The following is a 57,671-nucleotide window of genomic DNA, read 5'->3' on the forward strand; positions in this document are numbered from 1 at the left end:
GCCAGGGGCTGCTGTTCCGCTGCCCGCTGTGCGGCGCGCGCAACTATCTCGAACGCTTCGAAGACGACGAAGGCACGGTCGTCTACGAGCAGTTGGAAGGCCGCCCTTACCTCGGAGACCTGGAATGACCCAGCCGACCGCCACGCCCTTCAGCGCGCTGCAGCTGACGCCCGCCGCGCTCGCGAACCTCGCGCAGCTCGGTTACGTCGACATGACGCCGATCCAGGCCGCGAGCCTGCCGATCGCACTGGCCGGCCACGACCTGATCGCGCAGGCGAAGACGGGCAGCGGCAAGACCGCCGCGTTCTCGCTCGCGCTGCTCTCGCGCCTCGATACGCGCCGCTTCGACGTGCAGGCAATGGTCCTGTGCCCGACCCGCGAGCTCGCCGACCAGGTCGCGCAGGAAGTGCGCCGCCTCGCGCGCGCCGAGGAAAACGTGAAGGTGCTGACGCTCTGCGGCGGCACGCCGATGCGCCCGCAGGCGCAGAGCCTCGAGCACGGCGCGCATATCGTCGTCGGCACGCCGGGCCGCATCATGGATCACCTCGACCGCGGCAACCTGAAGCTCGACGCGCTGAACACGCTCGTGCTCGACGAAGCCGACCGGATGCTCGACATGGGCTTCTTCGACGACATCGCGAAGGTCGCGCGGATGTGCCCGACGACGCGCCAGACGCTGCTGTTCTCGGCAACCTATCCGGACGGCATCGCGAAGCTGAGCCAGCAGTTCCTGCGCAACCCGAAGGAAGTGAAGCTCGAGGAGCGCCACGATAACAGCAAGATCCGCCAGCGCTTCTACGAAGTGACGGAAAACGAGCGGCTGCATGCGGTGGGCCAGTTGCTGAACCACTACCGGCCGGTAAGCACGATCGCGTTCTGCAACACGAAGCAGCAGTGCCGCGACCTGCTCGACGTGCTGCACGCGCAGGGCTTCCACGCGCTCGCGCTGCACGGCGAGCTCGACCAGCGCGAGCGCGACCAGGTGCTGATCCAGTTCGCGAACCGCAGCTGCTCCGTGCTGGTGGCAACCGACGTCGCCGCGCGCGGGCTCGACATCGCGCAGCTCGAAGCGGTGATCAACGTCGACGTGACGCCGGACCCCGAGGTGCACGTGCACCGCATCGGCCGCACGGGCCGCGCGGATCAGGACGGCTGGGCGCTGAGCCTCGCCAGCATGGACGAGATGGGCCGCGTCGGCGGGATCGAGCAGGCGCAGAAGCGCGAGGTCGAATGGCATCCGCTCGCAGAATTGAAGCCGGCCGACGACGGCGTGCTGACGCCGCCGATGGAAACGCTGCAGATCCTCGGCGGGCGCAAGGACAAGATCCGCCCGGGCGACGTGCTCGGCGCGCTGACCGGCGATGCGGGATTCGACGGCAAGCAGATCGGCAAGATCAACGTGACCGAGTTCTCGACCTATGTCGCGATCGAACGCGGTGTTGCGCGAGACGCGCTGCGCAAGCTCAATGCGGGGAAGATCAAGGGCAAGCGGGTCAAGGTCCGGTTGATGGACGAGGAGTGATCTCAAGCGGCGCGGCTGCCACGGCAGCCGCGCCGTCGCATTACCCCAGCTCGGGATACCCGTGCGCGGCCGCGTCCTCCGCAAACCGGGCAATCGTGTCGTACGCGCCCGGCGGCAGGCGCTCGAATCCCTTCAGCCGCAGCACACCCGCCCGTTCCGGATCGAGCGCGACCGCGTGATCGAGCGCATCCTGCAACGCCTCCACCCGCGCGCCTTCCAGCGCCTTCGACGCAATCAGCGGCAACCCCGGCGCCGACGCCGTCATGCCGATGATCCGGATCTCGTTCAACAGCTCGGGCAGCGCATCGCGCACGTATGCGAACGTCACGCAGTCGAGCGCCGCGCAATCGGCGTCGCCGCACGCCAGTGCGCGCAGCACGTTCAGGTGCGAGCCGAACGACACGGCCGATCCGAAGAAACGTCCGTCAGGCGCATACGGCGCGACCGCATGCCGGAACGCGTTCATCCCGCTGTGCGAATCCGCACCATTGAACGCGGCGCGCAGCCCGCGACAGGCAGCCAGCGTCGTCGCGCCGCCCGCATGCACGCGCGCCGATACGGCGAGCACGCTGCTGTAGCGCGCGCCGTCGCAGCCCGGCGCATCGAAGGCCGGCGTCGCGATCAGGTGCACGGCATCGCGCAATCCGAGCATCCGGTACGGATAACCGCACGTTTGCGACAACAGCAGGTCGTCGCGCCGCCACAGCGTGTGCAGATCGCCGAATGGCTCGTCGAGCAGCACGACGCCGGCAGGCCCGCCGGTGCGCGCGAACGCATCGAGCGCATCACGCAGCAACGCACGCCACCGTGCGGCGTGGCGCGGCGTCACGTTGTACATCGGCAGTCCGGCGATCCATTGGCTCATGCGCGCATTCTACGCATCGGAAGTGCCTTCGAGAAAGCCCGTTCGCTTGCGCTTCGGTGGGAGCCGATGCGCGGCGGGGGACGTCAATGCTTATCGGCCGCGCAGCGATAAGCAAATGCGAATTGCTTGGTTGGCCTGACTACGCGGCCCGGGTAGCGTTCCCGTGTCGCGATTTCGTCGGATGCTGCTTTCGCGACTGACCGCAAGCCGCGACGCATGTCGGCCAATCGCATCGCGCCCCGTACCGGCGCGATCGTCCGCTACCCGCATCACCCGTTTCATCCCGCCCCAGCACCATGGCCGAATACTTCGACGTCGACCACGCACACGCGATCGCCGCGCTCGACACCCGCTTCACTGCCCGCACCGAATGGCCGACCTGGCTGCTGGTCGTCGCGATCTACGGCGGCTGGCTCGCCGTGCTGCTGCTCGTACGCGCCGGGCGCCTGCCGCTCGCGGCCGCGACGCCGCCGCTGATCCTGCTCGGCGCGTGGCACATGTCGCTGCAGCATGAACTGCTGCACGGCCATCCGACGCGTTCCGCGTTCGTGAACCGCCTGCTCGGCTATCCGCCGTTGACGATCTGGTATCCGTACACGCTCTATCGCGACACGCACCTCGACCATCACCGCGACGAGGACCTGACCGTGCCCGGCGTCGACCCGGAAACGAACTACGTGTCGCGCGAACGGTGGGCACCGTTGCCGAGCTGGCGTCGTGCGCTGACGGTTGCGCGCACCACCTTCGTCGGACGTCTCGTGGTCGGGCCGCCGACGAGCGTCGCCGCGATGTTCGCCAACGCGTTCGGCGCATTCCGGCGCGGCGACTTCCGCTATCTGCGGATGTGGATCACGCACGCGGCCTGCGTGGTCGCTGTGCTCGCGTGGCTGCAGTGGGCGATCGGCGTGCCGTGGTGGTACTACCTGCTGGCGGTCACGTGGCCGGCGCTGTCGCTCGCGATGGTCCGGTCGCTCTTCGAGCATCGTGCCGCACGGCATCCGAAGGCGCGCATCGCGATCAACGAAGCCGGTTTCGCGATGCGGCTGCTGTACCTGAACAACAACTACCACCTCGTGCATCACGACCTGCCGAAGCTGCCGTGGTACGACCTGCCGCGCGCGTACCGGATGCGGCGCGACGCGTATGCGGAAAAATGCGGCGGCTTCGTGATTCGCGGCGGATATCGCGAACTGCTCACGCGCCATGCCTGGACGCCGACCGATGCGCCCGTGCATCCGTTCGATCAGGGTACAGCGTCGCTGTCGACCGGCAGCGGCGCGAAAGTGGCTGCGGTCGACGGGTATCTGCAGATCAGTACGTAGCGCCCGATCGCACCTCGCTTCCTCGTGAAGCCGCCCGATTCCCCACGACGCACGCGCATAGCCGACGCAGCACGCATTCCTTACGAAAAGCCGACAACACCGATCTGCGTCGACGAATTGCCAATTCCGTCGGCAATGCCCAGAATGACGGCTCGTCCGGGGCTTCCAACAATCATTCGCCCCGGCCCTGCCTCCCGGCCGCGCGCCGCACTCCGCTACGACGATGCAACCGAACACCTCGCCCGGCGCGATCCGCTCGATCGGCAACGACTGGTCCGTCTCCGCGATCACCGCGGGCTTTCTCGCGGTGCTGATTTCCTACGCCGGCCCGCTCGCGATCTTCTTCCAGGCATCGCAGGCCGCGCATGCGTCCAACGCGATGGTGACGTCGTGGGTCTGGGCGATCTCGATCGGCGCGGGCATCTCGGGGCTATTCGCGAGCTGGAAGCTGAAGGTGCCGATCGTGACCGCGTGGTCGGCGCCCGGCACCGCGCTGCTCGTCGGCCTCTTTCCGCAGCTGACGCTGAACCAGGCCGTCGGCGCGTACATCACGGCCGCGCTGATCATCCTCGTGATCGGCATCACCGGCTACTTCGACCGGCTCGTGCGCCACATTCCGCGCGGCATCGCCTGCGGGATGATGGCCGGCATCCTGCTGCCGTTCGGCATGCACGCGTTCTCCGCCGCGACCGCGCAGCCGGTGCTCGGGTTCGGGATGATCGCGGCGTACGTGATCTTCAAGCGCCTGCTGCCGCGCTACAGCATCGTGCTCGTGCTGCTGACGGGTGCCGCGCTCGCGACGCTGCTCGGCATGACGCATCTCGGCAACGTGTCGCCAAGCGTCGCGCGGCCGATCTTCATCGCGCCGGAATGGACGCTCGGCACCACGCTCAGCCTCGCGCTGCCGCTCGTCGTCGTCAGCCTCACCGGCCAGTTCCTGCCGGGGATGACGATCCTGCGCGTGTCGGGCTATCACACGCCCGCCCGGCCGATCATCACCGCGACCAGCGTGATGTCGCTCGTCGTCGCGTGCTTCGGCGGGATCACGATCGTCGTCGCGGCAATCACCGCGGCGCTTTGCACCGGCAAGGACTCGCACGAGGATTCCGACCGACGCTACATCGCGGGCATCGCGAACGGCGTGATCTACCTGATCGGCGGGCTCTTTGCGGGAACCATCGTCACGCTGTTCTTCTCGCTGCCGAAAGCCTTCGTCGCGATCCTCGCGGGGCTCGCGCTGATCGGTGCGATCGGCGCGAACGTGCACGGGATCTTCGAGGACGAGGACCATCGCGAAGCATCGGTGATCACGTTCCTCGCGACCGCATCGGGGATGACCTGGCTCGGGCTCGGCTCCGCGTTCTGGGGGATCGTGATCGGATCGGTCGCGTATGCGGTGTTGAGCAGGGTGCGGGGGCGTCGGGGGGATTGAGCAGGCGCACAGTTCCGCCGCACTCAAACACTCGATGCAATGCCGGCTCGGGCACGGGATCGTCGGATCTCTCGATTCGGTTCACCCAGTGCGCGGATCAGGTCAGATGATGTCCTTTGCATTTCGAGGATCGTCACGACGACCGGCCAGTCAGCCACTACCTCGATGTGTCGCGACGAGCGCCGCTGACCAGCAAAAGCTGATCGACAAGCTCGAGTTTCAACGGCTTGTCCGCGTCGAGCTTCTTCTTTTCGATCACATACTTCCACCCGTCACCGTTGCCCGGATTGCGGTAGAACGCCACGATCGCGACGTATTTCGTATCGGCCTGCATCGGCTGTGAAAGGCTCGCCGACGCTCCCGGGTTCAACACGGCGGCAAGGTTCGTCTGCAGGTCTTGCGCAAGCACCGTCCGGTCATTCTTCAGCAGGTCCTCGTAGGACGCGCCGTCGAACATTTTTCGATCTTTCAACTGATACACGCGCACCGCAACCGATGTCGCGCGACCGGCGTCGTCGGGGTTCAACGCCTCCCGGGCAGACAGATCGACGTTGAGCACCTTGACCTGCTTGAAGAACACCGAGCGATACGCGCTCGTCGAGGCGTCCGAGACGGACTGCCAGGCGCCGCATGCAGACAGCAGCAAGACCGACAAGACGGTTGAAATGGCGAAACGAATGGACATTGATACTCCTCGGCAATACATGGTGTCGGTCACGAGCGTATTGGCGTCAAGCGTCGTCGGCCCGACGCAGAGCGCAAGCCGATAGCATCAAAACGAATGCAACGGCTGAACCGACAAATCTGAAGGTCATGGGTCATTCCTGGTCAAGCATGCGATGCGGTAAGGTGGGGATTCGGCGCGGGCGCGGGAAAAGCCTCGTACACGCCCAGCGCAATATTGACGATACGTTCCTCGTCAGCGGGCAGCACGGTGGTCCAGCCGAGCCGTGGCGCGGGCCCGGCGTTTCCATGACCAATCGCCGGCTCCAGCGTGTATCGCGACGACACTTCCATACGCAGGTGTACGTCCGCCTTGACACCGACATATAGCTGCACGAAGGCCATCAAATCGCGATGCAGCCCTGCACCGGGCAAGAGGTCCTGCGCCTGCCGAGCATCCGCGGGACGCAACGTCACCCGTACCGCCCGGCTTCGATACGCCATCCGCTTTCCCAATACGTAACCGCCGCCCAACCCGCCACGTTGACTGGTTCCCGCTTTCCCGACAGCAGTCCCGGCCGCGGTGAGCGGCCGCGGCCGCCCCGTCGACGTCACGACCGGCCAGAACTCGTCGACCCGGACCTCAACTCCCGGGATGGCCAGCGCAACGACACCTGCGAGCCCTTCCGGCGTGCGCGTGCGCTGAATCAGCAGTCCCAGCAGCGCCAGCATCCGCGAATCGGGCAGGCCGGCGCGCTTCGGCTTGTCGCCCCAGCCGAACCCGGCCAGACACAGCAGGTTGCGCGAATGCGCGTCGATGCCGCCAGGCCGGAAGTGCTCGGGATAGCGATACTTCCGCCAGGCGCGATACAGCAACGTGACATACCGGTGATTGAACTGGTCGAGGAACGCCTCGACGGCTTCGTGCCCTTCCTCGCGCAGCACGATTTCGTCGATCATGTGCGCAGGCATCGCCGCATCGACGCCGTACAGCCCCATGAAAGTCGTGCGCACGGTCGGAGGCGATCCAGGCCCGAATGCGTCCGACCCATCGTCAAACTCGACCGACGCGATTTCACTCGCCGGAAAGCCCATTCGCGGCCGCGGCCGGAAGCGCACCGGTTCATGATCGAGCGCATCCCGTGTGCCGAAGCCGGGCTGGTCGGGAAAACGCACCTCGAGCAACCGGCAAAGCTGCATGAAGTTCATCCGCGGTGCGCGCGCCAGAAGCGAGGCGACCAGCGGATCGAGATTCGGGAAGTCGTGCGCCTTCATAGCGGCGCCCGCTCGGCCTTGCTGCGTGGCCATTCGATCCGGGCCTGCGACGGCATGCTGACGATCGCGAGCTTCGTGAACAGGTTGATGTCCGCGTAGAGCGCGAAGAACCGATGCAGAAGCTCGCCGAACAGCATCACGTCACCGTCCCCGGCGAACGCATGGCTGTCGAGCGTGACCTCGATCAGCACGCCCCGCTCGACCGAACCGCCCGACACCTCCTCGATCAGCGCCTGTGACACCCACAGGATGCCCGCGAGCCGTCGACGGTTCAGCTCGTCGTTCGTCCAGTCGTAGAGCGCGAGCGCCCCGCGCAGCACTTCCGCGTCCATCATCGACAGGAAATTCGGCGCCAGATGCGACAGTACGCGCCACTGGAACCGGTCTTCCGTCGGTGGATACAGCGGCAGCGTCGGCGAGACGAGATTGCGCACCCCGGCAATGTTCTGCGAACTGGTCGCGATTTCGTCGAGACTGGCTTCCCGTAGCCCCTTGCGTGGCAGCATTCCGTTCGTGCCGGTCACGCGCAACGACAGGCTTTCCTCGGGCAGTGCATCCATGGTTTCCCATGCATGGCCACCAAGCACCACCCACGTTTCGTGCAACCCGGCCGCACCCGAGCGCACGCGCGAATGGAAATACCGCTCCGGCGCCTCGTGGCGCAGCATGCCGCCGCGGTGACGGAACGTCGCAAACGGCACGTATTCATATCGCTCGGCCGTTTCGTGGTCGAAAGCCTCGATCGCGTCGACGGAATACGTTTCGACATGCTCGCCTTGATGGCCAGCCGGCACCACACGATATTCGGTTTCGTGGTGATCGATCTCGATCGGCTCGGCGTCCAGTTCGAACAGGTTGATCACGGGCGTGCAGAATAGCCGCACGTTTTCCGCGCTGAAGCGCTGGTCCGACGGATAGGTCTGCGTCAGCACAATCTCCAGCTCGAACCGGGTGGTACGTTCGGGCAGCTTCGTGACGTCCAGTCCGCAAAGATCGACAAACAGGAATTTCTCGCGGAACGTGAAGTACTCGAGCAGCAACTGATAGCCGGAGAAGGCCGCATCGGCCTTCGGCCACAGTCGTTCCTCGGTCGAGAAGCCGGCCGGCTCGATCGTGACACCGGCGAGCGGCATCGCCTCGCCGTCGCGGATCTCGGGAATGCGCAAGTGGATCGTGTCGACCTGGCGCGTGAGGGCAAGGTGCATCGCAAACGCCGTCGGCAAATCCGCGTTCAGGTGCAGGCGCAACCGGGACAGATCCGTTTCCATCCGGCGCGCCGACCCGCCAAGCGAGAAACCGAGCCGGATCACCGAGCGGCCATCGTGACGCACGGCCGGCCCGGCATGCGTCACCGTGACCGGTTGCAGCGCGACCGCTTGCGTGGTCCGGTAAACGCACTGCACGGTTTTCGGCGACAAACCTTCCGCGCCCGCGGGCGGCGGTACGACGATCGGCGCGGAGCGTATCGATACGCCCGCCGGCACGATTTCGGTCTTCTGAAGTTTTTCCGACAGCGAGATGAGTTCCACGACCGACAACGAGGGAATCATTCGCAAGTAGTGTGGCCATAGCAGGCTGACCAGCCCTTCCGTCAGCTCCGGCAACTCGTCGTCGAGCTTCTGCCGAAGGCGCCCGGTCAGGAATGCGAAACCCTCGAACAGTCGCTCGACGTACGGATCGCGATCGCCGACACGGTCGAGATTGAGCAGCCGTGCGCGATCGGGATGCGCCTTCGCGAATTCCTTGCCGGACTCGCGCAAATAGCGCATTTCCGCTTCGTAGTAGCGCAGGATGGGATCGTCGTTTGCCATGGATTCTCGTTACGAAAGAGTCAGCGCTCGAGCCGGGTCGAGCACGGTAAGTTCCGCCTGCAGTTCGCCGATGCGGCGCGCGAGCATCGGTTTGTCGGCATCCTTGCGGTTGCTCGTCGCCTTCAACGCTCGCACGAGTTGCTGCTTGACCTCGAACGCCAGCGCGGGCTCCCAGCGCATCACCGGCAGCGAGCGCGACGATGTGTCGAGTTCGACCAGCAACGCGAGGGCGGTATCGGGTCGACCGGCATGATCGGCCAGGCGCGCCATCACGAGCCGCTGCAGGAAGCGGTGACGCTCGGTCTTCATGCCGGGCAGTGCATCGAGCCATGCGAACGCGGCCTCGACGCCATCGCGCGCGACCAGCTCGCGAGCCTGCGCCTCGATTTCCGGCCAGTCGCCGGCATCGCTTTCGCTATCCGCGGACACGGGCAGCGGCGCAACGGTCTCGCCCGCTTCGAGGTCGCGCACGACGGCGTGCCGGGCGATCCACTCGAGCGTCGTGTCGTCGGAGAATGGCGTGCCGTCGCTGAACGAAAGCCGCTCGACGCCCGGCAATCGCTCGAGAAACAACGCAAAGTCCGCGCGCAGCAATTCGCTCCACGTGTGGTAGGGCGCGCCGACGTGATCGAGCGCGACGTGCTGGAAGTACTGCAGGTCGAACCAGAGATGATTCACGCCTTCCATGAACGCACCTTCGACGCGCTCGAGCAGTTCGTGCCACTGCTTCTGCAGCACGAGCCGCTTCATCTGCTGGCGCAACTCGGCGCGCGGCGGTGTCAGGCGCGTGTGCAACGCGGCATCCGACGGCGGCACATCGTGCAAGGTGTCCCACCGAACGCTGCGTGCGATACGCACTGACGGCAAATAGCCATTTTCCTGATCGCGCAGCCATGCCGACATCGCGCGGGCCTGATCGAGCAGATCGCGCGCCGATGCGATCGATCCGCTCGATACGCTAGTCGAAGCGGACATCTGCGGCATCGCCATGTCCGGGCTCACGTTGCGCACCGGTTCATCCTTGTTCCCGAAGCGGGACGCAAGCGGATGCAGGCTCGGACGGGCGGCATCGGGCCACGCAGCCGTGCGGGTGACGAGCACGTCGAGCGCCGCCATCGCGCGCTCGAGATCCACGGGGGCGAAGTCTCCGCGACTGTCCAGCGTCTCGATCATTCGCGCGGTCGACAGCATTTCCAGCGCCGCCCGCTTTGCCTCAGCCCGGGCAGGCAGCAAGGTCTCGCCGAACCGGTCGACCAGTGAAGCGGCCAGCTCAAGTCCGTCGGCGAACCCGGCGGGACCATCCTGACGCAGCCGCGCAAATGCGTAGTAACCGACCAGACGCAGATCCTTTCCGGTTTCCTTGAGAAGCTGTTCGCATGCGCGGATGATCAATCCGTCGTCGATTCCGGACAGCTTTGTCGCTTCGTCCTTCAGTTCGAAGAATGCATCCTCGTAGCCGGGATCGCGGCCATACGCGTGCTCCCCCGGTATCGGGGCAAGCCATGCCGCCCAGGTATTGCGGCGCGCTTCCTGCAGCGAATCGATGCGTGGACCGCCGACGAGTGTCTTGACGAAATTGGCAAGTGTCATGGCAGGTCTCAAAACGCAAATGCGTCGCCCAGCAACCGAAGGGCGTGTCCGAACGGTTTGGCGGATGCGTCGGCGGATATCGCAGTCGTCGCCAGCGACGACACTGTCATCCCCGGATTGGCCCTGGGCGACTTCATGCCGGACGTAGCGGGCTGCACGTCTGCCCGAGGCGAGTCCGCCGCGGCAGTTCGACGAGGCGCCGGGTTCGGCGTCGCCGGCAGTGGCTCATCCTGCAACGACGTCGCACCCGGAAGCCCCGGCGGCAGCGGCACCGCCGCGTGCTTTGCCGCTGCGATTGCCGCGGCAGGCAACGGCGGCGGACTGGCCGTCGACACCTTCGCCCCGGTACTCGCCGCCCCGGTCACGAAAATCCGCGCCGGCAGCGCAAAGTTGCGCAACTGGAGTACGTCGAGCGGCCCGGCGCCCGCCTCGCTGCGCAATTGCACCTTCAGCGGAATGCCCTGGCTCGTGTCCGGCATCCAGGTCAGCAAGTAACGTGCGTTGTCCTGCTGCGCGACCTTCGCACGCTCCAGCAACCGGATCAGGCCGAAGCGCCCCTGCGCGTCGAGCGCCGTGCGCAACCCGCCCTTCTCCGTCTGCCATTCGATATGCGACAGGTTCTCGAGCGACTGGCCCGGCCACTCGAACGGCACCCATTCCTGCTTTTGGTTGAAATAGCGCAGTTCGCGCCCGGAGAGCACGAATTTCATGTCAGTGACGCCCGGCGTCGGCACTGCCTGCATTTCGTATCGCACACGCGCATCTCCGGACGGAAACAGCACGGTCGAGAGCCGCGTGAGCTTGTTCAGGCCGCTCAGGAAAACCGGATCGATCGTAAGCGCGCCTTGGTCGGCCCCTTGCGCGACGACCCACCGGTCGCCCTGCCGCTCAATCACGCCGGCGAGCTGCGTTGCAACGAACTGGGCGATCACGCCATTGTCGGGCCGCATGAAGCGCGCCATCTCGGGCAGCGACGCGTCGTTGTCGGCGTCCGAGAACGGATATCGGCCGCCGAACGACTTGTTCCAGTCGGCCAGGATCGCCATCCGCCAGATTTCGTTCAGGCTCGACGCGGCAGGCTGCACGACGACCTGCCACGCCTGATCGAACGGTGCCCGAAACAGCGCACCGAAGCCTGCCCACCGTTCGCCCAGGCTCGCGGCCACACGGCTCGCGTAGTCGCGGCTATCCGAGATATCGGACGTCTTGCCCTGCAGAACCGACTGAGCGGCCAGCCGCGCGATCGCGTCCGGATCGGCACCGGAGACGATCTGCGATGCCTTCAGACGCATCGCCGTGACCCGCTCGAGATAGCGTGCGAGACTGAGGTCGCCGGTCGCGGCCAGTTGAGCGGCGGCCTTGCCGTTGGCCGGCGCGCCGGACACCAGATCGCTACCGGTCAGGCGCAGGATCGGGCCAAAGGCTGACGCAAGCGGCGCAAGCTGCGGCTGAGCCTGCTTCGACGGATCCTTCTCGTCGGCGCCGACCAGTTGTTGCGCCTTGTTGATCAGACTCGCGGAGAGCGACTGCGCATTCGCGCCCGCGCCTGCCTGGTAGACGATCGCGTTCATCAGTGCAACGAGCGGCGAACGTTGCGAGTCGCCCAACAGCGTCAGCTGGTCGGCCGTAGCTGACAGCGTTGGCGCGGATTGCCAGCGCACGCTGTTCAGGAACAGGGCCCACGTGCGCGCGTAGTCATCGAAGTAGCGCTGACGCAATTCGGCTTTCAATGTCGACGGGGGCGGGTTGCTGGCGTTGGTGTCAGATTCTCCACGGGGACTGCCTTCCGGGCGCAGCACCCAGTCGCCCGACACGTCACGCTGTGCGCTGACGTCGTCGATCGCCTTCGAGATCCGCTCCTCCCAGGCCGCACGCGTGAAAACGCCGGGAACGGTCGCGGTCGTATTGAACAGGCCTCGACTCGTCGTGTCGCCGAGCAGCGTCGCGAGAGAGACCGGCGGATACTTCGGGGTCGCCTCATCGATGATCTGCTGGTAGAGCGCATCCCTGGAGTTCTGGATGCCCCGCACACCAATCACCGTTTGGCGGGCTGACGCAATCAGGTTGCCGTCCGGTGTGATCGCGAACGCGGCAGCATTCGAAGCGGGGGCCTGGCCGAGATGGTTTGCGAAGAACGCGATGGCGTGCAGACGCAGGTCTTCCCAGGCGCCCGGCGACAAGGACGAATTGGACGGACGTGCGGGTACGGCCGTCGCGGCAAGCTGCGGCGTCAGAAAGGCAGCCACGGCACGCTCCGGCTTCGCGAGCATCAGGTAAGCCTTGAGCGTGTCGTAGGCGGCCTGGATCTGTGCGTTGCCGCCGTCGGCAATCTGAGCGTCGGACAGGGCTGCAAGCTGCTGCAGACGCGCTTCGAGCTTCTCGCGAATCGGGGCGACGAGGATGCGGTTCGCCGCGAGGGCATAGCTCGGCCACAACGCGTCGAGCAGTGCGCCGTCGCGATTCAGGCCGAATCGCGATGCCCAGGGCGCGCCTTCGCGCTGATGGACTTCGAGCGTGTCGATCTGGCGATCCAGAGTGTTCAGGGCCTGCAAGACCTGCGTGTGGTCCTGCACGGTGGAGAGAGTCGCGATCGTGTCTGCGGTGCTCCGGATCGTTGCACGGTTGACGAAACCGGAAAGCATCGTGCCGGCGATCCAGCAACCGAGCAGGCCGGTTGTGAACCATGCGGCCGCGGTCGACAACGAGAAACCTACGCGGCGGCCGTGGATCTTGCGACTGTGTTCGGCGACGGTTTGCCATATCGTGCGGTGTCGCGGGCCGACCGGCGGTTCGTCGTCGCTCGCGCCGGCGGGTGCCTGCGGCGGCGTCAGTTCCCGCTCCTTGAATAGCGGTGCGAACAGCAGGCCGTGGACTGCGTGCCGCCGGATACGTGACTGCGAGGTTTGCAGCACCAGGCCCGACAGTGCGCGCCCAAGGTTCGAAATATGCTGCGACAGTTCGGCGGGAAAACGATCGCCTGCGTCCTTCGTCAGGCGCACGACACCGGCATCCGCCAGGTTGTCGGTGAGGGCTTGCAGCGACGCGTCGATCGCCTCGGCGCTGACGCGTGCGTTGGACCACGTGAAGCCGATCGCCTCGTCGGGACTCGACGCCTCGCTGCCGAAATCCGTCACATTGAGCAGATAGGCCGGCGCGGCCCAGCGCAGCGCGCGCGCGTGGCGTGCGAGTCGCTGGGAAAGATTGTCGGTGTCGAACGGGGCATCGACAGAATTGCGGTTGCGTGTGACTGCGACGATTGCATCGACCGGGCGACGGCGGCGTAGGCGGCGGATCTGGTCGAGCCATTCGAGATCGAGCGTGTCGCGGGTTTGCTTGGCGTACAGCAGGACTGTATCGCCGATGATCAGGTATCCCGCGTCGACGAGACCCGGTGCCAGGCGTTTCACCAGCGGTACGTCGCCGGCAACGAGCACCCATCGTTCGCGATAGCGCCAGCGCCATCCGTGGCGGTCGCGAAGACGGCTACGTAAAGCCGCAACGCGTGTGCCGCCATCAGAGGTTCCCGTATCGCGCCGCTCGGATGACGAGCTTGTCTGTTTCTTGACCCAATGCAGAAGACGTCGTGCTGCTACCGCCGGGCGAGATGACGAATCGAAGCTATTCCATAGGAACAGCACGACGAATACGATGCAAAGCACGACGATCCATCCCGCACGCCTTTCGACCGATTGCAGGCCCACCCAGGTATCGCCTGCGAACCAGATCAGCAATCCAGGCAGGATAACCGCTATGACGATGCTTAGAGTGTCGATCCGGAACTTGCGCATATTGAATAGAAATTGAATCGAGATTGACCAGATGAATGCCGCTCCGCATTTCGTTGGCAGTGGTCCTGGCCAATGTTCGATCGGTTAGGACGCTTACGCTCAGACATCGACATAGGAGGCGTATTGCGAGGGAAGCAAGCGCGGCAGTGGATCGCACTTGCATACGCACAGATCATCGCTCAGGGCGCCTTCTCTGCCGTCAGGGCCCTTCATCGAGAAGCGAGGGCCGTCGCATACGATATGCCCCGTCGTATCACATGCGGGACACCAGACATCATCACGCTCGTAAGCCTGTTCGCGATTCCCGATTCTGTCGTTCGAATCGCCGCCCAGGACAATGCCATTCGATGTTGTCTTGTCGCCTTTCAGAATGTCGTACCGCCTGACCATGATCTGCCCTCCCCAATTCAGAGATAAGTTGTGCACTGCGCGGCTATGTGAGGATGTAGAGACAGAGACCCGCTCGGGCCTCGGTCATTGCGGATCGCCATTCCGCAAAACAGAGAAGCAAACCCCCGTCTTGCCGGTCGTTGCCAGAAGCTGGGGCGTGCCATCCCGAGCAACCGCCTTGGCTGCGCACGCTGCGCCAAGCCAGGACGCGACTTCACCTGCGTGCCCCACCATGTAATCGATGTTTGCCACCTTCGCGGCGATACCCGCCTTGACCGCTGCGGCTGTCACTGCGTTTGTCGCGGCTGGGTCAAGGGCGCACTGCCAAATACGACTCAAAGCAGAGGGTTCCATGCGCCCCCAGCGCAATGTGCGTGCAAGGGCAACATCCGACGGACAGTTGTCGGTGTCATTTGGCCGATGCAGCCTTGCAATCGAGTCGATCTTGAATCGACGCTGCATTGGTTCCGGCACCACGAGTAGCGCGACACCGGCTTCCGCGCTCCCGTCCGGCGGAAGCGCCTGAAGAACCGGATTCAACCGCACGAAGACGAGCAGGCGCGCTTCCTGATCACGCGTCTGGTTGATTCGATCCAGCCACGCGTCGAAGGCCATCAAATCGGGCGGATCGTGCGCAACCTCGGCTTTCAATGGCTGGAGATCGGATTTCGCCCATTGCTTGTCCCACGACGCTAACGCCTCCTTCGATACATCCAGCACCTCGATTCGAGCGTTCTTGCGGAAGTCCGTGCGCGACACGAGCATCTTCAGGCCTCGCCAGCGACCTTCGAGCGCCTGGAAATCCGGAGCATGCATGACCGCGTCGAGCTGGCGGCCGATCTGCCGGTCAAGCTGCCCGATGTAAAAATCGAGCAGCGACTTGTCGAGCCGGTCGACCGGCTTGCTTTCCTTCGCGATCAGGTTGAGCAGCGCGTCCATGCCGCGCGCGACCCGTTCGTCGGCCGATGCCTCCGACAATGCGTCGTTGTCGCGGAATGCTTCCAGCGGCCGCGCCTCGGCGACCGGCTTCAGGTTGATCTTGTTGCACAGCGTGGCGTAGACGCTGTCGTTTTCGAGCACCATCGTTTCCGTAGCGCCCTGGCGCGATTCATTCTGGTTCATGTGTCTCTCAGTCACGTTTGGTATGGCTGCCTGGTTGCGGGAGGTGGTGACGGCCGTCTTGGGCCGGCCGCGCTCACGCACGGCCTTCCTGTTGCAGGGTGGCCGTCGCGATTTGCCCCAGTTCGCCACGCAGCTTGTCGGAGAGGCGCTGGTCCTTCAGGATCTTCTCGAACTCACGGCGGAACATGACGTTGTCGAGCAGATTCGACTTGAGGTCGCGCAACAGATTGCGCATCGCCAGCATCGCTTGCAGCTCGGGAATCTGGCGAGCAACCTGCTCGGGCTCGAAATCCTTCATCGAGCGGAACGAGAGATTGACGGGCAGTTCCGAGCCGTCGCCGGTCAGGGTGTTCTCCGCAGCAATCTTGAGATCCGGCGCGTAGTCGGCCAGGACTGCATCGAAGTTGTTCTTGTCGATATTGACCTTCTTGCGTTCAGCCAGCGGCGCCTGTTCACGGCCCGCGCTGAAGTCGCCCGCGACGAGCAGCTTCAACGGCAACTCGACCTTCTTCTGGGCCCCGCCCGTATGCAAATCCAGCGTAATCGAGACACGGCTCTTTGGAATTTCCCTCTGGAAGCTATCCATTTGCAATCCTTATTTAGTGATGGTCAAGCGTTGGACAGGAGCACGGCGCATTCGACACGATCATCTCGTCGATACATCACGCATGGGATTCAATGCGCAGCATGTCTCGATCGATATTTCATCGCATGGCCTCCGCTCGTATGACTGAATCGCATGGGACTTATACACGGCAAACGCTTATACAGTCAAAGCGCGTCGCTCAAAAACCACAATCACCAAATGCAAAAAATCGCAAACATCTTGAAACAATTAACAAATTGAAAAGACACCGAATATTTTCGAGATAAATGACACCTCAACCCTTAAAGACACTATTTAAATTCATCCACTACCGCCAATATCCCTTATCAGACGGGCCACCCCTGACTTCCCCCTGCTCACACGCCACCCTTTCCAGTGACACGCAAATCCGTCAGAAAAACCATATATCCCAAAAATAATCTCCCAACCAATCGTCTCATTTGTTCACATTTCCAATGTTTGTCATTAGTAAACCAAACTACTTTGACTTTCAGAAATTGGTTGTGCATTGCGAAAGATGTCGTGTATAGGTTACGCCCTTGAACCGAATAACGAACAGACACACCACACGAGAGACCATGCGAATCGCGAAGCCGCTATGGCACGAGGGCCTCATCCTGACGCAGCAGCATTTTCAGCAACAGGATAGATGGGCTGAATTTGCGCTACGTCAGTACGCCTGCGCGGCTATGGCGCAGCCGTGGGGAACGCTTGGAGTAGAGATCGACGAAGAAGCGCTGTCGACAGGGCGCCTGAAACTCGCCCGCCTGAGGCTGTGTTTTCCGGACGGCACGCCGATCGATACGACCGTCGCCGATACACTCCCGTCTGCGCGCGATCTGACGCAAGGCGTGCCAGCGGACATGCAGAGCGTCGTTGTGTTCGCAGCGCTCGCGTTGCCGGATGCGAATGGCAGCAACTGCCGTTTCGACGAAACGTCGCTCGCTCGCCCACGGCGCGCTTACCGTGAATTCGTCAAGGTCGCGGACCTGAACGGAACCGGCGACGCCGAAATCGCCGTCGAACGGCGTGCAGTGCGGCTGGTTTTCGACTTCGAGTCGCACGCCGACGACACGGTCTGTGCGATCGCGCGACTGACGCGCGGATCTGGCGGCCAGTTCCAGGTCGATCGACAATTCGTGCCGCCGTGCCTCACGCTCGGCGGCCATGCACTGCACATCGAGCGGATCAATCGTCTGGCAGACATCCTGCACGCCAAGACGCTCGCGCTCGGTACGCGTCGTAGCGAACGCATCGCCGAGGTCGCGGAATACGGCGTGGCCGACGTGCAACTCTTCTGGCTGCTGCATTGCATCCACGCGGCCTGGCCGCAGTTGCGACTGTTCGCCGCGCATCCGGGTCGCCCTCCCGAGCATCTGTACACGATACTCGCGCAGTTGACGAGCGCACTGATGACGTTCTCGACCGAAGCGCAGCTCACCGACATTCCAGCGTACGACCATGCGCGAGCCGACGAGGTGTTCGCGAGACTGGAATCGCTGATCCGCAATCTGCTCGACGCCATCATTCCGTCGCGGGTCGTGTCGATCGGCCTCACCCGCAAGGGGCCGACCACCTGGACCGGCCAGTTCCTCGACGAACGGATCGTCGCGGATGCCGCCGACTGGTATCTGTCGGTCAACGCGCCGATGCCCGCGTTCGAGCTGGTCGAACAGTTTCCACGGCTTTGCAAGATCGGCGCTCCCGACGATGTCGAACACATCATCAATTCGGCTCTGCTGGGCGTCCCGCTCAAGGCCGTCCAGCGCGTGCCGGGCGCGATCCCCGTGCGTCTGGACAATCAGTATTTCGCACTGGACGCGTCCAGTGCCGTGCACGCGAAGATGCTCGCCGCGCGAGCCTGCCAGATCTACCTGCCCGCGTCGGTACCCGACGCCTCGCTCGAACTTTACGCCGTGTTGCATTCATGAATGCCCTGACTTCCAACCGAAACGACACGGCGCTGATGCCGAACGCGACGGGCGCCATCAGCCCGCCCGGCGACGGGATGCGCGATCTGCTGCGCGACACCGCACTGCTTGTGACGACGCTCGCCTCTGGCGGACGGGCTCAGGACGCGGTCGCATTGCGGATCCGGTGCAAGCAGCTTGTCGAACAGTTCTCGAGTGCCCTGCAGCACCGGGGCTTTCCGGACGACGTGCGCAACGAGGTACTGATTGCGCAGTGCGGGCTGCTCGACGAGGCAGCGCTGCGGCACCTGCCCGGCGAATCCCGGGCCGCATGGGAGCGCGAGCCGCTGCAGGTGGAGCAGTTCAACCTGCACGAAGCCGGTGAACGCGTATTCGAGCGGATCGACGCGCGCATGCGCGAACCAGCGCCGCCCGTCGCGTTGCTCGAGTGCTACTCGGCCATCCTCGGGATGGGATTCGTGGGCCGGTACGCCCGTGACGGTGAAGCCAAGCGGGCTGCGCTGATCGCGTCGTTGAACGCCAGACTGGAAGCGCTGCGCCCTGCCCCGGATCGGCCATTCATCGCGGATCGCGTCGAACGGCGCGTGTCCGACTGGTTCCACCGGCTGTCTCCATGGGCGATCGCCGGACTCGCGTGCATCGCCGCCACGATCGTATGGGGCGTCTGGTCGACCATACTCGACGGGCAGCTCGCACACCTTGTGGCGACAAAGGCCATTCGCCCGTGAAATCCGACCTGCCTGCTCTCTCTGCAGAATCGAAACGGCCGCCCGATCGTGGCCACGAAGGGCTCGGGTATCCATCCCGGTTCATGGTCGCATTCGCAACTGTGCTGGTGCTCGCCGTGATCTGGCTGGTGCTTCCACTCGGTTCCGGCGTCGCCTGGACACTTTCCGCCATCGCCGGGATTGTCGCGCTCGCGCTAATGGTGTGGTGTACGTGCAGGCTTGGCCGCGCGCGTAGCCAGAGCGCGCATCTGCTGACCGCGCTGGGCGCGGCGACGGCTGACATTCCGGTCAAGTTGCGCACGCGCATGCCGCTCGTGCTGGTGACCGGCGATGGTCTGCCCGCACTGTTCGACCGTGCGGGAGAGGCCCAACACGTGCACCTCGGCGACGGCGGCATCTGGCTGCGCGTCGATCGCCCACAGGAGCTGCCGCGCCTGGCCGTTGCGGTCAGGCAGTGGCGCGACGGGCGGGCGCCGGACGGCGTCGTGCTGTCCGTCGCGCCTGCGCTGCACGCGGAAACCGACACGCTGACGCAGAACTTGCGTGCCGTACGGCAGGCCGTCGCCGATGCCGCCCGCATGCTGGGTACGCGACTACCCGGCTACGTCGCGGTCTACCAGCGGCTTACCACCGGCCCTGTCGACCTCTCGACGCCGGCGTGGTACGGCGTGTCGTCGGCCACGCGCCTGGCGGGTGGCGAACGTTTCGAATCCGTGGTCCGCGCAGCGGAAAACGAGGTTCAACGCGCGGCCGGCGATCGCATCGCCGCAACACGCGCCGCCTCACTGGCCTCCATCGTCGGCTGGACGCAGCGCGTCGTTTTCGGCGCACTGACGGACCGACGACTGCCGGCGGCGCCATGGGCGCAGTTCGGCGCCGGCTGGATCGACTGCGGTCCGGCAAGTGCGTCCGGAAACCTGTGGGAACGCGATGTCGAAATGCAGACGTGCGTGGCACGTACGGTCTCCGCCGCCTCGCCGACGCCTTGGCCGCTCCCGCAGTCGCTGATCGAAGCGATGCCGCGGCGATACTGGATGTCTCCTCGTCAGGCCTCCGTGGGCCATGCATTCGCGCTGCTCGCCTGCGCCGCCGCCGTTGCCTTCTGGGGCGCAGCCAGGAACAACGAAGCGCTGCTGGATCGTATCGCCGCCGATCTCGGCCGCTATTCGACGATTCCGGCAAAGCATGACGCCGCGAAGCGAGACGCGCTACGCGCGCTCGTGGCCGATCGGGATCAACTCGACCGCTACGCACGCACCGGTGTTCCGCTGCGCTTGTCGTTCGGCATGTATCGGGGCGCGCAGCTGATGCCGGTGCTGAACAACGCGATCGCATCTTACGAGCCGCCTCCGCCCCCGCCTGCCGTCGTCTCGCTCGACAGCATGTCACTGTTCGACAGCGGCAAGGCACTGCTGAAGCCGGGGTCGAACCGTGCCATGGTCGGCGCACTCGACATGATCAACGCGCATCCCGATAAACGCATCCTCGTCGCGGGCTACACCGACAACGTGGGCAATCCGGACAGCAACCTGAAGCTGTCAACCGCGCGCGCGGAAGCCGTGCGCGACTGGCTGGTCGACGCATCCGGCATTTCTGCGACCCGGTTCGCGATTCAAGGCTACGGCATGACGCGCCCGCTTTCGAGCAACGACACACCCGACGGTCGCGCACGAAACCGTCGCGTGGAAATTACCCTGGTACCGGACACGGGAAAGTAGCGATCCAGGTTTAGCCCCCAAAGCAACTCGCTTCGGGATTCTCAAGCTCAGGGGCGCGCTCCTGGCTAGTTTAGTAGTGCGTACAGTGAAATAAAAAGGAGTAAGGCAATGGCAATTCCGGCTTATATGTGGCTCAAGGACGACGGCGGCGCCGACATCAAGGGTTCGGTGACGGTTCAGGACCGCGAAGGCAGCGTCGAACTCGTCGCGTTCGACCACGGCGTGCATATCCCGACCGACGGCAACACCGGCAAGCTGACGGGCACGCGCGTCCACAAGCCGATCACGTTGACGAAGGAAACCGACGCCTCGACGCCGTACCTGTACAAGGCCGTGACGAGCGGCCAGACGCTCAAGTCTGTCGAGATCAAGTGGTACAAGATCGACGACGCGGGCAAGGAGAAGGAGTACTTCAACACGAAGCTCGACAACGTGAAGATCGTCGCCGTAAATCCGGTCATGCATGACATCAAGAACCCGGACTACGAGAAGCACAACCACCTCGAAAACGTGGAGCTTCGCTACGAAACGATCACCTGGTCGTACAAGGACGGCAACATTATCCACAAGGACACCTGGAACGAGCGGTCCTGATCCCGATCGATGGTCGAACCGCCGGCTCCTCGCGCGGTTCCTTTGACAGCCTGGCCGATTCAGGCTGCCCTTCCTGTCCTCGAGACCGAGTTCGGTCCATGACTGTGCCTCGCCCCTTCCTTCTTCAGACCTCGACATGATTCCGCGCGACACGACCCACCTGCTCCGTCGACTCAATCCGCACTGCGCGAAGGCGCTCGAAGCGGCCGTGAGCTTATGCCAGACGCGTCTCGCGGACGAGATCACCGTCGAGCACTGGCTGCTGAAACTGATCGAAGCCGGTGACGGAGACATCCCTGCAATTCTGGGGCATTACGGTATCGACATCGACACCGTCTGGGATGCGCTGCTCGCCTCGATCGAGCATCTTCCGCGCAACCTTCGGGGCAAGCCGGCCCTCTCTCCGCAACTGGCAACCATGCTGCAAGACGCATGGCTCCGTGCAGCGTCCAACACCGACGACGCGGCCATCAGGTCCGGCGATCTGCTGCAGGCGATCGTCGATCGTCCCCATGTATTGCGTGCAGAGAACGCCTGGCCTCTGCTGTCCGTCAGCAGCACGCAGATCCAGCGCGTCCTGCCGCGCCTTGCCCATCGTTCGTGCGAAAGCTTGCGTCCGGAGGATATCGAAGCCGGAGCGGGTGACCATCCGATCGCTCCCGTAGCCGATCAGACGCCAGCATCGGCCCCGCCCGTCGTGGCAGCAACGCTCGCGCCCCGGCAAACCATCGACGGCGACGCCCTTTCCCGCTTCACGATCGACCTGACCGACAAGGCTCGACGCGGCACCATCGATCCGGTGTTCGGCCGCGATCGTGAAATCCAGCAGATGGTCGACGTGCTCGCGCGTCGGCGCAAGAACAATCCGATTCTCGTCGGCGAACCGGGCGTCGGCAAGACCGCGCTCGTCGAAGGCCTCGCGCTGCGCGTCGCCGAGGAAAGCGTCCCGAACGTGATTCGTGACGTGCGCATCCTGACACTCGATTTGGGCCTGCTGCAGGCCGGCGCCGGCGTGAAGGGGGAGTTCGAGCAACGCTTGAAGAACGTCATCGACGAGGTCCAGTCTTCGCCCGAGCCGATCCTGCTCTTCATCGACGAGGCGCACATATTGATCGGAGCGGGCAACGCCGCCGGCGGCGCCGATGCTGCCAACCTGCTCAAGCCGGCGCTCGCACGTGGCGAACTGCGTACGATCGCGGCAACTACCTGGTCGGAGTACAAGGAATTCTTCGAGCGCGACGCCGCGCTCGAGCGCCGCTTCCAGATCATCAAGGTCGGCGAACCCGACGACGATGCGGCGTGCCTGATGTTGCGAGGCCTGAAGAGTCGCTATGCGGAATATCACAACGTGCACATTCGGGATGACGCGCTCATCGCGGCGGTGAAACTCTCGCGACGCTATATCCCCGCGCGGCAACTGCCGGACAAGGCAGTCGACCTGATCGATACCGCTGCCGCGCGGGTGCGAATGGGACTCGAATCGCCGCCCGCGGAACTGCAGCGCGCGCGCGCCGCGGTCTCCGCTCTCGAACTCGAACAGGCGACGCTCGACGCGGACGCGCAGGCCGGTATCGACGACGCTGCGCCTCGGCGCGCGGCGCTGGAGAGCGCACTGTCCGAGGCGCGGAACATCCTGACGGGCTTGCAGGCGCGCCATGTCACCGAACTCGAGCTGGTCCGCCTCGTTCACCAGTATCGCGCCGAAATCGCCGAAGACCGCTCGGCGGCCAGCCACGGCCCGCTCGACGATATCAAACGCCGACTGGCCGACCGGCAAGGCAAGGCGCCGTTGATCTCTGTCGATGTCGATGCGGCAGCCATCGCACGTGTCGTTGCGGAATGGACGGGTGTGCCGGTCGGCAATCTCGTCGAAGACGAACTGCTGAGCCTGCTGAATCTCGAACAGCAGCTGGCCCGGCGCGTGGTCGCACAAGACGACGCGCTGGCTGCGCTCGCCGAGAGCCTGCGCACCGCGAAGGCAGGCCTCAAGAATGAACATGCGCCACTCGGTGTCTTTCTGCTCGCAGGACCATCGGGTGTCGGCAAGACCGAAACGGCGCTGGCCCTGGCCGACCTGCTGTTCGGCGGCGAGGCCGCGCTCACGACGATCAACATGTCGGAATATCAGGAAGCACACACGGTGTCGCAACTTAAAGGTTCGCCGCCCGGTTATGTCGGCTACGGCCGCGGAGGCATCCTGACCGAAGCCGTGCGGCAGCGGCCGTACGGTGTCGTGCTGCTCGATGAAGTCGAAAAGGCCCACCGCGACGTGCTCGACATGTTCTATCAGGTGTTCGACCGCGGCATGATGCGCGACGGCGAAGGGCGCGAGATCGACTTCCGCAATTGCGTGATCCTGATGACGTCCAATCTCGGCAGCGCACGGATTGACGAGATGACCGCCGACGATCCGGAGATTGCTCAGGCGGCGTTGCTCGAGTCGATCCACCCGCAGCTTGCGGCGCACTTCCAGCCGGCCCTGCTCGCGCGCTTCCAGTCGCTCGTCTATCGGCCGCTCGACGCCGCCGCACTCGCGTCGATCGTGCGGCTCAAGCTGTCGAAGGTCGCCGATCGCCTGCGCCGGCAACACGACGTCGAGCTGGCGTGCGACGAGTCGTTGATCGACGCGATGGCCGAGCTTTGTCTCGCGCGCGAGTCCGGTGCGCGCAACGTCGATGCGTTCCTCAATCAGCGAATCCTGCCGAGCGTGTCGCGCGAACTGCTTGCGCGCATGGCCACCGGTGCCCCACCCGAAAAGATCGTGCTGTCGAGTTCGGCCGAGGGGAACCTAACGATCGATTTCGTCGATCGGAGCAACGTCGCGGTGGGCACGACGGAACCGACACCCGCTACCGCGTAACGGGAGGCCAGGATCATGCAGGCGCGCCCCTCTCTCCATGACACGCTGCTCGGTCAGATCAGTGGTGAGCCGCTCGATACTTACGACGACCGGACACTCGAGTGCATGAGCATCCAGCAAAATGTGCAGCGCATCCTGAACTCGCGTGCCGGCGCGCTGAAACACCTGCCGGACTATGGTCTGCCGGATCTGACGAACATCTACAAGGCGCTGCCCGCGTCAGCCCACATGCTCAAGCAGCAGATGGAGGCGACGCTCCTGAAATATGAGCCGCGCATCCGCTCCATCGACGTCGACATCCTCGAAAACGACGATCCTGGCGTGCTGGTGAGTTTTGAAATGACGTGCCATCTGAAGAAGGCCGGACTCGTGCGATTCGGTACCTACTTCGAGCCGCCCGGGCGCATGTGGTTGAAACGCAGGACTTCGGGGCACGGTTAAAGTGCGCCCTGAAGTCCAGACCGGGTTTCGTAACTTGCCAACCCGGTCCATCAACATCAACCCCGGATAGCTGCTACTCGCATCACACCGACGCCGCCTGCTCGCGCACCAGCACAGCGAGCGCCTCCTCCGGTGCCGTCACGCCATACACACGCTCCGACACGCCGTCCTCCACATCGATCTGCCCCGCGTTGTGCACGTCGTACAAATCAACGATCAGTTGCGCATGACGCTCGCTGAGCCCTGCGCGTAACAGCGTCGCAGTCCATGCATCGCGCGGCAGTTCACGCGCGACGATCTGGCGATCAGCCGCCACGCCGAGCATCTCCGCGATGTCCCGCACGCTCACGCGCTGCGGTCCTTCGATGCTGACAATACGCGGCCCGTTACCGAATTCAGTCCGATCGAGCAGCAACCGCGCCGCTGCAACACCCACATCGGGCGCCCAGACCGTCGGAAACATCTTGTCGAGCGGATGATGAAAACTCGGCAGCGTGCCGGTTGCGAGCGCGACCGGCAGGATGCGCGTCCAGTTCTGCAGATGCTCGGCCGAGCGCAATAGCGTGAGCTGCGCCGGCACCGCCTTCAGGCTTTCTTCAAGACGATGAAAGAGCCGCGTGATGCCTGTGTTGCCGTCGCGTTCCGCGCCGTAGTCCGACAGCGCGAGCAGCACCGGCGGCGGATTCGCGGCGAGCGCGCCGGTCACGATGTCGATCGTCCGCTCCATCGTCGCGGCCGGGTCGCTGTCGGCAACGGGCACCGGACACAGCATCTGCACGGCTTGCGCGCCGTCGATCGCCGCGGCGACCGAGCGTGCGTCGGTCAGGTCGGCGATCGCGACGTCGCAGCCGAGTTGCGCGAAGCGATCGCGCCGGCGTGGGTCGCGCAGCACCGCGCGCACGGGGTGGCCTGCGTAGCGCAGGGTCGTCACGGTCGACAAGCCGACGTTGCCTGATGCTCCGAAAATCACGAACACGATTCGCTCCTGGGGAATGAAGGTGAAGCGATTGTCGGCGCTCGCCGCCAACGTGGCGCGCACGGACGGATGCCCCGGACAGGAACGGATGACGGCTTTGGAGATGGTCGACGATGTCCGCTGCGTGGCAGGACCCGGCACTTCTCCAACAGGCCGCTGGACAACCGTCCTGGACCGGAGACTAACCTGGTGTTGCTGGCCAAGCTGGAGCAGTCCTACGCCTGACGGGGAGTAGACTCGTCTCGGCGTCCTGCACGGAGAACCGGTCTCGCGTGACGGTCGATCAACGGTCCTCACCGCCGGAAGCGAGCCTCAACCCACCCCGCGCCCCCGCCCGCGCGATCTCCGTCGGCGTCACCCCCAGCACGCGATTCATCCAGTTCGCCATATGGCTCTGGTGCGCGAAACCCGCCTCAAGCGCAATCTGGCTGATGCTGAGTCGCCCTTCGAGCAACAACGCCTTCGCGCGCTCGACCCGGCGCCGCACCACGTACTGATGCACCGGCATCCCGAGCGTCTCGCGAAACAGCACCTTGAAATGCGGCACGCTGATCGACACGAGCGCCGCGAGTTCGGCCAGCGTCATGCGGCGCTCGAGGTTCGCCTCGACATAGTCGATCACGCGCGCCGCCGCCTTCGGAGCCAGCATACGCCGGCGCTCGCGGAACGCCGGCTGGCTGTCGACCAGCCGCGCGACGAGCGCCGTGCACAGGCTCTCCGCATAGAGCGGATCCGACGCGTCTTCCGCTTCGAGTTCGGCGGCCATCGCCCACGCGATGTGCTGCAGCCGCGGATCGCGCACCTGCAGCCGGCGGCGGATCTGCGCCTGCGCCGGCTTCAGCTCGAGCTGGTCGAACGTGCGCCGCACGAACGCGTCGCTGAGCGCGATGTGGAGAATCCGGCAGTCGGCGCTGTCGGTCCACTGCCCCGGCAGGCCGGCGGGAATCACGTCGACGTCACCGTGCGCCTGGATGCGCGACACGCGTTCGCCGTCGCACACGCAATCCGCACGCACGGGCGAGCCGATATGCACGCCGATGCGGTGATGCTCGGCGGCCGGGATCCGGTACGTGCCCGCGCGAATCTCCAGCAGCGACGCACCGAAGCCGCGCCAGCCGAGCCCGCGGCTGGAGCGCAGGCTGACCGGCACGCCGTTGTCGGTCGGCGCCGCGAGAATCGGATCGCTCATCGTTTCCCTCCACCAGATCAGGTGTCGAACGCGCATTGTGACGCTTTTTCCGGCCGCTTGCCGTGCTTGCACGGCCATGCCCGCGCCGGGCAGAAAAAGATCATTCGTTTCTGCTCAGGCCCATCCTTGCGTGTGCGCCGCCGGGCACCGTGCCGCTTACGATGGCCTCATCCGACACCTACGGAGACCGTCATGCCCCATTACTGCCCGCGACGTGCAGCGTTCACCCCCACTTCACCGTCCCGCGCCGACCGCCGTCCTGCCCGCCCCACTCACCGCACCGACCGGACTACCGTCGCCGCGTGGTGCCTGCGCAGGATCGGCTGGCACAGCCTCGAACGGCTGCTCGCGTCGATCCCCGACAGCAACGACGACTTCGGGATCGTTTAACCGTCGAACGCACGGCACGCACATGCCGCCCTCATCCGCCTACTTACGCCGGCGTTCGTGCGGCGCGACGGTCGCGCCGTCGATCACCGGCGCGCCCTGCTTGATCAGGAAGTCGCGAAACAGCCCCGTCACCTGCGAGATCCGCCTATCGGCGAGCGTGATCACGTACCACTCGCGCACGATCGGATTGCCCGGAAACGGCAGTTGCCCGAGCAGCCCCGCGCGCAGCTCGAGTGCACACGCGTGCAACGACAGGAACGCAACGCCGAGCCCCGCTTCGGCCATCTGCTTGATCGCCTCGTTGCTCGACAGTTCGGAGCCCACATGGAAGCGGTAGCCGGCCGTCTTGAACAGGCTCTCGACCGTCGAGCGCGTGCCCGCGCCGCGTTCGCGCACGAGCAGGTGCGCGGATTCGAGATCCTTCAGCGCGACGCGCTTGCGCTGCATCAGCGGATGGCCGGGCGCCGCGACGAACACCATCGGATGCTTCGCGAACTCGACCGCATGCGTGCGCAGTTCCTTCGGCGCGCTGCCCATCACCGCGAGATCGATTTCATGCGTCGCGAGCATGCGGATGATGTCGTCGCGATTGCCGACCTTGAAATACGTCTTCACGTGCGGGCGCGTCGCGGTGAATTTCACCAGCAGCGGCGGGATCAGGTATTCGGCCGTCGTGATCGCGCCGATCCGCAGCGTGCCGCCGAGATCGCCCGTCAGCGCGGCCACTTCGTCGCCGGCCTCGCTCCACAGATGCAGGATCTCGCGCGCATAGCGCGACACGATTTCACCGGCCGCGGTGAGCTGCACGCCGCGCCCCACCCGCTGCAGCAGCGCGGCGCCCACCGCCTCCTCGAGCAGGCGAACCTGCAGCGACACGGCCGGCTGCGTCAGGTTCAGCTCCTCGGCCGCGCGCGACACGCTGCCGAGCCGCGCAATCATGTCCAGCGCCTTCAGCTGCCGGAACGTTGCGGTCTTTCCTATAAGTGAATACATATGAGTCGCTTATAAACATTAAATTGTTTGAGCAGGTGCAAAACTATATCGTCGGTTCCTGAGCAATGTCATCCGAATCGTCATCAGCGGGAGCCACAACATGGACAACATCACGCCTACCCTTGCAACGGATCGCGCACCGCGCGTGCCGCGCATCGTGATCGTCGGCGGCGGCGCCGGCGGCCTGCAGCTCGCCACGCGCCTCGGCGACACGGTCGGCCGCCGCGGGCAAGCCGAAGTGGTGCTCGTCGACCGCTACCCGACGCACTTCTGGAAGCCGCTCCTGCACGAAGCCGCATCCGGCCATCGCGATCCGGCCTCGCACACGATCGAGTACGCGGCGCAGGCGAAGCGCCACGGCTTCCGCTTCGTGCAGGGCGCGCTGCAGCGGGTCGATCGCGCGGCACGCACGGCGACGATCGCCGCGGTGCAGGACGCGGACGGCACCGAGATCCTGCCGCAGCGCGAGCTCGGCTACGACGATCTCGTGCTGGCGGTCGGCAGCGTGACGAACTTCTTCAACGTGCCGGGCGCCGCGCGCCACGCGTTGCCGCTCGAGAACCTCGACCAGGCCGAGGATTTCCGCCGCAAGTTCCTCGCCGCCTGCACGAAGGCGAACCACCTGGCCGAGCAGCAGCCGGCGCGGCGCGCGGCACCGATCTACATCAACGTGATCGGCGCGGGCGCGACGGGTGTCGAACTGGCCGCGGCGCTGCGCCACGCGATCCAGCAGCTGACGACGTATCGCTTCAAGGCGCTGGTGTCCGCACGCGACGTGCACATCCGGCTGATCGAAGGCGGCCCGCGCATCCTGCCGGCGCTCGACGAAAGGCTGTCGGCCAAGATGCACGCGCAATTGCGCACGCTGAACGTCGACGTGCTGACGGACACGCGCGTCGCTGAAGTCGGCGCCGACGCGATCACGACCGCGACCGGCGAGCGGCTCGCGAGCGACATCACGATCTGGGCGGCCGGCGTCGCGGGCCCCGCGATCCTGCGGGAACTCGGCGACATCGCGCTCAACCGGTCGAACCAGGTGATCGTGACCGATACGCTGCAGACGCCCGACGATCCGCACGTGTATGCGTTCGGCGACTGCGCCGCGTGCCCGTCGGCCGATGCGGGCCGCTTCCTGCCGCCGCGCGCGCAGGTCGCGCACCAGCAGGCCGTGTATCTGGGCGATGCGCTCGCGCGGCGCCTCGCCGACAAGCCGGTGGCGGGCTTCACGTTCCGCGACGCGGGCACCGTCGTGTCGCTCGGCCGGGCCGGCGCCGTGTATCAGGCCGACCTCGGCGTGCGTTCGCGCTCGCTGATCGTCGACGGGCTCGCCGCGATCGGGCTGTACAAGTTCCTGTACCGCAAGCATCTGTTCAGCGTGTACGGCCTCAAGCGCGCGCTGTTCCAGTCGCTGAGTCACTGGCTGCAAAGCCGCAACCAGCCGTCGATCAAGCTGCACTGATCGCCGGTTCGCACGCGGCATCGCAAGACGGCGTATCGGGTGCGCATCGCCCGATACGCCGTTTTTTTCGGATGCACACGTCCGGTGCATTCATGGCGTGCGCACGTTTGGTGCACCACATTGAAGACCATCGACACGATGCAGATCATGTGGAAAACATCGCATCGCGCATCTCCCCGCCAGCCATGGCTTGCCACCCGATTCATTAGTCGAATCGTATGGGTCGGATATAAATATTAATTGGTCGCATATTCCGGATCGACGCTAAGGTGTAGGGCATTCCCGTCCGCGAACGGACCGTCACGTCTCAGGAGAGGAATCACCGTGGTCATCGAAGCCATCGTCACCCGTCTCGACGCCGCATTCGCGCAGATCGAAGCGACACCGGATTCGCACGAATCGCGCAACCAGCGCGATGCGATCATCCAGTGGCTCGACAGTGCGTCGGAGCAAGGATATCGACTCGGTCTCGTCACGACGCTGCCGGCCGCCCGGCTCAGCGACATGTTCGAAGGCCAGTTCGGCCGTGCAAACCTCGATCGCTTCTCGGTCGTCGTGACCGACGCCCATCAGCAGGACTCCGTAGCAAACCAGCATCCGTTCGACGTTGCGCTGCAGGCGCTTGGCGTGCCGCCCGAGCGCGCCGTGGCCGTCGCGAGCAGCGAACCGGAACGTCGCGAAGCCGAGACGTTCGGCCTGTCGCGTTGCGTGCGCATCACCGACACGGTGCGATCGATCGCATCGGCTGGCGTGCACTGACCTGAGCATCTGCATACGGGCCGGCATGTGCCGGCCGGTCGCGATCCGGCGCGATGCCGACGATCACCCGACCGAATCCTGATATTCCGCCGTCAATGCTGCTTGCAGCACTCCGGGCTCGACCGATCCCGCCCCGGGGACGCAGCGACGCCCTTCCTGCGTCGTCCCGCCCGCTTCAAGCCACGATGACACGCCCTACTCGCACCGCCACCGCCCTCGTCTGCCTGCTGCTCGCATGCTGTACAACGAACGCGAGATGAATTTCCAGCCCGCATGCGACGGCGGGAAGATCGCACCGGCGAGTCATTTCCACGACTACGCGGGGTTGACGCACTGTTACGGGTATCGGTGACGCACCACGGCGTGCCGCGTCAATGCGGGATTGCCGCGCTCGTGCGTGCCGCCCGCACGGCCTTCGGTTTCGCTGCGGGGTGCACCTTCGGATCGGCGCCGGCCGCATGTTGAACCTTGCGGGCCTTCGCGGGCGCCGCGTGTGCCTTCGACACAGGTTTCGCGTCGGCATGCGCCGCGGCCGGCGCCTTCGACGGCGAACGAACGGCATGCTGCCCCGGCTTCGCGGTCGTCGCACGGCTCGCCGCCACGGGCGGATGCTTGACCTGCTGCGCGTACGCCTTGACGTCGTGATCGCTCATCCACGATTCCGTATAGGCAGCCGACGCAGGCTGTGACAGGTTGAGACAGGCGACCGATGCCACGAGAAAGGCACGAATATGCGTGCGACGATTGAATGCGGTAATGACGAATGCTCCTTGCGATCTGGCTCGACGCGCCGTGTCGGCGCCGTCGTGGCGGCACGATAAATGAGCGCATTCCACATCGCAAGCCTCTCACGGGCGATCCGAACGATTCTTGACGTTTGAACGATCGATCCGGCGCGTGAGGTTTGTCACGCACCGCGTTCGATCGTGTCGGTCGCGGCGTCGCCCTTCTCCCCGTTCCGCTCGACCGCTTTCCTTCCAGCGAAACCGCGCGCGCTGGCCGCGCTTCGTCGCGATCGCGAACTCGATCATGATCCCGATCAGGAACACCAACGTCATGCCGATCAGGAGCACCTGCTTCCAGTCCACGTCGTGGCTCAGGAACACCGGCAGCCGTCGACGATCTCGAACTCGGGTTCGCCGGCGGTGTCGAACGTGCATCGCCGGAGAGTCTCATGAAACGCGCCGCCCCTTTCGCCATCCTGATCGTGCTTGCCGCCGCCAGCTTGCCGGCGGTCGCCGGCAGCACCACGTCGCCGGTTCCGCAGCAAGCGAGGAATTGCGTACCGTCCTCCACGTCCGCCTCCACCGGCACGGCGCCCGGCGCCCGTGCGGCGTCGAAGGCCCCGCCGATCCGCGTGTGCGTCGGCGATTCGGACACGCAATTGAACCTGCCGTGGTTCCTGACCGACATCCTCACCGCCGTGGACACGCATCAATCGCCCCGCGACCTGCTCCACAAGATGCGAAACGATTTCTGAAGCACGGATGGCCCCGCCTGCTCGCGCTGAAGAAATCGCACCACGCGGGTTGTGGCCTCATTCATGGCGATCCGGCACCTGAATCGCCAGAGGTGACGTGCCACGCAAATATTTCTTGTTGAGCATCAATTGCAAGATTTCACCGTTTGTTGAATATCCATGTTTCGTAATCGCGCGCCGCGTCTTATACTTGCCGCGCACCATCCTCGTGCCAAGAGACGGTGTCTTCTGTCCCGGCCGCACACTGATGCGGCCGGGTTTTTTTCGGGGCGTGGCGTCTATATGCATAGCGATGCGCGTCGAGGCCGGTACCCCCGTCGCAATGCCTTGGCATGCGTGGCGCAAGCGTAGAATCGATTTGCGTCCCGATATCGGCGCGCGCCGTTGTGCCCCGGCCAGGCACGATGAATGCTTCGCGCCCATCCATCGACCGGTTCGATCTGCATTCCCATGCGTACAACAACAAGCGCGACCCGAGGAACGTCCACACCCGCGCCGGGCCCGAAGCCCGCATTCCAGCGCAGTGGCGTGTGGCCGCACATTGTCTTCTCGATTGCCCTGACCATCTGCGTGCTCGTGCTCGTGCTGGCGTTCGTCGTTGCCGATCGCCTCGCGCGCGAATCGGTTGCCCAGCACGAACGCGTCGTCGCAAGCGACATCGTGATCTCGGTCGACCGCATCCTCGACGGAATCCGCTCGCGGCACCCGGCGGAATTGAACGCGCTGGTCGGGCGGCCCTGCACGACGATCTTCAGGACGCTCGCGGAAGTAGGCACTCACCTGCGCTATCTTCGGGCCGTCGCGCTGGCCAACCACGGGCGCGTCACCTGCTCGTCGGCGCTGGGCCCGATCGATGTCCCGCTCGACGCGTACCTGCACGCGCCCGAACCGGGGATGACGGCCATCACGCTGCTTCGGCAGACGCCGTTTCAGCATCGCGTGCCGGTGCTGGCGGCATTTCGCGCGACCGCATCCGAATCAGGCGTCCTTTATCTGGTCGAAGGCGACTATGTCGCGGACATGCTCGCGCACGGTGCCCGCTTCGGTGCGGAAACGGCGACGCTGTCGATCAAGGGTGCGGGCGGCATCGATCAGCATGGCACGTTCGTGCCACCATTCGGCGCGGCCCCGACGGCGGGCAGCGCGTTCGCTTCCGGCACCTGGCCGTTCACGGTTTCCGTCACCTCGTCGGAATCCTACGTATCGCAGGTGCAGCGGCACTATCTGCTGATCTGTGTGACGATCGCGCTGCTGATGAACGGCCTCGTCGTGGCCGCGTACCTGCTTGCGATGGCGCCGCGCCGGCTGTTGCTGAAGGCCGTTCGCAATGCGCTGAAGCGCGGCGAGTTCCACGTCGTGTACCAGCCGATCGTCGACGTCGAAACGCGCCGGACCGTGGGCGTCGAGGCGCTGCTGCGCTGGCACCACCCGAAATGGGGAGCCATCAGCCCGGCCGTGTTCGTCCCGCAGATCGAATCGAGTTCGATCCTGCCGAAGGTGACCGAATTCGTGCTGCGGACAGCCGTGTCGGAGCTGACCGCACTCACGCCGTCGATGCCGCTGCGCATCGCGATCAACGTCGCGCCGAAGGATCTCGAGCGCGCGCACTTCGTGTCCGTCGTCGAAGACTCGATCCGACAGCTGCCGCCGGGCTTCACGCTGGTACTCGAAGTGACCGAACGCATCCTGCTCGAAAAGAATGCGCGCACCACCGAAATGTTCGCCGCACTGCGGACGAAGGGCGCGAAGTTCGCAATCGACGACTTCGGCACGCATCACAGCAATCTCGACATGCTGTCGCGCTTTCCGTTCGACTACGTCAAGATCGATCGCCAGTTCATCTCGCAGCTGACGACCTGCAATGCAAGGCTGATCGAAGGGATTGCGGCGCTCGCGCACCACTACGATCTGAAGATCATTGCCGAGGGCGTGGAGACGGAAGAGCAGCATCGCGCGCTGCATGCGGTCGGGATCCAGTATGCGCAGGGCTACCTGTACCAGCGGCCACAGCGGCCGGAAAACCTGAGGCGGGAATTCGTGCCGATGCCGGCTTAGGCGCAGGCCGGCGCGACGGCGCCGACCGTTCGGCGCGCATGCATCGTCGTGCATCGTCACGATCGACGACGTGCCGCCGCATCGCACTACAGTGCCATCCCGCCGTCGATCGTCAGGCTGGAGCCTGTCATGTAGGCCGATTCGGCACTCGCGAGCCATGCCACGAGCGCAGCAATCTCGTCCGGACTGCCGGCACGCCCGAGTGGAATGAGCGGCCGGACGTGATCCAGCAGATCGGCCGTCATGTCCGTCCCGACCGGCCCCGGCTGCACGTTGTTGATCGTGATGCCGCGCGGCGCGAGATCGACCGCGATGCCTTTCACCATCACGGCCACCGCGGCCTTCGTCATCGAATAGACGCTCGAGCCCGGATAGCCGCTGCGCACGGCGGCATTGCTGCCGATCGTGACGATGCGTCCGCCTCGCGTCAGATGCGCCGCAGCGGCCTGAACGGCGAGGAACACGCCGCGTACGTTGACGGCCAGCATCCGGTCGAGATCGTCGACGCTGACTTCCGATACGTCGCCCATCTTCAGGATCCCCGCGTTGACCACGACGATGTCGAGCCGACCGAAGCGCTCGACCGTCTGCGCGACGGCCTGGCGGATCTCGTCCGCGCTCGCGCTGTCGGCGCGAATCGCCAGCGCGTTCCCGCCGCCGGCCTCGATGGCGGCTGCCGTCTCCTGCGCACGCTCGGGTGCCAACACGTAGGTGAACGCCACGTCCGCGCCGTCGGCCGCAAGCCTGCGCGCGATACCCGCGCCGATTCCGCGCGCACCGCCGAATACGATTGCTACCCTGGGTGCCGCACCTGAAGGCTTCGTCATGATTCGCTCCTTTATGGACTGATCAGTCAATAACAAACAAAAAAAACGCGCCGGCCGATGCGCCGGCGCGTTCAGCTTCCGCCTAGCTGCGTGCGCGGAGCCGCTCTGCCGCGAATTCGGCCGTCGTCCGCAATGCCTGCGGCCGTGTGCCGGCACGCGCAGCAAGCTGGATACCCTGCATCATCGTCAGCACGAAGCCGGCTGCTTCGCGCGCTTCGATCGAGCGGTCGATCTCGCCCGCTTCCTGCCCTTCGCGCACCCGCGCAACGAGCCGCTTCATCAGCATCGCGCCGGCCTTCTCGCGCAATTCGACGAGCTCCGGGTCGGCGGCGCCGAATTCGCAAATCGAATTGACACCCATGCAGCCGAGCATGCGCTCCGCCACGTCACCCGCGATCACGCCAAGCAGCAATGCCTCGATGCCCGCCAGTGCCGATGCCGGCGCGGCCAGCCGCGCGACATGGCCCGACACGCTTTCCGACTGATAGCGTTCGAGCGCTTCGACGTACAGCTTGCGCTTGTCGCCGAACGCGTTGTACAGACTCTGCCGGCCGATGTTCATCGCACCGAGCAGGTCGTCCGTGGACGTACCGGCATAGCCCTTCTCCCAGAACACGCGCAGCGCGCGCTCCAGTGCCTCGTCCCGATCGAATTCACGTGGTCTCACCATGGCAGCAGGATAGTTGTTATGGACAGATCAGTCAATAACATGGTCGACAACGGCTCGACGGCCTGTCCGGTTGCGGGAACGGGCACCTTGCGCGTTGTAGAGTGGCGCGACGGCACGCTCCGCCCCCATTTATCCTTCGACGCGCGGCACCGCGCGAGAGGCGCTAAAATCCGCCGCCTGGGCATCCACACGAGCAAGCGTTTTGACGGCGTTCGAGCAGGGTTTCATTCTCACCCGCCACTGGCGGGACACCGCATCCGGCATCGAGATCGAGTTCTGGCTGGCAACCGAACACGGTCCGCGCCGCGTGCGGTTGCGCCCGCAGGAAGCCGTCGCGTTCATTCCGGCCGAACAGCAGGCGCTCGCCGAACGCGCGCTGGCCGGCGAGCGCGATGCCGAGTTGCGCCCGCTCGCGCTGCGCGACTTCCGCCAGCGCGCCGTCGTCGGCCTCTACTGCCGCCGCTACCGCCATCTGTCGGGGCTCCAGAAACGCCTCGCCACGGCTGGCGTCGACGTCTACGAAGCCGACATCCAGCCGCCCGACCGCTACACGATGGAGCGCTTCATCACCGCGCCCGTGCTGTTTCGCGGCATGGCCGGCCGCGACGACACGCTGACCGACGGCGAACTGAAACCCGCGACCGGCTATCGCCCGACGCTGCGCTGCGTGTCGCTCGACATCGAGACGAGCATCCACGGCGAGCTGTACTCGATCGCGCTCGAAGGCTGCGGACAGCGGCAGGTCTACATGCTCGGCCCGCCGAACGGCGACGCGCCGGCCGCCGACTTCCGCCTCGACTACTGCGACAGCCGCGCCGAGATGCTCGCGCGGCTCAACGACTGGTTCGACGCGCACGATCCCGATGCGGTGATCGGCTGGAACCTCGTGCAGTTCGACCTGCGCATCCTGCATGCGCATGCGGAGCAATACGGCGTGCCGCTGAAGCTCGGGCGCGGCGGCAGCGTGCTCGAGTGGCGCGCGCACGGCCAGCAGCCCGATCACTTCTTCGCGGGCGCGGCCGGCCGGCTGATCCTCGACGGCATCGACATGCTGAAATCGGCGACGTGGACGTTCCCGTCGTTCAGCCTCGAATACGTGTCGCAGTCGCTGCTCGGCGAAGGCAAGTCGATCGACAATCCGTATCAGCGGATGGACGAGATCCAGCGACGCTTCGATCACGACAAGCCCGCGCTCGCGCACTACAACCTGAAGGACTGCGAGCTCGTCACGCGCATCTTCGACAAGGCCGACCTGCTGTCCTTCGCGCTCGAACGTGCGACCGTCACGGGCCTCGCGGCCGATCGCACCGGCGGCTCGGTCGCCGCGTTCACGCACCTGTACCTGCCGCGCATGCACCGGCTCGGCTACGTCGCGCCGAACCTCGGCGACGTGACGGGCCAGAACAGCCCGGGCGGCTTCGTAATGGATTCGCGGCCCGGGCTGTATGACTCCGTGCTCGTGTTCGACTACAAGAGCCTCTATCCGTCGATCATCCGCACGTTCCTGATCGATCCGGCCGGGCTGATCGAGGGGCTCGCGCATCCGGGCGACGACGCGTCGGTGCCCGGCTTTCTCGGCGCGCGCTTCTCGCGCACCGCGCATTGCCTGCCCGACATCGTGCGGCGCGTGTCGGAAGGCCGCGACGAAGCGAAGCGCCAGCGCAACGCACCGCTGTCGCAAGCGCTGAAGATCATCATGAATTCGTTCTACGGCGTGCTCGGCTCGACGGGCTGCAGGTTCTTCGATCCGCGCCTCGCATCGTCGATCACGATGCGCGGCCACGAGATCATGCATCGCACGCGCGAGCTGATCGAGGCGCAGGGCTACGAAGTCATCTACGGCGACACCGATTCGACCTTCGTGTGGCTCGGGCATGAGCACGACGACGATGCAGCCGCCGCGAAGGGCCGCGCGCTCGTCGAGCACGTGAACCGCTGGTGGCAAGCGCATCTGCGCGATCGCTTCGGGCTGGAAAGCGCGCTCGAACTGCAATACGAGCGGCACTACCGCCGCTTCCTGATGCCGACCGTGCGCGGCGCGGAAGAAGGCAGCAAGAAGCGCTACGCGGGCCTCGCACGCGCGGCGAACGGCGGTGAGGACCTCGTATTCAAGGGGCTCGAAACGGTGCGCACCGACTGGACCCCGCTCGCCCAGGCATTCCAGCGCGAACTCTACCGGCGCGTGTTCAAGCGCGAGCCGTACCAGGACTTCATCCGCGACTACGTGCGCCGCACGCTCGCCGGCGAATACGATGCGCAACTGATCTATCGCAAGCGCGTGCGCCGGCCCTTGAGCGAATATCAGCGCAACGTGCCGCCGCATGTGCGTGCCGCGCGAATCGCCGACGAATTCAACCACGCGCACGGCCGGCCGCTGCAGTACCAGCGCGGCGGCTGGATCAGCTACGTGATGACGACGGCCGGCCCGGAGCCGCTCGAGACGATGCGCTCGCCGATCGACTATGCGTTCTACGTAAGCCGTCAGTTGCAGCCGGTCGCCGACGCGATCCTGCCGTTCCTGCGCGACGATTTCGAACGCGTGATCTCGGGGCAAGGGCAATTGTTCTGAGACCGACGGCGCGGCGACATCATGTCCGCCGATTTCGTCATACGGTTGCACTCGCAACCGCATCCCCCCGCCCGCTCCCTTCGGACAACGCGCCGCACGATCGGTATTCATGCGGGCCCGCGCGCCGAGCGATAAGTAAAACCGATCGACCCGGTCGGAAATCCGACTTGGACGCCGCGCGCGCCGCGGCGCACAATTTCGTCCATCGCAATCGAATGAAACCCTGATCCTTCGCAACCGAGTTTTCGTGGCATTCGCGCTCGCCGATGCGTGTCGCCATGCGCTTGAATAAAAAGGAAAAGGCGCGCAAGCCGTGCTTCAAATGCCTGCAACAACCCTCCTTTTCGTGCGGTCTCCCGCTCCCGCACTTCCCGTCTCCCTTCGCCGCGGCGCATGCCGCAAACCGGCGCTGCACGACATGATGTGCGGCACGCCGCCTCCGACGCCGTAACGCAGCCGCAGCAACACTCTCCGCCTGTCTCGCCCAAGGAAACCGACGTGTCGCAAGCCACCGTCGCGCCGCTACGGCCGCGCGATCCATTCTCCATCGATCCGAGAAAGCTCCTTTTCTCGATCAGCACTTTTATCGCCGCCGCGCTTGTGCTGCTGATCTCGTTCGCGGTCAGCTTCCCGCGTCCGTGGTGGGCGCTGCTGACCGTCTACGTGACCGCGCAGCCGATGGCCGGCGCGTTCCGCCCGAAGACGATCTACCGGCTCGCGGGCATCGCCGCGGGCGCGATCGTGACGGTCGCGGTCGCCCCGAACCTGCAGAACTCGCCGGTGCTGCTGGTGCTGTGCCTCGCGCTGTGGATCGGCTTCTGCATCTATCTCGCGGTGCTCGACCGCACGCCGCGCGCGTTCCTGTTCCAGATGGCCGCGTTCAGCTCGGCCGTGATCTGCTTTCCGTATCTCGACGATCCAACCAACATCTTCATCACCGCGGTGTCGCGCGTCGAGGAAATGACGGTGGCGATCCTGTGCGTGACGATCACGCACATGCTGCTGAAACCCGCGAACAGCCGGCCGGTGATTCACGAGCGCGCGCTGTCGTTTCTCGGTGATGCGTGCCGCTGGACGGCCGAGGCGTTCGGCACGCACCACACGCGGCTCGAACACGAGCATCGCCGCAAGCTCGCGGCCGACGTTACCGAGCTCGGGATGATCGCGACGACGCTGCCGTTCGACCAGCGCTTCGCGCTCGCGACGCGCGACACGGTCACGGCGCTGCAGCACCGTCTCGCCGCGCTGCTGTCGATCGCGTCGGCCGCCGCGAACCGGCTCGACCAGCTGCGCTCGCTGAACGCGGTCGATGCGGAAACCACAGCGCTCGTCGATGCCGTGATCGACGACCTGCATGCATCACAGGACGTGGGCGAAGCGCTCGACGTCGGTCTCGCCGCGCGGTGCCGCGCGCTGGCGGCCGAGCGCCTGCTCGACCCGACCTGGACGTCGCTGCTCGCCGCGAACCTGTTCGATCGCACCGCCGATTTCATCGACACGCTCCACGCGGCGCGCGGGCTCGTGCGCACCTTCGCGGAAAGCGACGCCGAACTCGAGCGCCACCTGCCGCCCGCCGACGGCACGCGCCGCTTCAAGCTCGCGCGCGATCACGGGCTCGCGCTGCTCGCCGGCGCCGCGACGACCACGGCGATCATCATCTACTGCGCGGTGTGGATCCTGCTCGCCTGGCCCAACGGCTCGGCGACCGCCGCGTTCGCCGCGCTCGTCACCTGCTCGTTCGCGGCGCAGGACGATCCCGCACCGGTGATCGGCCGCTACCTCGTGTCGACACTCGTCACCTTTCCGCTCGCGGCGCTGTACCTGTTCGTGATCCTGCCGCGCGTCGACGGCGCCGGGATGCTGATCCTGACGCTCGCACCGGCCTTCATCTGGATGGGCTACATCCAGGCCGATCCCGCGCGTACCGCGCGCGCACTCCCGATGTTCTCCTGCTTCATCGTCGCCATGGGTTTTCTCGATCGTTTCCAGGCCGATTTCGCGCTGTTCCTCAATACGGGGCTCGCACAGGTCGGCGGCATCGTCACGACGCTCGTCGTGACCAAACTCTTCCGCTCGGCCAGCACGCGCTGGACCGCCTACCGGATCGTGCGCCAGAACTGGGCCGATCTCGCGCAGATGGCCGATCCGCACCGCCCGCTCGACGCGCCCACGTGGACCGCACGCGCGGTCGACCGGCTCGGCCAGGTCGCCGCGCGCATGGCGTTCGCGAATCAGGGCGATGCGCTGCATGCGGTCGACGGGCTGAGCGACCTGCGCATCGGCCGCAACATCATCCAGGTGCGCGAAGGCCTCGACAAGGGCGATGCGCAGACGCGCGTCGCGATCGAAGCCGCGCTCGAGGCAGTGTCGAACCTGTATCGCGCCCGCGCCGACGCGCATCACCCGATTCCGGCCACCGCCTCGCTGATGCGTGCGCTGAACCGTGCGATCGGCGCGGCCGCGCGCAACACCAGCGGCCGCGACGACGCCACGCTGCTCGCGCTGGTCGGCATGCGCTGCAACCTGTTCCCGCATGTGCAGCTCGTCGGAGGAACGACGCGATGATCGAGGAAATCCACATCTTCGGCATCTACATGCCGTCCGCGCTCGCGTGGGCCGTCGTCGCGCTGGCCGTCACGTTCCTGTTGCGCGGCGTGCTGCTGCGCCTGCCGCTGCGCGTGCTGCTGTGGCAACCCGCGCTGCTCGAGCTGGCGACCTTCTTCCTGCTGTGGTGGGGCATCGCCCGCCTCGCCGACGCGTATTTTCCGTATCGCCTCCTCTCCTGACCATGAAGCGAATCATCCCCCTGTTACGTACCGTGCTGACGGCCGCAATCATTCTCGGCATCCTCGGCGCGATCTACGGCCTATGGGTGCGCTACCAGATCGAACCGCTCACCCGCGACGGCAAGGTGCGCGCGGACGTGGTGCCGATCGCGCCCGACGTGAGCGGCCTCGTCACCGACGTGCGCGTCCACGACAACCAGAAAGTAACGAAGGGCCAGGTGCTGCTCGTGATCGACCCGTCGCGCTACCGGATCGCACTCGAGCAGGCCGACGCGAACCTTGCGAGCGAGCAGGCCGAACTCGACGAAGCGATTCGCGAGGACCGCCGCAATCGCGCGATGCCGGACGTCGTTGCCGAGGAATCGACGCAGCAGGGCACGACGCGCGTCGAGAAGCTGCGCGCCGCGCTCGCGCAGGCACGCTCGGCACGCGACCTCGCCGCACTGAACCTCGAACGCACGCTCGTGCGCGCGCCGATCGACGGCACGGTGACCAATGTCGGGCTGCTGCCCGGCGTGTACCTGAACGCCGGCAAGGGCGCGATGGCGCTCGTGAACGACACGTCGCTGCGCGTCGAAGGCTACTTCGAGGAAACCAAGCTGCCGGCGATTCATGTCGGCGATCCCGCCAGCATCTATCTGATGGGCGTCGCGAGCGAAATCCGCGGCCATGTGCAGAGCATCGCCGGCGGTGTCGAAGACCGCGAGCGCGCGGGCGGCGATGCGCAGCTCGCAAACGTGAACCCCGCATTCACGTGGGTGCGACTCGCGCAGCGCATCCCGGTGCGCGTCGTGATCGACTCGGTGCCGCCCGGCGTGCGGCTCGTGCCGGGGCAGACCGCATCGGTCGAGATTCACGCGCGTGCCGGCGACGTCACGGTGCGCCGGAGCCTGCCATGGTGAGCCTGCGCACGCCTGCCGTCGCCGCGCTGTGCATCGCGCTCGCCGCCTGCGCGGCGGTCGGCCCCGACTATCGCGTGCCGTCGAATGCGCTCGCGAACGCACCGGCCGCCAACGGCGCGTTCGTTGCGGGCGCATCTGTCGCGTCGAACGATCCGCTACCCGATCACTGGTGGCGCCTCTACAACGATCCGGCGCTCGACGGCCTCGTCGAAAAGGCGCTGGCCAGCAACGTCGACCTGCGCGCCGCGCAGGCGAACCTCGAACGCAGCAATGCGCTGCTCGCGGCGACGCGTACCGCGCGCGAACCGAGCGCAGGCTTCGACGCATCGACGAACTACACGCAGCAGTCCGCGGCATCGGTGCTGTCGCATGTCGAGCCGCCACGGCACGAGATCTACAACATCGGATTCACGATGAGCTACGACCTCGACCTGTTCGGCGGGATCCGTCGCGGGATCGAGGCGGCGTCCGCGGACAACGAGGCTGTCGCCGCCGCGCGCGATCTCGTGCGCGTGAACGTCGCCGCCGAAGTCGCTCGCGCGTATTCGGACCTGTGCAATGCAGGCAACCAGATCGATGTGCTGCAGCGCTCGATCGCGGTCCAGCAGCAGCGCCTCGCGCTGACGCGCCAGCTCATCGCGAACGGCCGCGCGCCGACCTTCGAGCAGCAGCGCGACCAGGGCGGCATCGAGAACAGCCGCGCACAGCTCGCGCCGTTGCGGGCGCGCCGGCTGAACGCGGCGTTCCGTCTCGCGACGCTCACCGGGCAACCGCCGGAAAACTACGATCGCGCGCTGCTGTCGTGCAGCAAGCCGCTCGAACTGTCGACACCGATTCCGTCCGGCGACGGGCGCGCGCTGCTGAAGCGCCGCCCCGACGTGCGCGCGGCCGAGCGCCGGCTCGCCGCATCGACCGCGCGCATCGGCGTCGAAACGGCCGCGCTGTATCCGGACATCAGGCTCGGCGCGAGCATCGGTTCGACCGGCGGCGCCGCCGCGTTCTTCACGCCGCTGACGAACCGCTTCGCGGTCGGTCCGATGATCACGTGGGACCTGCACCGCAGCGCGATCCGCGATCGCATCGAAGCCGCGCAGGCCGACAGCCGCGCGAGCCTCGCGCATTTCGATTCGACGGTGCTCACCGCGCTGCGCGAAACCGAGACGTCGCTCGACACCTACGCCGGCGCGCTCGACCGGCTGCAACGCCTCGAGGCGTCGCGCGACGCGGCACGCGACGTGATGGAACGGACCGAAGAACTGCGGCGCGGCGGCCGGGGCGGCGGGCTCGCGGCGCTCGACGCGCAGCGCACGTGGCTGGTGGCCGAAACGGCCGTCGCGGCCGCGCGGCAGGACGTGAACAACGGCCAGATCGCGACCTTCCTGGCACTCGGAGGCGGCTGGCAATGAGCGCCTCCGACGACCTGACGATCGAACGGCCGGCGACGGCCGATGCGGGCCGCCATGCCACCGCCGCGGCCGGGCATCCGCGCGCCGGGGCGGCGGATGCGCCCGGCACCGGCGGCGTCGCGCGCGGCGGTACCCGGCAGCGCAACGCACCGCCTCGCATCACCGCGCCGCAACCGGCGCATAATGACGCGATGCCCGATCCACGTGACCAGCGACTCAATCCGCGGAAGATGAAGTTCACCCAACGCAGCCCCCTGCTTCGCAACATCAGCTACCTGCTGGCTATCGACGAGCATCGCAATTTCACACGGGCCGCCGAAGCGCTCAGCGTGTCGCAGTCGGCACTGTCGCAGAAGGTGCGCCAGCTCGAGGACGAGCTCGGTGCGCAGTTGTTCGACCGCAGCGGCCGCGTGGTCCAGCTCACCGATTTCGGCAGCGTCTACCTCGAATACGCGCGCCGCGCGCACAACGACCTGCTCACCGCGCAGCGCGCGCTGCACGACGTGCACGACCTGTCGCGCGGGCAACTGCGGATCGGCTTCACGCCGACCTTCACCGAGTATCTCGTCGCGCCCGTGATCGAGCAGTTTCACGAGCGCTATCCGGGCGTCGTCATCGAGATCACCGAGATGTCGCTCGATGCGGTCGAAACCGCACTCGGCGACGACCAGGTCGACCTCGCGTTCGGCTTCGTCGACGTCCGCTCCGACGAGATCGAGGCCGAAGCGCTGTTTCCCGAGCAACTGATGCTGGTGGTCGGCCGCACGCATCCGCTGACCGCACAGCGCGAGCCCGTCACGCCGACGCAGCTCGCCGACACGCCGCTCGCGCTGCTGACGACGAGCTTCGTGTCGCGCTTCTACGTCGACAGCTATTTCCAGTCGTACGACATGCAGCCCGACGTCGCATTGCAGGCGAATTCGATCAGCGCGGTGCTGAAGATCGTGAGCCGCGGCAAGATCGCGACGATCCTGCCCGGCACGATCGAGTTCGAGCATCGCGATCTGCAGTACGTGCCGCTGGATCCGCCGTTTCCGGTGCGCACGGTCGCGCTGTTGCGTCGCAAGGGTGCGTATCGCACCGTTGCGTCGACGGCGTTCGCGGAGCTGGTGCGCGAGATGCTCGATCACGGCAGCCTGTCGTCGCTGCGCACGCTGACGGCGCGCGCCCCATCCTGAGGCCTGCTGCGTCGCGCTTCGGGCGACGCTTCCCGTTCGAATAGTCGTTCCGGTTCGATGCCGCATCCGTATGCCGGATGCCGCGCTTGCATGCGCTCGCCTACCTGCACGCAAGCTTCATTTCATTTCGGATTCCACATTTTATTGATTCGAATATGCACGGTCGATTCGCCTGCACACGATCGATTTGCCTTATCGACTACATCGGAAATTCGCCTTGGACACGATCAGGGTTTTCCTTCATCCTTTCGTCATCGATTCCTGGTGAATCGGTCGCGCCGAATCCCGGCGTCGAGGGCCCCGGTGCCCATGTCGCACGATCCTTCCGCACTACGCCGACACACTCGACAAGAAGAATCCGACACGCCCCCGGCCATCGACAAGACGACTCGACCACGCCGACATCCCGAATCGAATTGGTGGAAAACTACATTCGTCTTATCGGAATCCTAAATGCTCAAGTCTGTCATTACCCCTGTCGCAGCAACCCTCGTCGTGCTCTCCGGCTTCACCGTCACCGCCAGCGCATCCGCCCAACAACAAGCGGCAGCGCCTGCCATCCAGCAGCAATCGAATGCGACCGTTGCGGCCAACGCCACGCAACTCGCCGCGCATGCGAACGACGGCAGCGGCATGCACGCGGATGCCGCACCGAAAGTCGTGGTCCCGCTTCGCCAGACGCCGGCCCGCGCTCCCGCCACGCCGGACTCGGACTGCGTCGGCCCCGTGAGCTTCTGCAACGTCTATTTCGGCAGCTGATCGCGCCTTCTCCAACGCCCCTGCTACAGGAACCGTCGTGAACCATCTGTTCAGTGCGATGCGGGTTTTTCTCAAGGTTGCCGACACGCATCATTTTTCCCATGCAGCCCACCAACTGAATCTTTCGCCGTCGCTGGTGACGCGCTACGTCGGCGATCTCGAATCGCACCTGGGCGTGAAGCTGCTGCAACGCTCGACGCGCAAGACCGTGCTGACCGAGGTCGGCGTCCGCTACGCGGAAGGGTGCCGCGCGCTGCTGATGGATCTCTCCGAAATCGAGTCGCGCGCCACGCAGGAGTCGAGCCGGATCTGCGGCGACCTGAACGTCGTCGCGCTGCACAGCCTGATGTCGACGGAACTGGCCGGGCTGTTCGCCGAATACCAGTCGCGCCATCCGGACGTGTCGCTGCACATTACGCTGACCGAATCGGACGTCGACTTGCTCGGCGGCGAATTCGACGCGGGCATCGTCGCGGACACGATGATCACGTCGGTGTCCGTCGTCTCGCGCACGCTGGTACATGCACCGCTCGTCGCGGTCGCATCGCCCGGCTACCTGCTCGACGCGGCGGCGCCGCGGCGGCCGTCCGACCTCGACGGCCACCGGATCGTCGGCCTCGCGGCCGGCGCGAGAACCTACCGGTGGGCAGGCCCGAGCGGCACGCTCGACGCGCTCCAGCTCGAGGCGCCGGTCACCGTGAACAGCGTGCTGATGCAGCGTCAACTCACGCTGGCCGGCAGCGGCATCGCACTGCTGCCGGAATACGCGGTCGCCAACGACCTGCGCATCGGCACGCTGACGCGCGTGCTCGGCGATTACCGGATCGTGAACGACGGCGTGACCGTATCGCTCGTGTACCCGGGCCGCGAATTCCTGCCCGGCAAGGTGCGCGCGTTCGTCGATCTCGCCGCCGAACGGTTCAGGTTGCCGTCGATTACCGCGCCACGCGCGGTCGGCGCGGCCAACCCGAGGGTCGCCGCCGTCGCGGTTGCCGATGCGTAATCGGCATCGTCATGCGTCGCCACTCTCGCTCATTCTGGAACACAGCTCGCCAGGATTGACCCTATATCCGGTCAATCCGGGTTCCTAAACTTGTCACATCGGTTCAGGCCATCGAATACACGCCGAACTGCGCCGAAACCTTCTGAGGAAATCGTGAAATCCATCATCGTCACCATCGCCACCGTCGCCGCTACCGCCACCGCTCTGCTCGCCGCACCGAGCGCGTCGTACGCTCAGTCGTCGCATTCGACGCTCACACGTGCGCAGGTTCGCCAGGAACTGCTCGACCTCGAATCGGTCGGCTACAACCCGTCGACCGGCGACGGCGACAACTATCCGGACGACATCGTCGCCGCGCAGGAGCGCCTGGCCGCGAAGCGCCTCGCCGAACACAAGAGCAGCGAAACCGCCTACGGTTCGACCGGCGCACCGGGCACGTTCTCGGGCGCGCCGGCTGTCGCTGCGGTGAAGCGATAACGCGCCGACGAACGGCGCGGCGGGACGGCTTACCGAAGCCGCCCCGTTCGCCGCCAGCCAGCCCGATGCCGTCGGCAACCCGCTCGACGGCATCCGCCAGCCCCCTTCCGTCCTTGCACCACACGCGCGCCACCGCCTGACCGGCCGCAGCAATCCCCTGATCTTTCCCGTCCCCGTCCTCGCGTAGCCCTCACCGGCCCGCGTCGTCCCGCCTTTTCCGCTCGTCCTTCCGCGCCGCTCCACGCCCGCCCCGGGGAAAACCCGACCACCTCACAGCCCAACTTCTCGTTGACACGTCGATTTTTGCCCCTCTAATATGCACACAACGCTGCACACAACAAAACACACATTGATGTGTGTAGAAAGCAGCAGGCATACGGGTTTACCCATCTCAAGTGAGGTCACCATGAATCGACTGTCTCGTTTCACCCGTCAAATCACCGCGTACACCGTGGTGGCGGCATCGCTCATCGCGGCCGCCCCGTCGCACGCCGCGGGGCCCGACGCCTGGGCCGCCGTGAAGAAGGTCGGCGTACTGCGCTGCGGCGCCGCGGTCGCGCCGCCGTATGTGATGCGCGACCCGAAGACGGGCGCCTACAGCGGTTTCTTCTCGGATCTGTGCCGCGATTTCGGGCAGAACGTGCTGAAGGTGAAGGTCGAGTTCGTCGACACGAGCTGGGACAACATCGTGGCCGGCCTGCAATCGGACAAATGGGATCTGTCGCTTGCGCTGAACGACACGCCCGAGCGTGAAAAGGCCGTCGCGTTCTCCGCGCCCGCGACCGACTACAACGTCTCGTTCGTCTACAACAAGAACAATCCGAAGATCGCGAAGAACCTGCGCTCGCTCGCCGACATCGACAAGCCGAACGTGACGATCGCCGTGATGTCCGGCACGTCGCAGGACAAGGCGATTTCGGCCGAACTGAAACAGGCGCGGATCATGCGCCTGCCGGGCAACGACGAGACGCGCCTGTCGCTGATCTCGAAGCGCGCCGACCTGCTCGCCGACGCGAACATCACCAACATGCTGCTGACCGAAGCGCACCCGGAATGGGCGGCCAGCTTCAACCCCGCGCCGCCGCTGGCGCAGCAGGAAGTGGCGTTCGGCCTGCGCAAGGACACGCCCAAGGCCGACCTCGACGTCCTCAACGACTACCTGTCACAGCAGGTCAAGTCGGGCGCGGTGAACCGTCTCATCAAGACCTCGGTGCAGGCGATGCTCGTTCCGGGCAAGTAAGCGCCGACCGCACAGACGAGCCCGGGCGGAGCGCCGCCGGGCGCCGATTTTCCGATTCGCACTTTGCGCGCCGACGTCGGGCGCCGCTGGAGAGACTGTCATGTTGTCGCCTCAAACGACGGCCGTCAGATCGGCCATGCATCCCCTTTCGACCACGCGCTTCGCCGCGTCCGCGCCGGACGGCGATTTCGTGCGGCTGCGCGACGTGCACAAGGCGTACGGCCCGAACCTCGTCGTGATGGACGGCATGAGCCTCGACATGCGCGCCGACGACCGGCTCGTGATCATCGGCCCGAGCGGCAGCGGCAAGAGCTCGCTGCTGCGCGTGATGATGGGCCTGGAAGGCATCCAGCGCGGCGAGATCGCGTTCCAGGGCGCGTCGTACATCCGCGGCGGCGATACGCGCGGCGGATGGCGCATCGACGCGAAGCTGCAGAAGCAGGTCGGCATGGTGTTCCAGCACTACACGCTGTTTCCGCACCTGTCGGTGCTCGGCAACCTGATTCTCGCGCCGGTGCGCGTCGGCGGGCTGTCGAAGGCGGAAGCGACCGAACGCGCGCGCATGTATCTCGCGCGCCTCGGCCTCGAAAGCAAGCTGCATGCATATCCGAGCCAGCTCTCCGGCGGCCAGAAGCAGCGCGTGGCGATCGCGCGCGCGCTGATGCTCGAACCGAAACTGATGCTGTTCGACGAAGTGACGTCCGCGCTCGATCCGGAGATGGTCGTCGAAGTCCAGAACGTGATGCTGCAGCTCGCCGAGCAGAAGATGGCGATGATCATCGTCACGCACGACATGCACTTCGCACGCGACATCGCGACGCGCGTCGTGTTCTGCGCGAACGGCAAGATCATCGAGGAAGGCGCGCCAGACCAGATCTTCAAGTGTCCGAAGGAAGCGCGCACGCGGGAATTCCTCGAGAAAGTCCTGCATCTCGACTAAGGCCGAAGCCATGAACTACCACTTCGATTTCAGCTTCCTCGCCGGCAGCCTCGGCGCGCTGCTCGACGGGCTCAAGGTCACCGTCGTGCTGGCCGTGGCCGCGAACGCGATGGGCCTCGTGCTCGGCTTCGTGCTGTGCCTGCTCGCGATGAGCCGCTGGGCGCTCGTGCGCTGGCCCGCCCAGCTCTTCATCGAATTCTTCCGCTGCACGCCGGCGCTGCTGCAGATCATCTGGTTCTTCTACTGCATCCCGATGATGGTCGACGTATTCATCGACCCGGTCGCGATGGGCGTGCTCGCGCTCGGCCTGAACCTGACCGCCTTCAACGCGGAAGCCTACCGCGCCGGCGTGCAGGCGGTGCCGAAGGAACATCTCGACGCCGCGGTGGCGCTCGGCCTGCGGCCGTGGCAACGCACGATCTTCGTCGTACTGCCGCAGGCGCTGCGCAGCGCGATGCCGGTGCTGCTGACGAACGGCATCGGCAGCCTGCAGCAAAGCGCGCTGGTGGCAATCGTCGCGGTGGCCGACCTGATGTACGTCGCGAAGAGCATCGCGACCGAAGCGTACCGGCCGCTCGAAACCTACTCGGTCGTCGCGCTCGTGTATTTCGCGCTGTCGCTGCCGATCGCGAAACTCGTCCACGTCATCGAGCGCCGTCAGGACGTCGCCGTCCAGCGCTGAGGAGCCCGTCGTGAATCTCGATTTTTCCGTCGTCTGGCCGTACTGGCTCGTGCTCGCGAAAGGCCTCGGGCTGACGCTTGCCTTCACCGTCACGTGCGCGCTCGTCGGCAGCCTGCTCGGCTTCGTGCTGAGCCTCTTGCGGATGTCGCCGTCGCGCTGGCTGCGCGGGCCGGTCACCGCGTTCGTCGAATTCTTCCGCGGCACGCCGCTGCTGATCCAGCTGTTCTGGGTGTTCTTCTGCTTCCCGGTCGTGCTGCGGCTGCCGATCCCGCCGTACCTGTCGGTGTTGATCTCGCTGACGCTGTACATGGCCGCGATCACGAGCGAGACGTTTCGCGGCTCGCTGAAGTCGATCGCCGGCGAGCAGCACGACGCGTGCATCGCGCTCAGCCTGTCGCCACACGTGAAGATCGTCTACGTGATCTTTCCGCAGGCGTTGCTGCGCGCGATCCCGCCGCTGCTGTCGAACGTCGTGAGCCTGTTCAAGGAGAGCGCGCTCATCTCGTCGGTGGGGATCGCCGACCTGATGTTCGTCGGCCAGAACGTGTCGAACAGCACCGCGCGGCCCGTCGAGTTCCTGACGACCGTCGCCGTCATCTATTTCCTCGTCGCCTTTCCGCTGACCCGCCTGGTCGGCGTAGTGGAGTCCAGGATGCTCAGGCGCTATGCCTATTAACTCGCAACGCTCTCACCCAAGCCGGAGAAATCTCATGCAACTGAAAGGCATTCTGCCCGCCCTCGTCACGCCGTTCGATGCATCGGGCGCGGTCGATCACGACACGCTCGCGTCGATCCTCGAATATCAGCTCGCCGCAGGCGTCAGCGGCTTCGTTCCGCTGGGTTCGACCGGCGAGTACTACGCGCTCACGAACGACGAGCGCCGCGCGGTGATGAAGACCGTTCGCGAAGTGGTCGGCAACCGCGGCACGCTGATCGCCGGCGCGAACGGCTCGTCGACGCGCGAGGTGATCGAGCAGGTCCGCCAGGCGCGCGACGCCGGCTACACGAACATCCTGATCGCGCCGCCGTACTACGCGCTGCCGTCGCAGGACGAACTGATCGGGCACTACGACGCGATTCTCGCCGCGGTGACCGACGTGAACGTGATCCTGTACAACTATCCGGTACGCACGAACGTCGAGGTCGGCTTCGGCGTGCTCGACGCCTTCAAGGATCATCCGCGCGTGATCGGCATCAAGGAAAGCAGCGGCAACCTGCTGCGTGCGATCGAGATCGGCGGCAAGTACCGCGACCACTATCAGCTGTCGTGCGGCTCCGACGACCAGGCGCTCGACTTCTTCCTGTGGGGCGCGACGAGCTGGATCTGCGGGCCGGCAAACTGCTTCGCGAAACAGGTCGTGAGCTTCTACGACACATTCTCGGCGGGCGACATCGCCGGCGCGCAGAACGTGATGCGCTCGCTGTTCCCGGTGATGGCGAGCATGGAATCGGGCAAGTTCATCCAGAAGGTGAAATACGGCTGCGAACTGGCCGGCTTCAAGGTCGGCAATGCCCGCATGCCGCTGCAGCCGCTGACCGACCAGGAGAAGACGGAGTTCCGCGCGATCTTCGAGGCGTCGCAGGCGTAAGGCCGTCATGCGCATCCGTACCGGCGCCGCTCGGTGCCGGTACGCCGACCGAGGAACCTCAACATGACGATTCACAGCTTTACCTGCATCGAAGGCCACACCGAGGGCATGCCGGTGCGCATGGTGATCGACGGCGTGCCGACGCTGCCGGGCGCGACGATGAACGCGCGCCGCGAGGATTTCGTCGCGCATCACGACTGGGTGCGCCGCGCGCTGATGCTGGAGCCGCGCGGCCACGCACACATGTCGGGCACGATCTTCTATCCGCCGGTCAACGACAACGCCGACTTCAGCCTGCTGTTCATCGAGACGTCGGGCTGCCTGCCGATGTGCGGCCACGCGACGATCGGCTCGATCGCGTTCGCGATCGAGGAACGCCTCGTCGTACCGAAGGAGCCGGGCACGGTCACGGTCGACGTGCCGGCCGGGCAGATCGTCGCGCGCTACGAGATGGACGGCGCACGCGTGAGCTCGGTGCGCTTCACCAACGTGCCGAGCTTCCTGCTCGCGCGCGACGTCGAGATCGACATTCCCGCGCTCGGCAGGCTCGCCGTCGACGTCGCATACGGCGGCAACTTCTACCCGATCGTCGAGGTCCAGCCGAACTTCCCCGGCTGCGAGCACTTCACGCCGGACGAACTGCTGGCGTGGGGCCGCGACGTGCAACGCGCGGTCAACGCGGCGCTCGACGTCGTGCACCCCGATCATCCGGCGATTCGCGGCGTGCGGCATTGCATGTGGACCGGCAAGCCGATTGCGGACGATGCACACGGGCGCGCCGTGGTGATTGCCGGCGACAGCCTCGTCGACCGTTCGCCGTGCGGCACCGGCAGCTCCGCACGCGTCGCGCAGCGCTTCGCGCGCGGCTGGCTGCAGGCCGGCGATGCGTATTGCCACGAGAGCCTGATCGGCAGCCGCTTCATCGGCCGCGTCGAATCGGTCATGCGACTCGACAGCGGGCTCGACGCGGTGCGGCCGAGCATCGAAGGACGCGCATGGGTGACCGGGCGCGCGCAGTATCGCGTCGATTCGTCCCAGCCGTACGCGCACGGCTTCAGCCTCCAGGAGTTCGTCAATTGAACGCGATTCCGCGACAACACGTGCCCGCCACCCCCGGCACCGCACGCGCGACAACGGCCGTCGTGATCGGCGGCGGGATCGTCGGCGTGTGCTGCGCGCTCTATCTGCAGCGCGACGGTCACGCCGTCACGCTGATCGATCCGGCCGCCCCGGGCGACAGCACCGCAAAATGGAGCTGCGGGCAGATGGCCGTCAGCGAGGTCATTCCGCTGTCGAAGCCCGGCATCCTGATGAAGGTGCCGCGCTGGCTGATGGACCAGAACGGGCCGCTCGCGCTGCGGCCCGGCGCACTGCCGGGCATCCTGCCGTGGTTCTTCCGGTTCGTCGCATCCGCCCGCCACGCGAAGATCGTGTCGATCGCGCAGGCGATGGCCACGCTGACGCACGAGGTCTATCCCGATTACGCGCCGCTGCTCGATGCATGCGGCGATCGCGCGCTGCTCGGCCAGCGCCCGGTGCTCGAGGTGTTCGACGATCCAGCCGGCATCGCGCACGAACAGCCGCATCTCGCGCTGCGGCAGTCGCTCGGCTTCGCCTCGCAGCGGCTGACGGCCGCGGACATCGGCGATCTCGAACCGGCGCTCGCCGGCCGGTTCCGGCACGGATTGCTGTTTCCGGACTGGCGCGCGGTCAACGATACCGAAGGCTTCATCGCGGCGCTGACGGCCAGCTTCGAAGCGCAAGGCGGACGCCGCATCCGCACGACCGCCGCACGCATCGACGAGGCGTCGGGACGCGCGAGCGGCGTAACGCTCGCGAACGGCGAGCGCGTCGCGGCCGAGCATGTCGTCGTCGCGGCCGGCACCGGTTCGCGGCAGTTCTTCGGGCAGCTCGGCGTGCGCGTGCCGCTCGAAGGCATCGCCGGCTACCAGGCGCTCGTGACCGACCCGGGCGTCGAGTTCCGCCACTCCGTCATCTACGCCGACGGCGGCTTCTGCTTCAGCCCGATGACGCGCGGGCTGCAGATCGGCGGCACCATCGAGTTCGCGGGCCGCGATGCGGCACCGAACTTCCGGCGCGCGGACATCATCCTGGAGAAGGCCCGACGGATCCTGCCCGAGCTGCAGACCGCACGCGTCGAGTACGGCGTGGGCTATCGGCCGTTCCTGCCCGACACGAAACCGGTGATCGACCGCTCGAAGCGGCTGCCGAACGTGATCATGGCATTCGGCCACGGCCAGCTCGGCCTCACGCTCGGCGCGACCACGGGCCGCCTGGTCGGCGACCTCGCGGCCGGTCGCCCGACGCGGCAGGACTTGTCGCCATTCAGCGCTTATCGCTTCGCCTGACATTCGAGACCTTTCATGCATTCTTACGAACGACTTTTCATCGACGGCCGCTGGGTGGCGCCCGTTCAGGGCCGTACCTTCGACACGCTCGACCCGAGCGACGAAACCGTGATCGCGAAAGTGGCCGCCGCTACCGCGCAGGACATCGACGCCGCGGTCAACGCCGCGCGCCGCGCGTTCGACGCAGGCCCGTGGCCGCGCATGACCGGCGCGCAGCGCGCCGCCGTGCTGCGCAAGATCGCGCAAGGCATCCGCGACCGGCTGCCCGAGCTGGCCGAGCTCGAAGTACGCGACAACGGCAAGCCGCTGCCCGAAGCGCTGTGGGATCTCGGCGATGCCGCCGGCTGCTTCGACTTCTATGCAGGACTCGCCGAACAGCTCGACAGCGGCGCCGAAACCGCAGTGCCGCTGGCGGACGAACGCTTCAGCACGGTGGTCCGGAAGGAGCCGATCGGCGTGGCCGGTGCGATCATCCCGTGGAATTTTCCGCTGCTGATGGCCGCTTGGAAGGTCGCGCCCGCGCTGGCGGCCGGCTGCACGATGGTGCTCAAGCCGTCCGAACTGACGCCGCTCACCGCGCTCGAGCTGGCCGGCATCGCCGACGCGGCCGGGCTGCCGGCCGGCGTGCTGAATGTCGTGACGGGCCTCGGCGCTGACGCCGGCGCGCCGCTCGCCGAGCATCCGGGCATCGACAAGCTCGCGTTCACCGGCAGCGTGCCGACCGGCAGCCGGATCATGCAGGCCGCCGCGCGCGACATCAAGAACGTGAGCCTCGAACTCGGCGGCAAGTCGCCGTTCATCGTGTTCGACGACAGCGATCTCGAAGCGGCGGTCGAATGGATCCTGTTCGGCATCTTCTGGAACCAGGGTGAAGTGTGTTCGGCGACGTCGCGCGTGCTCGTCGAGCGCTCGCTGTATGCGCCGCTGGTCGAGCGGCTCGCGCAGGAAGCGCGCAAGATCAGGATCGGCAACGGTCGTGACGACGGCGTGCTGCTCGGCCCGCTGGTGAGCCGCGGCCAGTACGACAAGGTGCGGGCGGCGATCGAGCGCGGCCGCGACGAAGGCGCGCGGCTCGTGACGGGCGGCGGCCGGCCCGCGCATCTCGAGCGCGGCTACTTCATCGAGCCGGCCGTGTTCGCCGACGTGCCGGAAGACAGCTGGATCTGGCGCGAGGAGATCTTCGGCCCGGTCGTCTGCGTGCGGCCGTTCGATTCGGAAGACGAAGCGGTGCGCTCGGCCAACGATTCGCGCTTCGGGCTGGCGGCGGCGGTGATGTCGGCCGACCTGCCGCGCTGCGAGCGCGTGGCACGCGCGATGCGCGCGGGTATCGTATGGATCAACTGCTCGCAGCCGACGTTCACGGAGGCGCCGTGGGGCGGTTACAAGCAGAGCGGGATCGGACGCGAACTCGGCGAGTGGGGCCTGAACAACTACCTCGAGATCAAGCAGATCACGCGCTACGACAGCGACAAGCCCTGGGCCTGGTACATCAAGTAGGAAGGTAAATCGATCATGCGCTGGAACAAAACGCTGCAGCTCGTCGACGTGCATTGCGAGGGCGAGATCGGCAAGGTCATCACCGGCGGCGTCCTCGACGTGCCGGGCAAGACCATGCTCGACAAGATGAACTACATCAACGAGACCGACGACAGCTTGCGGCGCCTGGTCGTGCTCGAACCGCGCGGCTGCCTGCAGATGTCGGTCAACCTGCTGCTGCCGCCGACGCGGCCGGAAGCGGATGCCGGCTTCATCGTGCTGCAGGCTGACAAGGCGCATCCGATGTCGGGCAGCAACTGCATCTGCGTCGTGACCGCGCTGCTCGAACTCGGGATAGTGCCGATGCAAGCGCCCGAAACCACCGTCGTGCTCGACACGCCGGCCGGTCTCGTCACCGCGCGGGCCGCCTGCCGCGACGGCCGCTGCGTCGGCGTATCGCTCGACATGGTGCCGGCGTTCGTCGAACATCTCGACGTCGACGTGCAGACGGAAGCATTCGGCACGATCAAGGCCGACATCGCATTCGGCGGCGTGTACTACGCGCTCGTCGACGTCGATCAGATCGGGCTCGCCATCGCGCCGGGCAACGCGCGGCAGCTCGCGACGCAAGGCGTGCGGCTCAAGGAGATCATCAACCGGCAGGTCGCCGTGCAGCATCCGCTGGTCCCGGAGATCAACGAGGTTGCGTACGTGATGTTCCGCAACCGGATCGACGACACGGTGTACCAGACCTGCACGACGCTGCCGCCCGGCCGCGTCGACCGCTCGCCGTGCGGGACCGGCAGCTCGGCCAATCTCGCGACGCTCGCCGCGCGCGGGCGCGTGCAGGTCGGCGACCGCCTGACGTCGCGCTCGACGATCGGCGGCGAATTCCGCATCGAGCTGCTGGGCACGACCGACGTCGGCGGGCGGCCGGCCGTGCTGCCGCGCGTCACCGGGCGCGCGTGGGTGTTCGGGTTCCAGCAGCTCGGCGTGGATCCCGACGACCCGCTGGCCGCCGGGTTCATGCTCAGCGACACGTGGGGCGACGGATTCGGGCCATCGGCACCGTCAGGCGCGTGAAGACGCGATGCTAAACTCCAGAGCGCGCCCGGCGACCCGGGCCGATTACAGGAAGGGTAGCGAGATGAGCAAAGAGGCCGTTGAAACCGAAGGTGGCGGCCGCCGGCACGGCGGGCGGTATGTGTATGAGGAATTGCGCAAGCAGATCCTGACGCTGAAGCTGAAACCGGGCGTGCAGCTCGACGAAATCTCGCTGGCCGCGCAGTTCGGGCTGTCGCGCTCGCCGGTGCGCGACGCCATTGCGCGACTGAGCAGCGAGGGCCTCGTCACGATCCTGCCGAACCGCACGACGCTCGTCACGCCGTTCGAGATCGAGGAATTCCCGAAGTACATCTCGGCGCTCGACCTGATCCAGCGCGCGGTCACGCGGCTCGCGGCCACGCAGCGCTCCGAAGCCGATCTCGCGAAGATCCGCAAGGCCGACGACGTCTACATGGCGGCCGTCGAGAGCGGCGACTTCCAGGCGATGTCGGAGACCAACAAGGCACTCCACATGGCGATCGCGCATGCCGCGAACAACCCATACTTCGTCGGCTACTACGAACGGCTGCTCGGCGAAGGGCAGCGCCTGCTTCATCTGCACTTCGATTTCACCGTGAGTTCGCCGACGGCCGCCAAGCTCGGCCGCGACCACGACGAACTGATCGACGCGATCGTGCGGCGCGATGCTGACGCCGCCGAGCGCGCCGCGCACGAGCACACGATGCTGTTCCAGAAGCGCTTCCTCGACTACATGAAGCAGAACATGACGGAATCGATGGCCGTGCTGTAACGCATCGGCAGCGGCGCACCGCAGGCCGGCGGGCACACGCCCATCCGGCTAAAATACCGGCCTGCCGCGCGTCCTGCCGCGGCCGGAGGACATTCATCATGACCGCACGTCGCGGTGCCGCGGTCGCCATCGCGCCCGGTCACGAGACAGCCAGCCTGTCGAAAGCCCAGAAGACGTTCAATACGCTCGTCGAGCACATCGAAAAGCGGCGCGCGCGTCTCGGGGCGTGGGAAGCCGTCATGCCGGCCTTCCAGAAGAAATTCGTCGACGGGCTGTTGCCGCTCGAACAGGAAGCGACCGCGCTGCGGATCAGGCTGATCCATCTGCTCGACGATGCCTTCCTGCGGAAGGGCTTGAGCAAGGCCGAGCAGCGCACGCTCTCCGACCTGATCGCCGACATGGCGCGCGACTTGCTGAACGTCAGCGACGATGCCGCGCTGATGATCATTTACAACCGGCATCGCGCATCCGGGAGCGTCGGCAGCGCCGCGGCCGATCCCGAACCGGCGAAGCCGGAATCGAAGCCGACGCCCGGCATGGAACCGGCGGACGATCTCGACGCGCTGTCGCCCGACGAACTTGCCGCGCGAATGCAGGCCGAACTCGACGCACAGTTCGAGCGCGACATGGCCGCCCACGCGGCCCGCGAGGCGCAACGCGCGAAGCGCAAGAAGGCGCCGAAGCAATCGGCTGCGCAGGCCCGGCGAGAAGCCGAGCAGGCCGAATCGAGCCGGTCGATTCGCGAGATCTATCGCAAGCTCGCGAGCGCGCTGCATCCCGATCGCGAAACCGATCCGCGGGAACAGGAACGCAAGACGGTGCTGATGCAGCGGGTCAATCACGCCTATGCGAAGGGCAACCTGCTGCAGCTGCTGGAACTGCAACTGGAGATCGAGCAGATCGACCGGCGTGCGATCGACGGGCTCGGCGAAGCGCGGCTTGCGCGCTACAACGGCATCCTGGAAGAGCAGCTTCGCGAGCTC

Annotated in this window: 50 protein-coding genes and 1 pseudogene (2 of these 51 cut by a window edge); 35 read left to right on the forward strand and 16 right to left on the reverse strand. The window is 65.9% G+C overall.

What is annotated here, in order from left to right:
- Together DIE15_RS17935 and dbpA are read left to right on the forward strand one after the other, a co-directional pair.
- Positions 1–128: the 3' portion of a hypothetical protein gene (locus DIE15_RS17935; protein WP_057926444.1), read on the forward strand. The gene continues 70 nt to the left of window position 1, outside the view; only the last 128 of its 198 coding nucleotides appear in the window; the start codon falls outside the window, past its left edge; it ends in the stop codon at positions 126–128.
- A complete protein-coding gene (dbpA, locus tag DIE15_RS17940; protein WP_057926302.1) occupies positions 125–1,522 on the forward strand; it encodes an ATP-dependent RNA helicase DbpA in 1,398 nt (465 codons plus the stop codon). Before DIE15_RS17935 ends, dbpA begins: the two co-directional genes overlap by 4 nt.
- Positions 1,523–1,562: 40 nt before the next feature.
- On the opposite strand, the gene DIE15_RS17945 is transcribed toward dbpA, so the two are convergent.
- Complete coding sequence (locus tag DIE15_RS17945) at positions 1,563–2,387, reverse strand: phosphate/phosphite/phosphonate ABC transporter substrate-binding protein (protein ID WP_124833964.1); 825 nt, start codon at positions 2,385–2,387, stop codon at positions 1,563–1,565.
- Positions 2,388–2,683: 296 nt separating this feature from the next.
- Here DIE15_RS17945 and DIE15_RS17950 point away from each other — a divergent pair, with 296 nt between their 5' ends.
- Both DIE15_RS17950 and DIE15_RS17955 read left to right on the forward strand, forming a co-directional pair.
- Positions 2,684–3,709, forward strand: coding sequence for a fatty acid desaturase (locus DIE15_RS17950; RefSeq protein ID WP_124833965.1), 1,026 nt, complete (start codon positions 2,684–2,686; stop codon positions 3,707–3,709).
- 223 nt (positions 3,710–3,932) lie between these two features.
- Positions 3,933–5,141, forward strand: a complete 1,209-nt coding sequence (locus DIE15_RS17955; RefSeq protein ID WP_124833966.1) for a benzoate/H(+) symporter BenE family transporter — start codon at positions 3,933–3,935, stop codon at positions 5,139–5,141.
- 157 nt (positions 5,142–5,298) lie between these two features.
- Here DIE15_RS17955 and tssJ read toward each other — a convergent pair whose 3' ends face one another.
- From tssJ to tssB, 8 genes and pseudogenes are all read right to left on the reverse strand, one after another.
- Positions 5,299–5,826, reverse strand: coding sequence for a type VI secretion system lipoprotein TssJ (gene tssJ, locus DIE15_RS17960; protein WP_242431803.1), 528 nt, complete (start codon positions 5,824–5,826; stop codon positions 5,299–5,301).
- A 143-nt stretch (positions 5,827–5,969) separates the two neighbouring features.
- Positions 5,970–7,112, reverse strand: a complete 1,143-nt coding sequence (gene tssG, locus DIE15_RS17965) for a type VI secretion system baseplate subunit TssG (protein ID WP_124833967.1) — start codon at positions 7,110–7,112, stop codon at positions 5,970–5,972.
- Positions 7,076–8,890 carry a type VI secretion system baseplate subunit TssF gene (gene tssF, locus DIE15_RS17970; RefSeq protein WP_124833968.1) on the reverse strand — a complete coding sequence of 605 codons (1,815 nt, stop codon included), beginning with the start codon at positions 8,888–8,890 and terminating at the stop codon, positions 7,076–7,078. The genes tssG and tssF overlap by 37 nt, the downstream gene beginning before the upstream one ends.
- A 9-nt stretch (positions 8,891–8,899) precedes the next feature.
- Complete coding sequence (gene tssA, locus DIE15_RS17975) at positions 8,900–10,480, reverse strand: type VI secretion system protein TssA (protein WP_124833969.1); 1,581 nt, start codon at positions 10,478–10,480, stop codon at positions 8,900–8,902.
- An 8-nt stretch (positions 10,481–10,488) separates the two neighbouring features.
- Positions 10,489–14,268 (reverse strand): ImcF-related family protein, encoded by a 3,780-nt coding sequence (locus tag DIE15_RS17980; protein ID WP_185734492.1) that lies wholly within the window; start codon positions 14,266–14,268, stop codon positions 10,489–10,491.
- Between the two features lie 99 nt (positions 14,269–14,367).
- Positions 14,368–14,658: a PAAR domain-containing protein gene (locus tag DIE15_RS17985; RefSeq protein ID WP_082664669.1), complete on the reverse strand. Its 291-nt coding sequence runs from the start codon at positions 14,656–14,658 to the stop codon at positions 14,368–14,370.
- A gap of 693 nt (positions 14,659–15,351) precedes the next feature.
- A pseudogene (locus DIE15_RS17990) lies at positions 15,352–15,780 on the reverse strand (type VI secretion system contractile sheath domain-containing protein); the annotation flags it as partial.
- Between the two features lie 73 nt (positions 15,781–15,853).
- A complete protein-coding gene (gene tssB, locus DIE15_RS17995) occupies positions 15,854–16,366 on the reverse strand; it encodes a type VI secretion system contractile sheath small subunit (RefSeq protein ID WP_124833970.1) in 513 nt (170 codons plus the stop codon).
- A gap of 599 nt (positions 16,367–16,965) precedes the next feature.
- Between tssB and tssK the strand changes: the two genes are divergently transcribed.
- From tssK to tssE, 6 genes are all read left to right on the forward strand, one after another.
- Positions 16,966–18,318, forward strand: coding sequence for a type VI secretion system baseplate subunit TssK (gene tssK / locus DIE15_RS18000; protein WP_124833971.1), 1,353 nt, complete (start codon positions 16,966–16,968; stop codon positions 18,316–18,318).
- The gene (locus tag DIE15_RS18005) at positions 18,315–19,046 is read left to right on the forward strand and encodes a DotU family type IV/VI secretion system protein (protein ID WP_124833972.1); all 732 of its coding nucleotides are present in this window, start codon (positions 18,315–18,317) and stop codon (positions 19,044–19,046) included. Before tssK ends, DIE15_RS18005 begins: the two co-directional genes overlap by 4 nt.
- The gene (locus DIE15_RS18010) at positions 19,043–20,764 is read left to right on the forward strand and encodes an OmpA family protein (protein ID WP_124833973.1); all 1,722 of its coding nucleotides are present in this window, start codon (positions 19,043–19,045) and stop codon (positions 20,762–20,764) included. The genes DIE15_RS18005 and DIE15_RS18010 overlap by 4 nt, the downstream gene beginning before the upstream one ends.
- Positions 20,765–20,872: 108 nt before the next feature.
- Positions 20,873–21,358: an Hcp family type VI secretion system effector gene (locus DIE15_RS18015; protein ID WP_006494514.1), complete on the forward strand. Its 486-nt coding sequence runs from the start codon at positions 20,873–20,875 to the stop codon at positions 21,356–21,358.
- A gap of 136 nt (positions 21,359–21,494) precedes the next feature.
- Positions 21,495–24,218 carry a type VI secretion system ATPase TssH gene (gene tssH, locus DIE15_RS18020; RefSeq protein WP_124833974.1) on the forward strand — a complete coding sequence of 908 codons (2,724 nt, stop codon included), beginning with the start codon at positions 21,495–21,497 and terminating at the stop codon, positions 24,216–24,218.
- Positions 24,219–24,233: 15 nt separating this feature from the next.
- Positions 24,234–24,659 carry a type VI secretion system baseplate subunit TssE gene (gene tssE / locus DIE15_RS18025; protein WP_057926284.1) on the forward strand — a complete coding sequence of 142 codons (426 nt, stop codon included), beginning with the start codon at positions 24,234–24,236 and terminating at the stop codon, positions 24,657–24,659.
- 82 nt (positions 24,660–24,741) lie between these two features.
- Here tssE and DIE15_RS18030 read toward each other — a convergent pair whose 3' ends face one another.
- On the reverse strand, positions 24,742–25,635 hold the full coding sequence (locus tag DIE15_RS18030; protein ID WP_124833975.1) for an NAD(P)H-binding protein: 894 nt from the start codon (positions 25,633–25,635) through the stop codon (positions 24,742–24,744).
- 283 nt (positions 25,636–25,918) lie between these two features.
- Positions 25,919–26,824 (reverse strand): AraC family transcriptional regulator, encoded by a 906-nt coding sequence (locus tag DIE15_RS18035; RefSeq protein ID WP_124833976.1) that lies wholly within the window; start codon positions 26,822–26,824, stop codon positions 25,919–25,921.
- A 192-nt stretch (positions 26,825–27,016) separates the two neighbouring features.
- Between DIE15_RS18035 and DIE15_RS18040 the strand changes: the two genes are divergently transcribed.
- Complete coding sequence (locus tag DIE15_RS18040) at positions 27,017–27,214, forward strand: hypothetical protein (RefSeq protein WP_124833977.1); 198 nt, start codon at positions 27,017–27,019, stop codon at positions 27,212–27,214.
- A 39-nt stretch (positions 27,215–27,253) separates the two neighbouring features.
- Here the strand turns inward: DIE15_RS18040 and DIE15_RS18045 are convergent, their stop codons facing one another.
- Positions 27,254–28,207, reverse strand: coding sequence for a LysR family transcriptional regulator (locus tag DIE15_RS18045; protein WP_057926282.1), 954 nt, complete (start codon positions 28,205–28,207; stop codon positions 27,254–27,256).
- A 100-nt stretch (positions 28,208–28,307) separates the two neighbouring features.
- Between DIE15_RS18045 and DIE15_RS18050 the strand changes: the two genes are divergently transcribed.
- Together DIE15_RS18050 and DIE15_RS18055 are read left to right on the forward strand one after the other, a co-directional pair.
- Positions 28,308–29,666: an NAD(P)/FAD-dependent oxidoreductase gene (locus DIE15_RS18050; protein ID WP_124833978.1), complete on the forward strand. Its 1,359-nt coding sequence runs from the start codon at positions 28,308–28,310 to the stop codon at positions 29,664–29,666.
- A 324-nt stretch (positions 29,667–29,990) separates the two neighbouring features.
- Positions 29,991–30,425 carry a phosphatase gene (locus tag DIE15_RS18055; RefSeq protein WP_124833979.1) on the forward strand — a complete coding sequence of 145 codons (435 nt, stop codon included), beginning with the start codon at positions 29,991–29,993 and terminating at the stop codon, positions 30,423–30,425.
- 371 nt (positions 30,426–30,796) lie between these two features.
- Here DIE15_RS18055 and DIE15_RS18060 read toward each other — a convergent pair whose 3' ends face one another.
- Complete coding sequence (locus tag DIE15_RS18060; RefSeq protein ID WP_124833980.1) at positions 30,797–31,078, reverse strand: transcriptional regulator; 282 nt, start codon at positions 31,076–31,078, stop codon at positions 30,797–30,799.
- A gap of 521 nt (positions 31,079–31,599) precedes the next feature.
- On the opposite strand from DIE15_RS18060, the gene DIE15_RS18070 reads away from it, so the two are divergent.
- Positions 31,600–31,905 (forward strand): hypothetical protein, encoded by a 306-nt coding sequence (locus tag DIE15_RS18070; RefSeq protein WP_057926278.1) that lies wholly within the window; start codon positions 31,600–31,602, stop codon positions 31,903–31,905.
- Positions 31,906–31,962: 57 nt separating this feature from the next.
- On the opposite strand, the gene DIE15_RS37035 is transcribed toward DIE15_RS18070, so the two are convergent.
- Positions 31,963–32,328, reverse strand: coding sequence for a hypothetical protein (locus DIE15_RS37035; protein ID WP_162492266.1), 366 nt, complete (start codon positions 32,326–32,328; stop codon positions 31,963–31,965).
- Between DIE15_RS37035 and DIE15_RS18075 the strand changes: the two genes are divergently transcribed.
- Positions 32,314–33,960 (forward strand): EAL domain-containing protein, encoded by a 1,647-nt coding sequence (locus DIE15_RS18075; protein ID WP_124833981.1) that lies wholly within the window; start codon positions 32,314–32,316, stop codon positions 33,958–33,960. The genes DIE15_RS37035 and DIE15_RS18075 overlap by 15 nt on opposite strands.
- Before the next feature lie 86 nt (positions 33,961–34,046).
- On the opposite strand, the gene DIE15_RS18080 is transcribed toward DIE15_RS18075, so the two are convergent.
- Positions 34,047–34,787 carry an SDR family NAD(P)-dependent oxidoreductase gene (locus tag DIE15_RS18080; RefSeq protein WP_185734495.1) on the reverse strand — a complete coding sequence of 247 codons (741 nt, stop codon included), beginning with the start codon at positions 34,785–34,787 and terminating at the stop codon, positions 34,047–34,049.
- A gap of 82 nt (positions 34,788–34,869) precedes the next feature.
- Positions 34,870–35,457, reverse strand: coding sequence for a TetR/AcrR family transcriptional regulator (locus tag DIE15_RS18085; RefSeq protein ID WP_057926276.1), 588 nt, complete (start codon positions 35,455–35,457; stop codon positions 34,870–34,872).
- Between the two features lie 202 nt (positions 35,458–35,659).
- Between DIE15_RS18085 and DIE15_RS18090 the strand changes: the two genes are divergently transcribed.
- The 20 genes from DIE15_RS18090 to DIE15_RS18185 form a co-directional block, all read left to right on the forward strand.
- Positions 35,660–38,026, forward strand: coding sequence for a DNA polymerase II (locus DIE15_RS18090; RefSeq protein ID WP_124833982.1), 2,367 nt, complete (start codon positions 35,660–35,662; stop codon positions 38,024–38,026).
- Between the two features lie 498 nt (positions 38,027–38,524).
- Positions 38,525–40,591, forward strand: a complete 2,067-nt coding sequence (locus DIE15_RS18095) for an FUSC family protein (RefSeq protein ID WP_124833983.1) — start codon at positions 38,525–38,527, stop codon at positions 40,589–40,591.
- Positions 40,588–40,812, forward strand: coding sequence for a DUF1656 domain-containing protein (locus DIE15_RS18100; RefSeq protein WP_057926274.1), 225 nt, complete (start codon positions 40,588–40,590; stop codon positions 40,810–40,812). Before DIE15_RS18095 ends, DIE15_RS18100 begins: the two co-directional genes overlap by 4 nt.
- A gap of 2 nt (positions 40,813–40,814) precedes the next feature.
- Positions 40,815–41,714, forward strand: coding sequence for an efflux RND transporter periplasmic adaptor subunit (locus tag DIE15_RS18105; RefSeq protein WP_057926273.1), 900 nt, complete (start codon positions 40,815–40,817; stop codon positions 41,712–41,714).
- The gene (locus DIE15_RS18110) at positions 41,708–43,120 is read left to right on the forward strand and encodes an efflux transporter outer membrane subunit (RefSeq protein ID WP_124833984.1); all 1,413 of its coding nucleotides are present in this window, start codon (positions 41,708–41,710) and stop codon (positions 43,118–43,120) included. Before DIE15_RS18105 ends, DIE15_RS18110 begins: the two co-directional genes overlap by 7 nt.
- A 230-nt stretch (positions 43,121–43,350) precedes the next feature.
- On the forward strand, positions 43,351–44,298 hold the full coding sequence (gene cynR, locus DIE15_RS18115) for a transcriptional regulator CynR (RefSeq protein WP_242431812.1): 948 nt from the start codon (positions 43,351–43,353) through the stop codon (positions 44,296–44,298).
- 453 nt (positions 44,299–44,751) lie between these two features.
- Positions 44,752–45,057, forward strand: coding sequence for a hypothetical protein (locus tag DIE15_RS18120; protein WP_124833985.1), 306 nt, complete (start codon positions 44,752–44,754; stop codon positions 45,055–45,057).
- Positions 45,058–45,094: 37 nt separating this feature from the next.
- Positions 45,095–46,060 carry a LysR family transcriptional regulator gene (locus DIE15_RS18125; protein ID WP_244104888.1) on the forward strand — a complete coding sequence of 322 codons (966 nt, stop codon included), beginning with the start codon at positions 45,095–45,097 and terminating at the stop codon, positions 46,058–46,060.
- 153 nt (positions 46,061–46,213) lie between these two features.
- Complete coding sequence (locus tag DIE15_RS18130) at positions 46,214–46,537, forward strand: DUF4148 domain-containing protein (RefSeq protein ID WP_057926270.1); 324 nt, start codon at positions 46,214–46,216, stop codon at positions 46,535–46,537.
- Positions 46,538–46,943: 406 nt separating this feature from the next.
- Positions 46,944–47,777, forward strand: coding sequence for an ABC transporter substrate-binding protein (locus DIE15_RS18135; protein WP_124833986.1), 834 nt, complete (start codon positions 46,944–46,946; stop codon positions 47,775–47,777).
- Between the two features lie 100 nt (positions 47,778–47,877).
- The gene (locus DIE15_RS18140; RefSeq protein ID WP_124833987.1) at positions 47,878–48,717 is read left to right on the forward strand and encodes an amino acid ABC transporter ATP-binding protein; all 840 of its coding nucleotides are present in this window, start codon (positions 47,878–47,880) and stop codon (positions 48,715–48,717) included.
- Positions 48,718–48,727: 10 nt separating this feature from the next.
- A complete protein-coding gene (locus tag DIE15_RS18145) occupies positions 48,728–49,399 on the forward strand; it encodes an amino acid ABC transporter permease (RefSeq protein WP_124833988.1) in 672 nt (223 codons plus the stop codon).
- Positions 49,400–49,409: 10 nt separating this feature from the next.
- Positions 49,410–50,075: an amino acid ABC transporter permease gene (locus DIE15_RS18150; protein WP_124833989.1), complete on the forward strand. Its 666-nt coding sequence runs from the start codon at positions 49,410–49,412 to the stop codon at positions 50,073–50,075.
- A gap of 34 nt (positions 50,076–50,109) precedes the next feature.
- Positions 50,110–50,988, forward strand: a complete 879-nt coding sequence (locus DIE15_RS18155) for a dihydrodipicolinate synthase family protein (RefSeq protein WP_124833990.1) — start codon at positions 50,110–50,112, stop codon at positions 50,986–50,988.
- Between the two features lie 63 nt (positions 50,989–51,051).
- Positions 51,052–52,068 (forward strand): 4-hydroxyproline epimerase, encoded by a 1,017-nt coding sequence (locus DIE15_RS18160; RefSeq protein ID WP_124833991.1) that lies wholly within the window; start codon positions 51,052–51,054, stop codon positions 52,066–52,068.
- Positions 52,069–52,073: 5 nt separating this feature from the next.
- On the forward strand, positions 52,074–53,357 hold the full coding sequence (locus tag DIE15_RS18165) for an NAD(P)/FAD-dependent oxidoreductase (RefSeq protein ID WP_409364304.1): 1,284 nt from the start codon (positions 52,074–52,076) through the stop codon (positions 53,355–53,357).
- Between the two features lie 15 nt (positions 53,358–53,372).
- Positions 53,373–54,854, forward strand: coding sequence for an aldehyde dehydrogenase family protein (locus tag DIE15_RS18170; RefSeq protein WP_124833993.1), 1,482 nt, complete (start codon positions 53,373–53,375; stop codon positions 54,852–54,854).
- A 15-nt stretch (positions 54,855–54,869) separates the two neighbouring features.
- Positions 54,870–55,916 (forward strand): proline racemase family protein, encoded by a 1,047-nt coding sequence (locus DIE15_RS18175; RefSeq protein WP_124833994.1) that lies wholly within the window; start codon positions 54,870–54,872, stop codon positions 55,914–55,916.
- A gap of 64 nt (positions 55,917–55,980) precedes the next feature.
- Positions 55,981–56,688: a GntR family transcriptional regulator gene (locus DIE15_RS18180; RefSeq protein WP_175825974.1), complete on the forward strand. Its 708-nt coding sequence runs from the start codon at positions 55,981–55,983 to the stop codon at positions 56,686–56,688.
- Positions 56,689–56,786: 98 nt separating this feature from the next.
- Positions 56,787–57,671, forward strand: partial view of a J domain-containing protein gene (locus tag DIE15_RS18185; RefSeq protein ID WP_057926269.1) — the 5' portion only. 243 nt of this gene lie beyond the right edge of the window; only the first 885 of its 1,128 coding nucleotides appear in the window; the start codon lies at positions 56,787–56,789; its stop codon lies beyond the right edge, outside the window.

Origin of the sequence: Burkholderia sp. Bp9031 (assembly GCF_003857965.1) — a bacterium.
Taxonomy (GTDB): Bacteria; Pseudomonadota; Gammaproteobacteria; order Burkholderiales; family Burkholderiaceae; genus Burkholderia; species Burkholderia ambifaria_A.

What these genes read in the sequence shown, in the direction of transcription:
- tssE (WP_057926284.1), top strand. Translation starts at nt 24,234, where the DNA reads ATGCAGGCGCGCCCCTCTCTCCATGACACGCTGCTCGGTCAGATCAGT.
- dbpA (WP_057926302.1), top strand. Translation starts at nt 125, where the DNA reads ATGACCCAGCCGACCGCCACGCCCTTCAGCGCGCTGCAGCTGACGCCC.
- cynR (WP_242431812.1), top strand. Translation starts at nt 43,351, where the DNA reads ATGAAGTTCACCCAACGCAGCCCCCTGCTTCGCAACATCAGCTACCTG.
- DIE15_RS17950 (WP_124833965.1), top strand. Translation starts at nt 2,684, where the DNA reads ATGGCCGAATACTTCGACGTCGACCACGCACACGCGATCGCCGCGCTC.
- DIE15_RS18075 (WP_124833981.1), top strand. Translation starts at nt 32,314, where the DNA reads ATGCTTCGCGCCCATCCATCGACCGGTTCGATCTGCATTCCCATGCGT.
- DIE15_RS18110 (WP_124833984.1), top strand. Translation starts at nt 41,708, where the DNA reads ATGGTGAGCCTGCGCACGCCTGCCGTCGCCGCGCTGTGCATCGCGCTC.
- DIE15_RS18120 (WP_124833985.1), top strand. Translation starts at nt 44,752, where the DNA reads ATGCTCAAGTCTGTCATTACCCCTGTCGCAGCAACCCTCGTCGTGCTC.
- DIE15_RS18170 (WP_124833993.1), top strand. Translation starts at nt 53,373, where the DNA reads ATGCATTCTTACGAACGACTTTTCATCGACGGCCGCTGGGTGGCGCCC.
- DIE15_RS18135 (WP_124833986.1), top strand. Translation starts at nt 46,944, where the DNA reads ATGAATCGACTGTCTCGTTTCACCCGTCAAATCACCGCGTACACCGTG.
- DIE15_RS18105 (WP_057926273.1), top strand. Translation starts at nt 40,815, where the DNA reads ATGAAGCGAATCATCCCCCTGTTACGTACCGTGCTGACGGCCGCAATC.
- tssA (WP_124833969.1), bottom strand. Translation starts at nt 10,480, where the DNA reads ATGACACTTGCCAATTTCGTCAAGACACTCGTCGGCGGTCCACGCATC.
- DIE15_RS18060 (WP_124833980.1), bottom strand. Translation starts at nt 31,078, where the DNA reads ATGAGCGATCACGACGTCAAGGCGTACGCGCAGCAGGTCAAGCATCCG.
- DIE15_RS18155 (WP_124833990.1), top strand. Translation starts at nt 50,110, where the DNA reads ATGCAACTGAAAGGCATTCTGCCCGCCCTCGTCACGCCGTTCGATGCA.
- tssB (WP_124833970.1), bottom strand. Translation starts at nt 16,366, where the DNA reads ATGGATAGCTTCCAGAGGGAAATTCCAAAGAGCCGTGTCTCGATTACG.
- tssF (WP_124833968.1), bottom strand. Translation starts at nt 8,890, where the DNA reads ATGGCAAACGACGATCCCATCCTGCGCTACTACGAAGCGGAAATGCGC.
- DIE15_RS18100 (WP_057926274.1), top strand. Translation starts at nt 40,588, where the DNA reads ATGATCGAGGAAATCCACATCTTCGGCATCTACATGCCGTCCGCGCTC.
- DIE15_RS18080 (WP_185734495.1), bottom strand. Translation starts at nt 34,787, where the DNA reads ATGACGAAGCCTTCAGGTGCGGCACCCAGGGTAGCAATCGTATTCGGC.
- DIE15_RS17945 (WP_124833964.1), bottom strand. Translation starts at nt 2,387, where the DNA reads ATGAGCCAATGGATCGCCGGACTGCCGATGTACAACGTGACGCCGCGC.
- DIE15_RS17980 (WP_185734492.1), bottom strand. Translation starts at nt 14,268, where the DNA reads ATGCGCAAGTTCCGGATCGACACTCTAAGCATCGTCATAGCGGTTATC.
- DIE15_RS18145 (WP_124833988.1), top strand. Translation starts at nt 48,728, where the DNA reads ATGAACTACCACTTCGATTTCAGCTTCCTCGCCGGCAGCCTCGGCGCG.
- DIE15_RS37035 (WP_162492266.1), bottom strand. Translation starts at nt 32,328, where the DNA reads ATGGGCGCGAAGCATTCATCGTGCCTGGCCGGGGCACAACGGCGCGCG.
- DIE15_RS18070 (WP_057926278.1), top strand. Translation starts at nt 31,600, where the DNA reads ATGAAACGCGCCGCCCCTTTCGCCATCCTGATCGTGCTTGCCGCCGCC.
- tssJ (WP_242431803.1), bottom strand. Translation starts at nt 5,826, where the DNA reads ATGTCCATTCGTTTCGCCATTTCAACCGTCTTGTCGGTCTTGCTGCTG.
- DIE15_RS18180 (WP_175825974.1), top strand. Translation starts at nt 55,981, where the DNA reads ATGAGCAAAGAGGCCGTTGAAACCGAAGGTGGCGGCCGCCGGCACGGC.
- DIE15_RS18005 (WP_124833972.1), top strand. Translation starts at nt 18,315, where the DNA reads ATGAATGCCCTGACTTCCAACCGAAACGACACGGCGCTGATGCCGAAC.
- DIE15_RS18045 (WP_057926282.1), bottom strand. Translation starts at nt 28,207, where the DNA reads ATGTATTCACTTATAGGAAAGACCGCAACGTTCCGGCAGCTGAAGGCG.
- DIE15_RS18035 (WP_124833976.1), bottom strand. Translation starts at nt 26,824, where the DNA reads ATGAGCGATCCGATTCTCGCGGCGCCGACCGACAACGGCGTGCCGGTC.
- DIE15_RS18015 (WP_006494514.1), top strand. Translation starts at nt 20,873, where the DNA reads ATGGCAATTCCGGCTTATATGTGGCTCAAGGACGACGGCGGCGCCGAC.
- DIE15_RS18040 (WP_124833977.1), top strand. Translation starts at nt 27,017, where the DNA reads ATGCCCCATTACTGCCCGCGACGTGCAGCGTTCACCCCCACTTCACCG.
- DIE15_RS17955 (WP_124833966.1), top strand. Translation starts at nt 3,933, where the DNA reads ATGCAACCGAACACCTCGCCCGGCGCGATCCGCTCGATCGGCAACGAC.
- tssG (WP_124833967.1), bottom strand. Translation starts at nt 7,112, where the DNA reads ATGGCCACGCAGCAAGGCCGAGCGGGCGCCGCTATGAAGGCGCACGAC.
- DIE15_RS18140 (WP_124833987.1), top strand. Translation starts at nt 47,878, where the DNA reads ATGTTGTCGCCTCAAACGACGGCCGTCAGATCGGCCATGCATCCCCTT.
- DIE15_RS17985 (WP_082664669.1), bottom strand. Translation starts at nt 14,658, where the DNA reads ATGGTCAGGCGGTACGACATTCTGAAAGGCGACAAGACAACATCGAAT.
- DIE15_RS18050 (WP_124833978.1), top strand. Translation starts at nt 28,308, where the DNA reads ATGGACAACATCACGCCTACCCTTGCAACGGATCGCGCACCGCGCGTG.
- DIE15_RS18175 (WP_124833994.1), top strand. Translation starts at nt 54,870, where the DNA reads ATGCGCTGGAACAAAACGCTGCAGCTCGTCGACGTGCATTGCGAGGGC.
- tssH (WP_124833974.1), top strand. Translation starts at nt 21,495, where the DNA reads ATGATTCCGCGCGACACGACCCACCTGCTCCGTCGACTCAATCCGCAC.
- DIE15_RS18085 (WP_057926276.1), bottom strand. Translation starts at nt 35,457, where the DNA reads ATGGTGAGACCACGTGAATTCGATCGGGACGAGGCACTGGAGCGCGCG.
- DIE15_RS18160 (WP_124833991.1), top strand. Translation starts at nt 51,052, where the DNA reads ATGACGATTCACAGCTTTACCTGCATCGAAGGCCACACCGAGGGCATG.
- tssK (WP_124833971.1), top strand. Translation starts at nt 16,966, where the DNA reads ATGCGAATCGCGAAGCCGCTATGGCACGAGGGCCTCATCCTGACGCAG.